Origin of the sequence: Thalassolituus pacificus (genome assembly GCF_025318105.1) — a bacterium.
GTDB lineage: Bacteria > Pseudomonadota > Gammaproteobacteria > Pseudomonadales > Oceanobacteraceae > Venatoribacter > Venatoribacter pacificus.
Map to the genome: position 1 here is coordinate 1 of NZ_JAOANI010000022.1, position 42,039 is coordinate 42,039.

A 42,039-nucleotide genomic window follows, 5' to 3' on the forward strand; every position below is an offset into this window, starting at 1 on the left:
GGGAATCGGTTACTGCTCACCGATGGAATACGAGCAAATAGCAGCATGAAAATGAACGTGTCCGTTTTATCGGGGCAAGATCACGCGCTAAAGCGCGCCCATTAACTTTGCGTTAGAACCCCGCACTACCCTTTCTTAACCTGCCGCAAGTCCGCTGTCCTCAATCAGTCACCCCTGACCCGCCTGCGGTACCTGTTTTTCCAGTTCAGCCACCAAACCGGGCTCCAGCTTTAACTGCCGGGCCAGTTCCTGCAGGTAGGCTTTTTCCATAAAGTTCTGTTCATCTACGATTAACACCGAGGCCAGATAGACTTCGGCGGCTTCTTCCGGTGTTTTTACCTGAGCGGCTATTTCTGCCGGGTCGAGTGGCTTGCGCAGTTCCTGTTCCACAAAGCGGTTTACCTCTGCCGTTGCGCCCATAGCCTGTACTGCGTTGCTGATGCGTTGTTGTTCGGCATCGTCGATATGGCCGTCGGCTTTGGCGGCGGCAATCATGGCGGATAACAGCAGCAGGCTTTCACGTTCGCTCGGTGCGGGGGCGCTGATAGCGGCCTGTTCTGGCAAAGCCGCGGCCGGAATCTGAAGTGCGGCATCATGGTCGCTACCAGCAGCCGCTGCGTTTTTTCCGGCTTTCCAGCTCTGGTAGGTTTTAAAGGCAACAGCAGCCAGCGCGGCGCTGCCACCAACCTTCAGCGCAGTTGACCCAAGCTTGCGGCCGCTTTTTGAGCCCAGCAGCAAACCCAGTGCACCGCCACCCAAAGCGCCTTTGGCCAGGGTCGATAAGGTATCACTGCGCGCCTCGCCTTCGGCAGGAATATTCAAAGCCTTCTCCGCGCCCTGCTTACCTTGCTGGGCAAGATCCGTGGCAGAGCTGAGGAACAGATTCACCAGTCCTTTAATATCCATAACGCATACCTGATAACAAATGAGTCCATTACCAGTATGCGGATTTAAATTTAAGCTTGGGTCAGGGATTGTGAGGAATGGTCAGGCCGGGCATGCAAGGTTATGCGATAAAATTTACACAATAATAAGCAGGCAGCGCAGTCACAGAGGTTAACAGCCGCAGTCTGAGCCGCTACTATCATTCCGTTACTCATTAAGTGCCGACGGAATTATTTATGAGCAGGGACGCAGAAAAAACCATATTTACCGCGCAGTTATTCGCTCCGGCAAAAGCCGCTGGTGATGATCTTCGGGCATTTCTTATTCTGCCTAAAGAAGTCAGCGATCTGCTGCCCCGCCGTGGCCGCACCAGTGTCGAAGGCACCATCAATAATCACCCGTTTCAGGTAACTCTGGAGCCGGACGGCCAGCTCAGCCACTGGCTTAAAATGGATAAAACCCTGTATGAGGCCTGTGGCGCAACAACAGGTGAGACGGTCACTGTAGAAATTGCTGCCATGCAAAAGGAGCCGGAGCCTGCGCTGCCCGAAGATTTTCAGGCTCGTATTGATGCCTCACCGCAAGCTAAAGCGGTATGGGAAGCAACAACCACCATTGCCCGGGTCGACTGGATTCACTGGATTGAGTCTGCCACGCAGGCCAAAACCCGTGTAACCCGTATCGAAAACGCCTGCGATATGCTCGCCTCGGGTAAAAAGCGGGTGTGCTGTTTTGATCAGTCCGGGTTTTACAGTAAGGCTTTGCGCTCGCCGGACGTTAAAACCTGAACGGAATTAAAAGCCTGACAGAGCTGACGCCCAGCTCAGATCAGCCCAGTCCTGCACAGCCAAACAGGCATTATTCCGCACATAATTCTTTATCGCTGTAACGGGTGCTGAGATAGCGCTTCTGTGCTCTGGTTAATTTCTGAAAAATCAGCCGGTAAGAATGATCGACCATGCGTTCCAGCTCGCCGTCGGGCACATCGCCGTCCAGCAGCACTGTATTCCAGTGGGTTTTATTCATGTGGTAGCCGGCAATGACCGCGCTGAATACATCACGTAATTCCACCGCCTGCTGCGGATCACACTTCAGGTTAATGCGCGCTTTGCCGTCTTTTTCGTACAGCAGGGCAAACATTTTGTCCTGTACTTTATAAACATAAGCATCCGGGCCGAAGGGAAAATCCTCCAGCGCTTCGGGCTTGCTCAGCAGGTAAGTACGCAGGGTCTGAAAATTCATAATCTGAAACCTGACAATAACGAAGTCTGATACGTTTAAAGCAGTTTTTTAACCGCCGCATAATCGGTGCCGCGCACACGCTGATAACCGACATATACCGTTGGATAGCCGCCAATGCCCAGTGCTTTTAACAACCAGGTTTGCTTGGCGGGTTTTTCCACATCGTAATCCAGATAATCAACATTATGTTCGGCAAATTCGCCGCGCAGCTTTTTGCAGTAGCCACACCATGTGGTGCCATAGAGCACAATGCGCGGAGCGCCGTTGTCATCAAAGTGTTTGGCAAAAATGCGTTGTTCCTGCGCGGTTAAAGCCTGTTCGCCAAAGTTATTGGCCAGAATCGAGGCGTAGTGAGCGGCGTTGTAGCCCTGCATACGTTCGCGGCCAACCAGCAGAGTGGGCACGGTACGCGGGTTGCCGTAACGCTCTGCGCCTTGCGGGTCGCGGTCGGTAACAACAATTTCGGCATCAATATAACGGCGGCGCAGTTCGGCGCTGGCGTCATTGCAGGGCTCGCCGCAACCGCTGTTAATCAGCAACACCGCCCGTGGATTTCCGGCGCTGTCATACACACCGGAACCACTGACACGGGCAAACCAGTCATTCAGGGTGTCGCCGAGCGGCAGGTAAATATAGGCCGCGACAGCTGCGGCCAGTAACAGCAATTTTTTCATGCCTTACGTCCTTATATGGCGCATTCAGGGATCAGGGATTAAGTACGGTTGCGCCATCGCTGGGCAGTTCGCGCGCCACGCGTTTTACCCGTGACGTCAGCTGGCAGAACAACTCATAGCTGATGGTGCCGCACAGTTCTGCGATACGGTCAACGCTGAGATGTTCACCCCAAAGCTCAACCGGCGAACCGATCTGCGCGTGCGGATGGTCGGTAAGATCGACGGTGATCATATCCATCGACACCCGGCCTATCAGCGGGCATTCAACCCCATCCACCAGCACTGGCGTGCCGGCCGGGGCATGGCGCGGATAACCATCACCATAGCCAATAGCGACAACGCCCACACGAGTGTCACGTTCAGCCGTCCAGTCACCGCCGTAACCCACGGTTTCACCAGCGGGTACGTCGTGGGTGCTGATTAATTGCGATTCGAGGCTCATTACCGCTTTCAGGCCCAGCTCGGCGGCGCTTTTATAATTCAGCGGCGAGCTGCCATAGAGCATGATGCCGGGGCGGCTCAAGCCTTCGGCGACCAGTTCATCGTTGATGCGTTTTTCGGTGAGCAGGCCAGCACTGTTGCTGATGCTCAGTGGTACCGGCCAATCGTGGCTGTAGAGGGTATCAAGCTGAGTGGCGAGTACCGGTGACTGCCATTCATCGGCGCTGGAGAAGTGCGAGATTACATAGCGCAATTCCAGTTGTTCGTCGGCGCTGATCAGGGCGAGAATGTCGTCGGCCTCGCTGACGCGGAACCCTAAGCGGTTCATGCCACTGTTGATCTTCAGCCACACGCCTACCGGCTGACTCAGCGTGGCGCTGGCCCGGTCCTGCAGCTGTTTGCGGTGATGCACCACCAGCTGAATTTTGTGTTCGGCGGCCAGTGTCCATTCGTGCGCGTCGTAAGCGCCCTGCAACACCACCAGCGGACGGCGGATACCGGCTTCGCGTAGGGCCAGCGCCTCATCGACACAGGCCACGGCAAAGCCGTCGGCGCTGCTCAGGGCGCGTGCACAGTTGACCAGCCCGTGGCCATAGCCGTTGGCTTTGATCACCGCATAGGCTTTCCCGCTGACGCTGGATTTGGCCAATTGGTAATTGTGGCGGAAGTGAGACCAGTTGATTAATGCGCGCGTTGGACGTGTCATGGGCGTGGGAACCACCTCGAAAATAGGTACAATAGCGCTTTGGCCCAGCCACAACCAGTGATGCCGGTATCAATAACGCAACCGCCACTACCGTACGCGATGCTGCAGTGATATTGAATGCCGGGTATTTAGTGCAGGGCCGCCGGAGTACAATGCCGGCAGAATCCGCCGGGCGGCCATTATGTCAGGCCTGTCCGGCAAAAACACCCGCTGCCCTCTGGCCGCAAACCCGCTACGGAAACCACCATGCCCTGTCATCCACTGTTTACCGACAAAACCATTGCCCTCTCGGCAACGCTGGCGGCGACCATTGGCCTGGAAGAGGCCGTGTTGCTGACCGTACTGAACGATGCCGCCAGTATTCAGGGTCAGCAATGGGTGCGGCTTCATTATCAGGCGCTGCGTAACCAGTTACCGTTCTGGGATGATGTCAGCATCCGCCGGGTGCTGCGCAGCCTGCTCGATAAAGGCCTGCTCAGCCTGCAGGGCACGATGTTTCCCGATGGCGACGGCCTGACTTACGCCTTTAACGCCGAGCAAGCGCCTTATTATCCGTCCGAAGCACCGGCATCCCGTGCCCAGGCGGAAGCCTCTGCTCAGCCACGCCAGACCATTGCAGCCCCCCTGCCGGGCCACTTTAAACAGCCGCTGGAATCACGCTGGCAGCCGCAGGAAGACACCCTCGCACGGCTTGAGCAACATGGCATACCGCGCAGCTTTGCCTGGGCGCAAATGGATGCCTTTATTCTGCAGGGGCAGGAACAGGGCGCAAACCGCAATGACTGGAACACCCGCTTCTTCCGCCATGTGAAGAGTCAGTGGGTATTCACTCAGAACGATGCACAAAAGCAGCAGCGTACCCTTGAACGTGGTTTTCAGGGCGGTGTTCAGCCGCCCGGCAACCATCAGGAACGCAGTGCGTTTAAGCCCGTGCAGGATGAAGCCGCCGCCATCAGCCTTGATTGGCAACCCAGTCAGGATGCCTGCCAGATACTGCAGCGCGCCGGTATCGACCCGCAGTTTATTACCGATGCCGTGGCCGAGTTTGTGCTCTATTGGGCCGAACGCGGCGATGCGTTTAAGACCTGGAACAGCAAATTTATTCAGCAGGTGCGCCAGCAATGGGCGCGCTACAGCGCCTCGGTGGAACACTCCTCCCTGCCCACCCGTATTCCCGATAACTGGCAACCGGCCGAAGACTGCTACGACATTCTTGCCATGGGCCATATCGACCGTCAGTTTGCTCAGGATCTGGTGCCGGAATTTGTGCTTTACTGGCGCGACTCCAATCAGGTACACAACAGCTGGAACAGCCGTTTTCTGCAATACGTTAAACAGCAATGGGGCAAGCGTTTAGCCCAGACTTCGTCAGGAGAATCCTATGGCACGCACACCGGACAGCACACAACTGCTCAACCGGGTTACGCAACAGCTGAAGCAAGTGTCCAGCGACTCAAAGACACCAGCTGGTGAAGCCCAGGCGCATGAGCCGAGCGTGGAGCAGAAAGAAGCCATTAACCAGATTTTTGAGCTGTTCCGCTTTAATTATCACAACCAGTTTTTAAAGGCCTTTCCCGACCTCGACACCATGATTATGGCAAAGCGGTTATGGGCGCGCCTGCTGGGTGAATACAGCGGTGACGTGATGATGCGCGCCGCCGAAAGAGCGGTAAAAGAGAGCAGCTTTTTACCCAACGTGCATGAAGTTGTGGCGCGTTGCGACGTGGCCGACAGCCTGGGTTTACCCTCGGCCCATGCCGCCTTTATGGAAGCCTGCCGCGCGCCATCACCGAAAAAAGAATTCAACTGGAGTCATCCGGCGGTGTATTACGCCGGCCGTGCCAGCGACTGGTTTTTTCTGGCCAATAACGTCGAAGAAAAAACCTTCCCGGTGTTTAAACGCAATTATGAAATACTGATAAAGCGCCTGCAGAATGGCGAAAGTATTGAGATGGACATTACCAAAGCCCTGCCGGAACACAGCGAAACACCGCTGCCGCGTAAAGAGCAGCAACAGCGGTTGCAGGAACTGAAGAAGCAGTTAAGTTAAAAAAATCCCGGAATACTCCGGGATTTTTTTTATTTAAATCATGATGAAGCGCTGATTACACTTCAAAAGCCCTACCGTTAAGGCACCAGCGTCCAGCGCTGGTTATTCCCACCCCAGCTATACCAGGTTCCGGCGTTATCGCCGGCATTGCTGCCGTAACCATCCACCACCTGTTCCGGGAATGTACGCATAGCCACTGAGCCGTCGGCATTCAGGCTGAAACGCTGATTAGCATTGCCATTGCACTGCCAGATCATCAGGTTAGCGCCGTTGGCAAAGTTGCCGCCATTATCCAGACAAAAGCGGTTGTCCTGCTGGCTGCGGATTAATCCGCTGCTGGCGTCGTAATGCCATTTCTGCCAGTTGCCGTTATTGCAGGTCCACTGACCTACGTTGGTGCCGTTGCTCATGTTGGCATTGCTGATATCCAGACACAGGCCGGAGGCGTTATTAATAAACTGCACGTAGTCCACCGCTGGCGGAATATTGCCCGCCCGGAACGGTGCGTAAACCACACCGGCTTTATCCAGCTCTTCACCGGCGCGGCCATGCAGGCCAACAATCTGCCAGCCAGCCGGAGCATTAAAGGTCTGACAGCTGCCGCTGGTTGAGCCCGCCGCTACGCTGCGGTTCTGACTGGTGGTAAAGCGGCTGTAGAAAATACGGGTTCTGCCGTCTTTCTGGCCGCTGCACAGCTGCAGTGAGGTCAGATATTCGCCACTGTTGAGGTTCAGCACATGATCCGTACCGCCATTACCGCCGTGCGATAGCACAAAGCCATTGCTCAGGGTCAGGTCGATACGGTCAACGCGGGAACCGGCGCGGATATTTACGCCGCTTACAGCCGGATTCTGCGGTAATACCGCCACATCGTTAAAATGCGTACCGTGCGGGCCACCAAAAGGATCGCTCAGCCGGCGGTCGGCCGGGGTGGAATAAACAAAGTCAGTTTGCAGCGGTGGGTGGTCAGACAGACGCAGACCATCGCTGGTGTTGTCGTCCTGACGCAGCAGGTGATAGACCGCATCCAGCCCGACAAAACCGTTATCGCGGAACAGTACTTTATCGACAATTTCGCAATCCGGGGCCGAGGTCTGCGGATCACAGGTCAGGGCATCAGCGCCACTGACCGGCACATCGCCGTTACGCGACAGCTTGAGCCAGGCATCGCTGAAACCACGGTTCAGCAGCTCCCAGATATTATCGCCGCCACGGGTATAACGGGTATTGGTATCGCCCATCACAATCACCGCATTACCGGCAGAATTGGCATCGATATAACTGATTAACTGGCGGATATTGCCACGACGGGCAGTCAGGTCGGCATCGCCCACCTGAGCCTGGGTATGCAGGTTATAGATATCCACATACACACCTTCTGCCAGACGGGTGCGCGCCAGGGTGAAACCCTTAGGGGTTAAACAATCAACGCCATTACAGTCTGCCCAGTGGACCCGCTCCCAGTCGCTGTACGGAAAGCGGCTGAGGGTATTCAGGCCACTGCCAATGCCCATGCCGCCGGTGGTGGCGGAGCGGTATGGATGGGTGTTGCAGGTGTCATAGAGTGCGGCGTGATAGTTAAAATCTTCCTGCACGTTCACCACATCAAATTCGTTGATATAACAACTGATCTCTTCCGTGGCGCTCTGGCGCGGCGATACCGCACTGGAAAACAATTCCAGTAAACCGGCGACGTTGTAGGTGAGCGTACTGAAGCTGCCTTCCTGTGAGGCCGATACCTGAGCAGGCGCGGCACAGAGTGCGGCCAGCATCATGCCGGCGGTCAGCATGGATCTGTTCATAAGAGTTACCTTCGTATTTATGATTATTATTTGGCCCATCGCAATTCAATTGCGGTACTTTTGTACCACATTAAAACTTGTCTGCGGCAGGACAACACGGGCCGCTGCGTAACACGCCAGATGCCAGCAGCGGCCCATCATGACCCGGTGGCGAAAAACACTGGTTTTCGCCACCATGAACGATCAGTTCAGGCGGGCAATCACGCTGGTGCCGGTGTACTCCAGCATTACTTCATAATCTCCGGCATCCACATGGCTGAACTCACCGGCAACCTTACCTGCCTGCAGCAAGGTATAAGCAGCCCCGCTTTGCGGCGTCAGGCCGGCAAAATCGAGCGTCAGCGTGGCACCATCAATAAACAGGGTTTCAGCAGTGGCAACCTGAGTGCTGTCAGCATCCATGGCCAGCTTCAGAACTGCAGCGCCATTCAGGGTGATATTGCCGCCCAGCTGTAATGCACCACGGGCATCAACCAGTGCCGTACCGGAGTTCACAAACAAGTCGCCCTGACCGAAGGCCGAAGCAGACGCGGCTTCCAGCGTACCGCCGTTAATCACGTTGCCACCGCTGTAGCTGTTGTTACCGGTCAGCGTCAGGTGACCACTGCCGGCTTTGCTCAGTTTGCCAGCGCCGCTGATGTCATTGCGCCACCAGTCACGGGCAGAGAAACCGCCATCACTGGCTTCCATCGTCACGCTCACATCCCCCAGGAAAGCGCCATAACCATCAGCCGCATCGACCAGATTAATGCGTCCCCAACCGTTGGAGTCATCCAGAATCGGATAGCCGGAATCGACTTCGGTGGTAAACAACACCGCCCGGCGCTGGGCATCGGACAGATAAGGCTGGCGGGTTTTCAGCAGGGCTTCCGCACCTTCAGGCACGACCGCAGGCTGACCAGTCTGGCTGCTGTCCTGTGGCAGACCGTAGGTCATACGGAAGCGGTATAACGCCTTGATCGCGGCGTGGTCGTCGTAGTCATTATTGTTAAACACATCGGCATTAACGGTAACGCCGTCGGCCTCGATAACGCTGCCGGTTTCACCTTCTGCCAGAGTGCGGTGGGCATAGTCGTACAGACTCATACCCGCTTCTGCGGCTTTGGTTTCGTAGAAAGCATGCAGCTGGTTGTAAGCGGCCTGGCCGGACTCATAACCTGCTGTGGTGTTCAGCGCATCGGCCGCACTCATCAGCGCCATAATGCGGCCACCAATCACATCCACAGGCGAGTGCATACCGGCAACAATACGGTTTTCACCCAGCTCAGAACCGCGCACAACATGCTCGGCAAAACGTTCCGGGAAGGCATACGCCAGCGACAATGACGACACCACACCGGCATTGGTGTGACCACTCGGATAACCACCGTCTTTGCGCAGGCTCTGTTCATCACCGCTGTTACTCTTACGGCGGGCACATACCAGCCCCGGAATCACACTGACATCGCTGTTATAAATATCGAAATTAATGTCTGCCGGTGCACCACTGCTGTTGATACAGGTACGCAGATCATTGCCGAGATATTCCACCGCACCGGTGCTGGTCATACGCCACGGGCGCGGGGTCGAGAAAATATATTTGGAACCACTGGTTGATGTTGCCGCCATGTTGTAACGCACATTATTGGTGAAACGTACGGCTGCGCCGAACGCGCTGTTTTCATCACCGGTAAAAGTCCAGCTGTCATCACTGTCGCCGAGGTAATGGCTGTCTTCCAGCACCTGCGCCACGGTCGGTTCGGTAATATCGTAATAGGTGCCGCTGTTCGCCACGTAGTCTTCGGTCAGCGGGCCAAAACCATCAACAACGGAATAGCTTTTACCGCGGCGGTCATCGAGATAAGCGCGGATTGCTGCTTCGTCAGAACGCTCAGCCGTCACTTTTTCAACGTAGGCAATATTGGCCGCCCAGACCGCTGCATTTTTAATCGGATTGGCTTCATAACTGTCCGGACCGCTGCCGCTGGCGGCACTCTGGTAAGCGTCACTGGTGCCTTTCCAGATGCTGTTAATACCTTTCAGGGCATGTGGATAGGGGTTGTCATGAATGCTGTATTTCAGCGTACTGTGACCATTATTTTTACCGTATAAAATCACCGGCAAAGGATAGGCAGCATCAGGGGCTGCTACATATTGCTCAAAACCCAGGCCTGCAGGCATTACCGGTTTACTGATGTCTGCCGTGCTGTTGTCATCGTTATTATCGTCGCCACAGGCGCTCAGCATCAGCGTAGCGGCCGCGACCATGGCCAGATACAGACCGTTGCGTTTATTCAGATTTTTTTCAGTATTCATAACGTTCACTTGGTTGTCGGATTTAAAATTTGTCAGATTTAAAAAGACATAAACCGCATGCCAAACATGCGATCTATGTTGAGAGAGACACCAGTGAAGACCGGCTGAAGCAGCACAAGGGGACATTACAGTTCTGTGAAGTTTTCCTAACAGGATATCCACAGGGCGGGAGTGGTCAGGAGCCACTGCTGTCCCACAGTTTGGAGTGACATTGTGTCACTCCAAACCGCAGCATTCATCGACTACTGTGTTTCAATCTGAAACGCCTTTCCGGGGCAAGCCCCTGGCCCCCTGCAAGGAGAGGTATCTCCTTCCGATCCTCTCTTTTCGGCGCGTCCGGCTTCATCCAGCCAACTGCAATAATTATGCGGCACGCAAAACAATTCGCCCCGGAACGACACTTTAAAACACCAATAATTTATATCGTTCCAGGGCAGGGTTTTGCTCTGAAGGCCGCAGAATCATCTGGTTGTCTGGCGCCGCACGATCGCCGGTTTAAGTAATCCGCTCAGCTGCATATCAAAGGAAACCGTGTTTGAAACATGAGACTTAAAAGAATACGTTTGATTTGAAAAGCGGAATCGCGGTGATGGTTTTCTGCGCCTCTGGGGCCGCCGCAGAAACCGCTGATATGTCTGGTCTGTCCGCAGGGATGCGGACAAGCGGCTCCGGCCATGGATGGCCGATGAGGCGCGCGGCCAGTAAATATCAAGGCTTCAAGGGTGACGGCCCAGAAAGCGCGAAGCTGGGGTCGGCCTGCCGGCAAGGGGATAAGTTCCCCTGGGAGGCAACAGGCTTTGATGTTGAAACAATGTTTTTGCTACTTATGGTGCTGATTAAAAACTGTGGGACAGTAGTGGGTCAGGGGCGATAAATATTCAGTGATCAGAAAAATTCAGGCTGATACCGGCCAGTATTTCTGTACCTGTGGTGGAATAACTGTAAACCCGGTTGGTTTTATCAACGAAAAGGTCAAAGGGTTCGTTGCCGAGATTGCGGGCATCCAGAGAAAATGTCAGTTGATGGCTGGCATTCCAGCGCAGATAAGCACCGGTAATTAATGACGCATTCACACCTTCGCGGTCATTATCATTTGCGCCCGGCACCCGCGTCAGATATTGCGAACGCGCCTTTAATGTCAGGCCAGCGCTGACACTCTGGTTGCGGAACCATAATTCGCCGTTCACCACATGGCGTGACAATCCCGGTGCCGGCAAAGTAGTAACGCCGTCATCCAGCGGATAACGGACCAGGCCGCGATTCAGTGCATAGCTCACCCGCACACCAAAATTCTGCAGCGCAGCGGGCAAAAAATAAAATGGCAGTTGCAGGTTCAGTTCAAGACCACTGATATCGGTTCCCGGCCCGTTCACCGGCCGCCGGTAAGTATATAAACCGTCGCTCAGTGCCAGCTGATCCCATTGCGGGTTGTAATATGGCAACTGCTCCAGCGTCAGCTCTTCAACCTGCGCGACGACCAGGCTGTCGATGCGTTTATAAAATAATCCGGCGGAAAAAAACTGCTGCTCATCACCGTACCATTCCGCAGAGACATCAAACGAGTGCGCGCGCGACGGTTGCAGTTGGGTATTACCACCTTCCACCAGCCGGGCACTGCTGCGTAATAATAAGGGTGACGTCAGGTCTTCTATCGATGGTCGCGCCAGATCACGGCGATAACCGAAACGCAGCAATAAATCATCGCGCGCCTGCATAACCAGATGAAACGCCGGTAACCAGTCAGCGTAATCTGAGCTGTTATTAACGGCGCTGCTGTCGCTGTCTATCGACCAGCGCCCGCGCACAAGTTGACGGGTAGCCGAATAACGCAGGCCCAGATCACCACGCAGTGGCCACGGCCATTGCCAGAATTCGTAAGAGGTCTGCCACCAGGACGACCAGGTATATTCGTTTAAGCGCCGCTGCTGTAACGGATCATGCACCAGTGCGGTGTTTGTCCCAAGGGCGTCAATAACCGCGTGGCTGCCAACAATCCAGTGATGCGGCAACCCTGATGGCCCGGGACCAGCGGAAAAATCACCGGGGGTACGCTGGTAAAATTCACCGACCGGGCCATTAATATCACTGTTATTATATTCGCCCTCGGCGCGGTCATTTAAAAAGCCCTGCAACTGCGTCCCGGCAAAGTGTCTGAAATTATCATCGTGCTTAATGTCGAGCTCGAAGGAAGCAACGCGATACTGATTCGTTACCTGATCTTCACGCAGATTAATCTGGTACAGCTGCCATTCCTGCGGATTGGTAATATCAAAGCCGTAATGATTGAGCGCAAAGCGATCGTTCTGGCGCAGATCAAAACTGAAGTCCTGAGCGTACGACATCAGCGTCACTTTATCGTGGTCCGGACTGTCGAAAACCGAGCGCTGGTAACCCAGTGCCGAATGCAGACGTACGCGTTCTGATAACGGTAAATACCAGTCAAATTTTAATTGGCCGAGGCGGGTTTCGTCGGTTTCGTAATTATGTTCGCTGCGGATATCAACGCCGGAAAAATTACCGTACACCATACCGGCATGACGGGTTGCAAAATCGTTAACCCGGATATGACTCAGATCCTGGGTTTTCAGTCCGGCCGAACTGATATGGTATTCGTGCATAGTTTGCTGACTGCGGGCCATAAAGGCCGTCAGGTCAAAGTCGCCCCAGCCGGTGTTGTGCCATTGCAGTGCGCTGTTTAAACCGTAGGAAATTTGTTCACGATCAAGAATATCGTAACGGTTATGGCGCGGATAAAAGACTGCGCCACTTTCCAGCTGCGTCTGCTGTTCAACACTTAATGCCGGCTGCTCTCCCCAATCAGCGGTTTGCCAGCGTACGGTGGAAAATCCCCGCTCCTGAGTTGCCCGGGTACGGTAACTCAGCCCCAATAACCAGCCGATGATTCCTGCCGTGCCGTTATCGCGGGCCCCCTGTACTCCACCCGATAAGGCAAACCCCTTACCATCATGGCTGAGGTTCTGTTCATTCTGCAGCGCAAACCATTGCTGGCCGACGTTGTTATCCGCCAGCGGCAGCGGCGTGCGTAAATCAACCGAACCGGCAATGGCACCTTCTTCCGTTCGCGCCGCCGCAGATTTATCCAGCTCGACCTGAGTAAAAAGCCCCGGCGGCAACATATCAAAATCAAAACTGCGCGAATTATTCACCGAGCCCCGCGCATCGATGCTGGTACCGGTAGCCAGCATCGGCATACCGTTCACCAATACCCGGGTAAAATCAGCCCCCAGACCGCGGATGCTGAGGTTGCGGTCCATACCGGCTTCCTGACTGAAAGCCACGGCGCTGGTTGCCGCAACGGACGAGGTAAGATCATTATTTCCGGCTAGCTGGCCGCGGGATAACGTCGCGCGGGTGCTGAGGGTATTGCTGTTATAACGGCTGGCCAGCGACGCATCGCGGATAAAAGGCGCTGCGGTAACGATGACTTCTTCAGCCGTTTTGTTGTCCGCAACTTCCGTCTGCGCTTGCGGCCCGTAAAACAGCACAACACCTGCCGCCGTCTGGCGGTAATGCCAGCCACTGTTGGCGGTGGCATAGTTAAGAAATTCGCTCAGCGAACAATCACCCAGTGGCTGGGCCAGCCAGGTTGTATCCGGCTGCGGATAATTGGTCAGCACTGCCAGCTGATAACGATCAGACACCTGCTGAATAATATGGCTGAGGGTTGTCTGGCTGACGCCATCATAAAAGCAGCGGTTGGCGGCCTGTGTATAAGCGCTGCCGGTCAGCAGCAGACCGACCCCCAGCTGCGGCCATACCCTGCGCCAGCGGCGCATGCTCCGTTGCCCTTCAGCGTGTTTCCGGATCATCGCCCGACAGCAATATCAGATCGTCACTGACCTGCAGTGACAGATCAAACAAACTGGCAATCAGGCTGAGGGTTCCTTCCACATCGCTCTGGTTATAACGGCCGGAAAACGGCAACGTCTGCTCAATGCCCTGCAAACGGATGGGCCGCGCCGAATAGCGCTGTAAATGCGCGACCACATCGGCCAGCGGTTCCGCCTCTGCGCGGCGCCAGTCCTGACGCCAGTCGGATACCACCGCACGCTGAAAACGTTCGCCACGGTCAGCACTGATGCGCACACCGTCACCGGCATGCAGCGTCCATTCCTGTCCGGCGAGCGTTACCCTTACTTCGCCATGCTCAACCACAACGCTGACCGCTCCGGCGGTGTTATCCACATTAAAGGCGGTACCGACAACCCGGATCTGCACCTTGCCGGTATCAACATAAAACGGTCGCTGCTTATCGACTGCGACCGAAAAATAAGCTTCGCCCTGGGTCAGGCTGACCAGCCGCTGCTTTTCTTCCAGTACCACCGATACCGCAGAACCGGCATTCAGGTGTATTTCTGAACCGTCCGCCAGACGCTCACGCCGCTGCTCGCCCACGGCGGTATTAAAACTGAGCGGCTGAACAACCGGTACAGACGGCTGCATTAGCAGCGGATAAGCCAGCACCAGTGCCAGCATCATGACCAGTGCCGCCGGTGCCGGCCACCAGCGCGGGCCGGATATTGGCCGCAGCTTTTGCCACAGCGTTTGCAGCAAGGTTGGTCTCCAGACTGGCACAACCACTTCCCCCTCTTCTGCCGCAACGGGCGGGGACTTGTGGTTTGCTGTGGCTACACGTTCCAGCGCGATTAATAACGCCTCGTCGTGTTCACCCAGCTGTTGCTGCAGCCAGCTCATGGCAGCCGCATGCTGCGGGCTTTGCATCAGCCAGTGTTGATATTGTTGCTGTTCTGCCGCGTTCAGCTCATGCAGCCGGTCGTACCAGTCGGCGGCCTGTTCACGAATGTCATTGTCTGTTGTTTGTATGGTCATATACCGCGTGTTCCGCACTAACTTTTCATTTCCGGCGGTCGGCCGGTGCCGGATTAACAGCCACTTTTTTCCATGGCTTCCGCAATACTCAGCGTGGCTCTGGTGATGTGTTTTTTAACGGCTTCGATGTTCATATTTAATTCCTGCGCAATCGCTTCACGCGATTTGCCCTGTAAGCGGCGCATGATAAAAACCTGCCGTCTTAATGGCGGCAGCTGTTGCAGGATTTTTTCTAGTTGTTCCAGCTTCTGCGCCTGAATATGCACATCGTCCAAGGGGATGGATGCCATTTCCGGTACGCTGTCACTGCCGGATGGCTGCTGGCGGTTACGGTTCCAGTAATCAAAAACCACACTGCGGGCCACGGTCAGGCTATACGCCAGCAGGTTATCCACCGGTTTTTTCGCCACCGCCGTTAATGCGCGCACCAGGGTGTCGTGCAGCAGGTCGTCCACGTCCTGATGGTTGTACACCCGGCTGGCAATATAGTTGCGGATATTCGGCAAATGCCCGGTCAGCTGCTGAGCATAAGCCTGAGGCTGATTACACTTAACCCCGGCAGAATATGACTTGCCTGCTGACATGGAGCCCCCGATATCGCATACAGAAGGGCGCAATCTGCCAGCGGCGGATGACAACATTATGAATAAACCCCCGAATTATGCCGGAACGGCTGAGCAGCCATGCGCTGCTCCAGGGCCTGTTCACACTAATTAAAGGGAAGAAGACGCCGCAAGGCGCCAAAGGGGGACATTACGACGGAAAATAATTCAGCGGCTGAGTGCCAGTTCTACCCGCTCGCCGGCATTCAGTGTCTGCACACCACCGCCAGACTGTGCACGCACACTGCCTTCCAGTACCTCAAGTGCCACAACCCCCTCGCCCATCTGCAGTGCAAAAGCACTGGCATCGGCGCGCAGTCTCAGAGTTCCGGCCTGCGCCCAGAAAGGCCGGGCATTGTCAGGAGCAATAATAAACAGCACTTCACCACGCAACAGCTGCACGCGGCGCTGCTCTGCGCTGTAACGCACGGCCACGCTGCTGTTTTCCTGCAGGCGTAATTCTGAACCGTCATCCAGCCGCAGCGCACGCTGTTCGGCGCTCACCGTGCTGTAGGTTTCCACATCCGCCGCCTGTTCATTCTGTGCGGGGGCCAGAAACAGATACACCAGCAATGGCACACCCACCAGCAGCAGTAACGCGGCCAGCAGCATACGCGGGTTGCCCGGTGTTGTCTGATGCTCTGCGGAAGAGTCGTATCGTCCTGCCATAAAAGGCCTCATATCATTCCGGATCGGGTGATTTTGTTGTTATGGGCTGCCACTGTGACAGAACAATTACCCTAACACCGCAATCCATTCTCAGGCATGAGACTTTTCGCTAACGCCGGCCAGACAGGTAATAACTGACGCATATCAGCCCTGCGACACCCTGTCGCATCCCGCACAGGCGCCCCAGCAGTTACCCTGCGCGCCATTGATGTATTTATCTTTTTATTGCGGAGTATTTATGCCGGCCTTCCGACCATCGTTATTAGCGTTTCTGATTACTTCCCTGAGCGTGCAGAATGCCCTGGCGGCAGAAGCTGATACTGCTTTTGATACTGCAACCCAACTGGAGCCGATGGTGGTTACCGCTCCGCCAATGAGCGATGTACTGACAGTTACCACCGACCCGAAAGCGCCGCGCCAGCCCATTCCTGCCCATGATGGTGCCGATTTATTAAAGAATATTCCTGGCTTTTCAGTGATCCGCAAAGGCGGTACCGACGGTGATCCGGTATTCCGTGGTATGGCAGCATCACGCCTGGGCATTTTACTGGATGGTGAAATGATTCTCGGCGGCTGCGGTATGCGTATGGACCCGCCCACCGCTTATGTTTTCCCCGAAGCCTATGACGAAGTGACCGTATTAAAAGGCCCGCAAACGGTTAAATACGGCCCCGGCAACAGTGCCGGTGTGGTGATGTTTGAACGTGCTGCGCCGGATTTTTCCACTACGCCGGTACAGGGCGAAGTCAGCCTGCTGGCAGGCAGCGCCGACCGTAACGATCAGGTTGCCCACCTGCTGGCCGGTGGCCAGAAAGGCTATATCGATTTAAGCGGTACCCGCTCCGACGCCAATAACTATGAAGACGGTGACGGCAACGAAGTACACTCGGCCTATACCCGCTGGAGTACCAATGCAGCGCTGGGCTGGACGCCGGATAACGATACCCGCATCGAACTGAGCGGCGCCAGAAGCGATGGCGAAGCACGCTACGGCGACCGCAGTATGGACGGCGCAGAATTCGATCGTTCCAATCTGGGACTGAGCTACGAACAGGAAAATATCTCGCCGCTGTTTAATAACGTAAAAGCCCGTATTTACCGCAATTACGTTGACCACGTGATGGATAATTATTCATTACGCGCTAACAGCGGTATGAAAATGGTTTCCAACCCGGATCGTTTAACCAAAGGTGCCAGCCTCAGCAGCACGCTGGCATTAAGTAATACGACTGAACTGGAAATCGGCGTTGATACCCAGCGCAATGAACACTCGCTGCGTAAAGCCAGCAGCATGAGTGGCACACCGGATTACGAAAGCCTGAGCCGTGTGGATGATATGCGCTTCGCCAGCAACGGTATTTATGCCGAACTGGATCATCGCTATAACGCTGGCCACAGTGTGCATGCCGGTGTACGCATCAATAAAGATAAAGCCGAAGATTTACGCAGCAATAAAACCACCAGTGACACAGATGACAACAACACGCTGCGTAATGGTTTTATCCGCTACGAACACCAGCTGAACAGCACCAATCGTTTATACGCCGGCCTGGGACACAGCGAACGTGCTGCCGATTACTGGGAGCGCAGTAAAAATCCGGCAGCCACCAGCACTATGATGACAGGCATGGCATCAACCTTTGATATTGATCCGGAAAAAACCACTCAGCTGGATATCGGCGCGCTGCACAACAGCAAGGATGTGCAGGCATCGGTATCGGCATTTTATACCAAACACAAAGATTACATCCTGATTGAAACCCTGCCGGAGGTGAGTGCCTTTGCCAGTAATGCACGTAATATCGACGCCACCAGCTACGGTGCAGAAGCCGACAGCCGCTGGGAATTTACCCCCGGCTGGAACAGCACCGCCACCCTCGCCTGGGTGCATGGCGAAAACGACAGCGACCACCGCGCACTGGGCCAGATGCCTCCTCTCGAAGCCCGCTTCGGTCTGAATTACGACAACGGTTTATGGTCAGCCGGTGCGTTATGGCGCTTAGTCGCAGAGCAGAACCGCGTTGCTGAAGGCAGCGGTAATATTGTCGGTCAGGATATTGGTAAAAGCGGTGGCTTTAATGTGTTCTCGCTGAATGCCGGTTATCGCCCGCTGGACGATATGCTGCTGACCGCCGGTATCGATAATCTGTTTGACGTTACCTACGCCGAACATATCTCCCGCAGCGGTGCGGCTATTCCGGGTTACGAAAGCACCACCCGGGTAAATGAACCCGGACGCACACTATGGTTAAAAATGCAGTGGGCGTTTAAATAATACAACCGCCCCTGAAACGTCGGCCAATATCGTGGTTATCCGGCCCAACATCAGTATCTGCTGAATTGGGGCCGGAGCCATATCGGGCAAAGAATTATCCAGAGGTGCCTTAAACACACTGTTACATTAATACCGCGATAAGCACTGCTATACTGCCCCGTTGCAACAGTAATAATGGATTATTCGGGTTATGACCGCTCACACCGGAACCTTACGCAGTGCCCTGTTGGCAGGAATCATGATTGTTCTGCTGCTGGCTAATCAGAGTCAGGCAACGCCAGATAATATTCGCGTTACCATGCTGAATCCAAGCACTCCGGCCAATCTCTTCTGGAATATGCAAACACAGTTTATGCAGGCGGCAGCTGCAGATCTGGGGATTGATCTTGAAATTGTGTATGGCGCAGATAATCGCTTTCACACAACGCAACAAGCCTACGACATTCTTAACCGTGAAAACCCTCCTGATTATCTGATATGTAATTACTTTTTCTCTCAGGGCTGGCAGATTCTTCAGGCTGCAGAAAAAGCTGGCGTTTATACGCTGCTCATCAGTACCGATATTCCGCAACAGGATCAGAAAGACGCGGGTACACCGCAGGATAAATTTCCGCATTTTCTTGCGCGCATCATGCCGGATGACCGCCAGGCCAGTTATGAATTAAGCCGACAACTGATCGCCGAAGGCAGGCATTTATCATTGCAGGGCGCCAGCGGCAAATTAGAGCTGATTGGTATCTCCGGCATGCGTGATACATCAGCCACCGTCTTGCGCAATGAAGGACTGCTGCAGGCAATCAATGAGCAGGACAATACGCTGTTGATGCAATTGGTACACGCTAACTGGTCAGCCAGCACCGCTCAGCGACAAAGCTGGGCGTTGCTGCAACGTTATCCGTCTGCCAGTCTGATCTGGACGGCCAGCGATGTAATGGCCATGGCTGTCATACAACAAGCTCAGGCGCTCGGACGGCATGCGGGTAAAGACATTCTGATTGTCGGTACCGACTGGACAGCAGAAGCCCTCAACGCCATTGACGATGGTTCATTATTCGCCTCCGCCGGAGGACAGTTTATGGATGGTACGCTGGCACTGGCCATAATTTACGACCACGCCAATGGCAAAGGGCCGGATGCACAGGAAGCAAATATTCTGCGGCGCATGGATATTATTACGCACAGTAATCTTGCCCGTTACCGACAACTGTTGGACCCGCAGCGCTGGCAGAGTATGAATTTCCGCAGCCTGACCCGCAGCCACGGAACATCAGCACAGAAATATGCCTTTGATACCCGTGATGTGATGCAACGTTTATTACTGCCAGCGAACGATACTGTCAGCAACCGTCCTCACCAGCAGCGCCGTACTACCCACTGACGTACATCACTTCAGAACCGTATTATCGGCGGCCTTCTCTCAACCGCATTGCGCCGCCCAGAATGTCGCCAGCTCCCCGGCAGTACCATTAAACTGTTCACGGTCACAGGGGCCGACACCATCGACGGTATGCGGCTCATCACCGACATTACCATCGGTGTATTGCCACAGGGTCCACTGCGACCATGGTGACGGTACAACCGGTGCTGCACCGTAGCGCGCCAGCCACAACCAGCAATTTGACAGCACCGTTTGCTCCGGGCGGGTAATACCAGCTGCGGCCAGAGCTTCACGCAGCGTATTACCGGAATACAATCCGGGATAGCGTCCGGTTACTGAATAAATATGGCTGACAAAGGCTTCCGCTTCCGCCAGCGTCATGCTCTGACCCTGAGTATTATCTTCAAAATCGAGCACCAGCAGGCCATCGTTGCCGGCTACGCTGAGAAAATGCTCAGCCTGTCCGACAGCATCACCACCGGTACCAAAATGATACGCACCGAATTTCAGCCCTACGCCATGTGCAGCATCGCGATGGCTGCTGAACGTCGGATCGGTGTAACTCTGCCCCTGGGTGGCCTTATGAATAACCGCAAGAATACCGGCGTCTTTTATCTGTTGAAAACTGCTGATCTGATTATGGTGGGAAAGATCAATGACGGCGTTAAGCATCGCAGACTCCTTGTCGGCAGATCGTTTTTAGGTTAGCGGCGAAGATCTCTCCGCCAGATAGGTTCAGCACTACAAGTACTGATTACCCGTGTGCTGACCAGCCTATATTATCCGGGAATGCAGAACAAATACCGTATACACTGCAATACTTGTCATCCAAACCTGTAACAACTGAAGCGTACTTTTTCAGGAAATTTATGCCTTTTTTTACCTCTGTTCTGAATCAGTTTCCTCAGCACAGCCTGCAAGTTAAAACGATCAATGCAGGCCAACAGCGCCAATGTTTTATTATCCACAGAAAACCGCAGGCGCCGCACTGGCAGGAAGAAAACGTCCGCGAAATTAAAGACGATGAAATTTCCCGCGTAATTGAAACGTCCGCAGGCTACATCGTTAAGTACATTAAGCAGCGCACCTGGCACGATAATCTGCGTATTTTTTGGGGTGCCAGTAAAATTTCCACAGAATTGAGAAGCTGTATTTTCCTGCAGAATCTGGGCCTGCGCGTACCCAGGGTTCTGGAATACGGCATGGCGTTTATTCCGGGGCATTTATGGGGAGTAACCGGTTATTACCTGATGGAAAAGCACCTGGCGGCGGACATCGTCAAACACCATTTCCGCCATTGTGACCAGCCTGCCCGGCAAAAAATACTGACGCAGCTGGTGCATGATCTGCAACGTATGCGCGATGCCTGCTGTGTATACCGGGATTTATCATTCCGTAATATGATGACGGACGACAACGGTGAACTGTTCTGGATTGACACCAATATCAGGCGTTATAGCAAAGCTGGCGATAAATTTATCGCCGATTGGAACAAAACGCTGAAGGTATTGCTGCAGGAACTCAGCATGATGTCGGAGCCCGCCGAACACGACGGGCAACGGGCGATTCAGGCTCTGATGCTGTAACACTTATTCTGCTATCAGCTGTCGCGGAATTAACTGGAGCACCGCATGCATTGATGAACCAGGCCGCACCCTGTGGCTAAAAATGTAGTAGGGGTTTACATAAAAACCGGTCGGATCAATCCGTTCGTACTGAGCGCGCCCTTCGACAAGCTCAGGTCCAACGGATCCAGTCGAAGCATGAACGCGCCCTTCGACTGGTTCGTACCTCACCGCTCTGGACGAACGGAATATAGTCTAAGAGTCGACAATCTCAGGAGAATCGGGGGGATGTGTATGAATATTAATACCGTTCACACTGAGCGCGCCCTTCGACAAGCTCAGGACCAACGGAATATTGACGAAGGGTCGACAAGCTAAGGAGAATCGGGGGGATGTGTATGAATATTAATACCATTCACACTGAGCGCGCCCTTCGACAAGCTCAGGACCAACGGATCCAGTCGAAGTGTGAGCGTTCCCTTCGACAGGCTCGTGCCTCGCCGCTCAGGACGAACGGAATATAGACAAAGGGTCGAGAAGCTCAGGAGAATCGGGGGATGTGTATGAATATTAATACCGTTCACACTGAGCGCGAAGCAGTCGAAGTGTGAGCGTGTCCTTCGACAGGCTCGTGCCTCGCCGCTCAGGACGAACGGTATAAATATTCGAAAGACAAGATCGGGAAAACCAGTGGTTTTAATTCAGGGCAAACGATATTTACAGAGTCCGATCAGTCGCGATCACTGGCCAGGAAAGAATACAACGCCATATCCACGCTACTGTCGTTGTATTCAACCTGTGCCGGCAGGCAGCCTTCGTAGTGAAAGCCCAGTTGCTGCAACAGCGCTTCGTGCTGTTCTGAACCGGCGCGCAGGCGCATTTCAATGCGGTGCAGCCCGAGTTCGCTAAAGCAGAAATTCAACAATGGTGGCATGACTTCCTGTAACACCGCTAAATCGGCGGCATCACTTAATTCCCACTGTAATTGCGCACTGCTCAGCATCCAGTTAATTTTCTGGATGCCAATGCGTGCCAGCAGTTGCTGATCATACGCACCTTCGACCAGCCAGAAAGCCGCTTCACGGGTTTCGAAACGCATGGCCATACGGCGCAGTTCATCCAGCGCCTGTGCTTCAACACTCATGGCCAAACGCGGAATATGATCAACGCGCGTCTGTTCTTTTAATAAGTCGTACAGTGCTGCACCATCCTGATCCACGAGCGGCAGGCGCAGAGTGAAATTACCGGCCGGAAAATTCCAGTTCATACATCACCTCCGTTACTGTGGTCTGCGGCATTCAGGTTTTGTCCGGGGTTGATATCACTGTTTTCACCCAGGCGTCCGGCAACCGGCTTTTTCTTATCCAGCACATAATTAAACTGCACCACATTGGCAAAGGATTGTTCGCCGCTGCGCCAGGCATCGCGCATCAGTGCGCTTTGTTGAAAACCCAGATCGGTGAGCATGGTTTTAATGGCGTCGTTCTGGCCTTCAATCCACTGGTAACCAAAATTACGCAGGTGATATTTATCGGCCATAAAATCCATACAGGTTTTTAAGGCAGCACTGCGTTGCGCCAGCGTTAATTGCGGCAAACCATCAACGCGCAACATGGTACGTAGTAACGATGGCTGCCAGTCAAAAGCGCTGACCATGCCAATAATGTGATCATCCACTTCCAGCGCCCACATCATGCCGCGCTGCGTCGCCGCCATCTGCACACTCAGATCCACCATGCGCACCAGGTTGTCTTTATTCTCCAGCACGCGCTGACCGGGTAATTCCGGCTGCTGATACAGTTCGAATAAGGCATCCACGTCATCGTAAGTCAGTGGCCGTACCCGGCCGCCGGAGAAGGATAATTCGGGGGTAAATTTCATGCTGATATCCAGGAGATACAATCCGCCACCATGGGGATGGCGGATGTTTAATTAATACTCGTCATCGCCGCCTTCATAAGCGCGGGCCAGATTTTCAAAGCGGGTGTATTTGCCGATAAAGGCCAGACGGTCGATACCAATCGGGCCGTTACGGTGTTTACCGGTAATAATTTCAGCCACGCCTTTGTCCGGCGTGTCTTCGTTATACACTTCGTCACGGTAAATAAACTGAATGATATCGGCGTCCTGCTCGATTGCGCCTGATTCCCGCAGGTCGGAACTGACCGGGCGTTTATTCGGCCGTTGCTCTAACGAGCGGTTAAGCTGCGACAGAGCAATCATCGGACAATTAAATTCTTTGGCGATCACTTTCAGGGTGCGCGAAATTTCGGAAATTTCCTGGGTACGGCCTTCCGACGGCCCGGACACCCGCATCAGCTGCAGGTAGTCGACCATAATCAGCGCCAGGTCGTTGTTGTTTTCGCGGTAGACCTTACGCGCACGCGCACGCATTTCCTGCGGCGTCAGTGCCGGTGTGTCGTCGATATACAGCGGCAGATCTTTTAACAGATTCACGGCGGCGGATAGTTTCGGCCAGTCTTCGTCGATTAACTTACCGGAACGGATGCGGGTCTGGTCGATTTTGCCGATAGACGACAGCATACGCATCACGATGGATTCTGACGGCATCTCCAGACTGAACACCAGACAGGGCCGCTTGGTCGCCAGCAGCGCATTTTCCACCAGATTCATGGCGTAGGTGGTTTTACCCATCGACGGACGCGCCGCGACAATCACCAGATCGGCTTTCTGCCAGCCGGAGGTGCGGTTGTCGATCTCGTTAAAGCCAGTGGTGATACCGGTCAGACCATCCGGCTGGTTGAACATCTGATCAAGCTGTTCAAGGGTGTTCTTCAGAATCGGTGCCACCAGCTGCGGGCCGCCATCTTTACGGCTGCCCTCGGCAATCTGGGCGATGGCTTTTTCGGCATCCGATACCAGTGTCAGCGAGGTTTCGCCTTCCGGCTCGTAGGCTTTGGCCATGATGTCGGACGCGGCTTCAATCAGGCGGCGCTGCTGTGCGCGCTCACGCACGATTTCGCCGTAGGCGGAGCAGTTGTCGATAGAAGGCGTCATATCCACCAGACGGCTCAGGTAGGCGGCACCACCGACACTTTCCAGCTTGCTGCGTTCTTCCAGCTCTTCGGCAACCGTCACCACATCGATCGGCTGTTCCTGACTGACCAAATGCTGGATGGCACGGAAAATCAGGCGATGATCATGGCGGTAAAAATCGGTGTCCTGCAGGGTTTCGGCCACACTTTCCCAGGCACGTTCATCCAGCATCAGCGAGCCCAGTACCGACTGTTCGGCTTCTACCGAATGCGGCGGCGTGCGCTGACTGCTTTCCTGTCTATGCTCATGTGGCTGCGCAGAATACTCTTCACTCATGCAGACGATTCCCGGAGATGATCAGACAATAATAATGGGCGATAGCGACTCGCCTCCACCCGGAAGACGGGCATAAAAAAGGCACTATCAGCTGGTCGCTAATAGTGCCTGATTCTGCTCATCGCTGCCACACGGCATCAGCCGGGGCGGCAGCCATAAGCCTCTGAATTATTCTGCGACTACGTGCAGTTTCAGAGTGGCGTTCACTTCTGCGTGCAGGTGGATGGCGATGTCAAATTCGCCAACATTGCGCAGAGGACCGTTTGGCAGGCGAACTTCAGCCTTGCTCACTTCAACACCAGCCTGAGAGATCAGGTCAGCGATGTCGCGGTTACCCAGAGAACCGAACAGTTTGCCTTCGTCGCCCGCTTTAACAGCAACAGACAGTTCGATTTCTTCGATTTTCTCTTTACGGTTCTGAGCATCAGCCAGTTTGGCCGCTGCCTGAGCTTCCAGATCAGCACGACGAGCTTCGAAATGCTCAACGTTTGCTTTGGTTGCAGGAACCGCTTTGCCCTGTGGGAACAGGAAGTTACGGGCGTAACCTGGCTTAACATTAACCTGATCACCCAGTGAACCCAGGTTTGCTACTTTTTCTAACAGAATAATTTGCATCTTAAAATCCTCATTACAGGGCGGCTATTCATTACCCGCCGTGTCTTTTAGTCGCGTGCGGATGTTCAACAGACTATCCAGCAACGCTACGAAAATTAGTAATGTGTACATGTAAGGCCCGAACAGCATCAGTGCCAGATACACCAGCAACATCCAGTTCGGACTGGCCTGTGATATTTTCACAACACCATGGAACAAAGCCAGACCCGCAATCATTAACGGCACCGTCAATACGGGCGTTAATCCTGCCAGATCGGGCTGCAACTGACCGGCTGTCAGACAAACCAACGTCGCCGGTAAGCTGAAAGCCAAAGGAAGGCGCAGCTGTTTAAACTCGGTGCCGAAGCCGCCGGGGTTATACAGTTCGCTTTGCCAGTAGCGTCCCAGTAACAGACACAAAATAAATACCAGCACATGCAGAGCGGCAAGCACTCCATTGATCATCGGGGCTATCAGGGGTTGCAGATGGGCCAGCAATTCCGGCTGATCTTTTAACGCCCCGCTGACGGCGGTTTCACTGCTGGCCACAACCTGAGGCAGAACCTCAGACAACAACAACGGCAACAACAGATACACCAGCACACCCAGACCACAGGCCAGCAGCATCGACCAATCAAGGCGGATACTGTAGCGCAGCAACGCTGCCATGGCGCTGGTGCCAATGGCAACGATTAAAGGGGTTGGATCGCCAATGGCGCTCCAGGCGATGGCCGGTAAAACCGCCCATAAAACCACCTGTCCCCCTTCACGAACACCCTGACGCAGGACAACCAACGCCAGAATTGCTGCTCCGATCCAGAACAACAACGGCACAGCCAGACAACCACCAGCAGCAACAATTGCTTGCCAGCGACCGCTCATAGCCCATTTAGCCAGTGCTTTCATATTACAGTCCTAAGTTATTACGCTGCCTTTTGCTCTGACTTCCTGGCGTAGCCGAGGAAGTCAGAACAAGGAAGAAATGGTCGAGAAGGCGGAGTTTACGTGTTGTAAAGATTCGCTTCGCTCCCCTGCGGGCCGCCTTTTCAGGCGTTCTGGTAAACCAGTGAGCACTTCGAGACCATTTCTGACGCCGTTATGACGACGCAGGCAGGCAGAAAACTTAGTTGTCGTGCTGATCAGTGTACGGCAGCAGAGCGATGTAGCGCGCGCGCTTGATCGCAGTAGACAGCTGACGCTGATACTTTGCACGGGTACCAGTGATACGGCTTGGTACGATTTTGCCAGTTTCAGTGATGTAGCCTTTCAGAGTATCCAGATCTTTGTAATCGATCTGGCTTACGCCTTCAGCAGTGAAACGGCAGAACTTACGACGACGGAAAAAACGTGCCATGACTCAAATCCTCTCTTATTCAGCGTTATCGTCAGAATCATTCTCGTCAGCGTCATCCGCTTCTTCAGCAGCGCTTTCAGATTCTTCAGCGCGTGGCTCGGAACGACGACGATCTTCGCGGCTTTCAGCTGCTTTGATCGGAGAGATTTCGGTGATGGCTTCATCACAACGGATCACCATGTTACGCAGAACAGCGTCGTTGTAACGGAAGTTGGTGGTCAGTTCGTCCAGAACTTCCTGAGTACATTCAACGTTCATCAGGATGTAGTGGGCTTTATGCACGTCGTTGATCGGGTAAGCCAGGTGACGACGGCCCCAATCTTCGAAACGGTGAATTTTGCCGTTAGCGGCTTCGATTGAGTTAGTGTAACGCTCAACCATCGCAGGTACCTGCTCGCTTTGATCTGGGTGAACCAGAAAAACGATTTCGTAGTGACGCATTGTCAACTCCTTATGGGTTGCCAGCCTTCCGGCCCATCCGGTAAGGCAAGGAGTCCGTTGTTCGCCCGAGGGCCAATATACGGATAAAAAGGAGCGCGGAGTCTATCAGAGGTCTGATGGCGGATCAATCTTTGCACAACCCCCTGTGCCCACCGTTATAGCTGAACCGCGACTGAATCATTCACCGTCTTATGGTTCACCACGGGTTCAGTGGCTGCTTTCTATACTGCCGCGGTTTTTAACGGAGACTGTTGCATGACCACCCTGCCCCTGACTTTATTACCTGCTGACAATCAAAACCCACTCGCATCACAGCCATTCATGTGCCGCAAACACTTGCTGGCCAGCGTGATCAGCCTGCTGCTGGCTGGTCCGGCCATGATTCTGCCTACAGCAGTGCATGCCGAAAATCCGATGGCTGTCAGCCCGGACCTGCCCGGTATGGAATGGCAGACATTCAGCAGCGAGCACTTTTACTTTCATTTTATCCCGGCCCATAAAGTACATGCTGAACGGGCAGCGGTGATTGCCGAACGGGCCTGGAGCGAACTGACGCAGGATTTTAACTGGACTCCCAAAGACCGCGTTCATGTAGTGCTGACCGACGATTTTGACTACTCCAACGGCTGGGCACATCCGGAGCCGTTTAATCAGATCCGGCTTTTTTTAAGCCCACCGGATGGCAACAGTACCCTGGAAGCCTATGACGACTGGCTGAATCTGCTTATTACCCACGAGCTGACGCATATCATTCATGTTGATATGGCTCGCGGCATTCCGGCGCTAGTGCGGAAGGTACTGGGACGCAATCCACTGACCTTTCCCAATGCCTATACTCCGGGCTTTATGATCGAGGGGCTGGCGGTTTATAAAGAAACAAGCGCAGCTCAGGGTTATGGCCGCGGCCAAAGCACCACCTACGGCATGATGATGCGTATGGAGGTGATTAACGGTATCGACGATTTATCTCAGGCAGTGGTTACCCTGCGTGACTGGCCTTTAGGTAAGCATTACCTGTACGGCTACTACTACTGGCAGTTTATCGCCGACACTTATGGCGATGACAAAATCCGCGATTACCTGAATGAATACTCGCACAATATTATTCCGTTCTTTTTCCAGAACTATGAAGCGCGCAAAGTCTTCGGCAAAAGCCATGAAGTTTTATGGCAGGAGTTTAAAGTCTGGCTGCAGCAGCGCTTTGCTCCACAAATTGCGGAACTGCAGAAAACCGCTGACACCCATGTACAGGCTATCAGCAACGAAGGTTTATCCATCGATGCGGCCGCCAGCGATGGTAAAAATTACTATTACCTGCGCGAGAACGGTAAAGACCGCAACAGCCTGGTTAAAGTCCGCGCCACCAGCAACACAAGCGAAAATCCGGTCAGCGAAGTATTACTGCAAACCACCGGCATGCTCAGTCTGGATGTCAGTACCCAGGGCGATATTGCCTATACCCGTATTACCGACCGTGCCGACCTGCGCGGCTGGAGTGATATTTTTATTATGCGCAACGGTGGCGAACAGCGCCTGACCAGCAATCAGCGTTATCGTGCCGTACGCTGGATGCCAAACGCAGCCGACCCGCAACAACCCTATTTAATAGCCAAACGTATTCAGGCCGGTATCAGCCAGCTGGATATGCTGGATAAAAACGGACAATTTATCCGCACCCTGTGGCAGGGAACGCTGGATGATGTGCTCAGCGATTACGCCATATCCCATGACGGTAAAAAAATCGTTGCCAGCATAAAAAGAGCACAGCAAGGATGGAATCTTGAATTACTGAAAACTGATGATGAACAACCGCGCTGGCAGCCGCTGACCAACACCCGTGCCAACGAAGGCAGTCCGAACTTCAGCCACGATGATCAGCATATTATTTTCAGCGCCGATTACAGCAGCATTAAAGGTGTCGACTTAACCAGCGCAGATGCCACCTATAATATCTTCAGTCTGAATATGACCAGCGGAGAGGTCACTCAGCTGACCCATGTATTAGGCGGCGCAGTACAACCGGTTCTGGTCGGCGAAGATATTTATTTTCAGAGCTATCAGGCCCGTGGTTTCAGCCACGTACGCCTGCCGGCTGCCGAGCGTAAACCGCTGGCGGTATTGCTGCTGTCCGAGCTGCAGAGCCAGTACGATTATGCCCCGCTGTATAATCAGCCACAGACTCATAGCGAAGCCGAAGAATACAGCCCCTGGTCGAGCCTGATGCCGCAACAGTGGTTGCCTGTGTACTCAGGCAACGAAGAACATAATGCCATCGGACTGAGCACTTCTGGCCAGGATGCTCTCGGACGGCATGATTACAGCAGCACGCTGTTTGTTGATACAGAAAACGATATAGCCAGCGGTAATCTGATGTATTCCTACAATAATCAGTGGCAACTGTTGGCGCAGCGTAAGCACAGTTATTACCTCGATGATAATGACAGATTGCAGCGCATCCGCCGCGATGACACGGTAGAACTGGCCCGTACTAACATCGTCGATTTTCTGGAAAATAAACTGCAGTTAAGCGCCGGTATTAACCGCAGCCACGAATACGATATTCCTGCCGATGATTTACTGCGGCTGGAAAACAGCCGCCATAATTCGCTTGTCGGTGCCCGTCTGGATTTTGATAACCGTGAGATGTACAGCCAGTCAATTTCTGTCAGCTGGGGAACCCAGGCGACTCTGCTGTGGGAATCGAATGACTATCTCGACAGCGATTACAATGGCGACATCATCAACGCCAGTATCAGCCACTTTATTGATTTGCCCGGCAATCAGGTACTGGCTCTGCACAGCAGCGGCGCTTATGGCTTTGAGCAACCGGAACCCTTTGAACTGGGTGGTGAAGAAGGTGTTCTGGAGCAGTCATTATTTGGCCGTGATCAGTGGGCACTGCGGGGCTATCAGGAGAACGTACAGCAGGGTAACCGCATACAGACCAACAGCCTTGAATACCGCTTTCCATTGGCCAACATTGAGCGTGGCTGGAATTTATTACCCATTGGTCTTGGCAGTATTAACGCCAATATCTTTGCCGATCATGGTGCCGCCTGGCAGAAAGGTGAGCGCTCACATTATCTCACCAGCGCCGGTGTGGAACTGATGACAGAGGTTGTTTTGCTGTACGGTTTTGCTCTGCCGGTACGCCTTGGATACGCCCATGGTTTTGATAAATATGAAGGTGGTGACCGTACTTACCTGCAGGTGAATTACCAGTTCTGATACGGTTTAAAGTATCTGAACCATAAAACCGCTCGTGCCGAAAGGCTCGCTGCTTCCTTCGACACGATCGTCCCTCGCTGCTCAGGACGAACGGAATAAAGTCGAAATACGCACGATATTCAAATAAAACCCGATCACCCTGAGCGCGAAGCAGTCGAAGGGTCGGCAAGCTCAAGAGAACAGGCACTTCGACAAGCTCAGTGCGAACGGTATTTATATAATCCGCTCATCTAGTCGGTCTCGTCGGCCCTGAACTTGTAGAAGGGAGCTCGTCGAAGGAAGCGCGAAGCAGTCGAAGGGCAGCATTTAAACCCGTTCATCCTGAGCGCGAAGCAGTCGAAGGATAGGCTTCCTTCGACACGCTCGTCCCTCGCTGCTCAGGACGAACGAGTTTTAAATTCTCCGCTCAGGACGAACGGAATAAAGTCGCTGTACGCACGATAAATAAAACCCGATCACTTACTCCGCCGGTTGCGAACAGCGGGTTTCCACCGACCAGGGCGAGTACAGCGTGACCCAATTAAAAACCGGTGCAACACTGGCTAATGCGCCGCTGATTAAACCCGTGGTAACGCCGTTAGAAAAGCTGAACTCCACCGTGACCTTACTCCAGGGTTTACCCTGGCATTCACGATATAAATTCACTGGCGGGCTGATTTCGATCATGCCGTCGATGGTGGTGTCATGCCATTGAGTGCGCAGCGGCTCGGCGGGTTGGCGGTTGCTGCTCAGGTCGTGGGTAAAATGAATCGTGCTGCAGGCCGACAATACACAACAGGCCAGTATGAGAAATAACTTAGCCACCGCGATTCTCCTCTGCCGGATGCTCGCACCACACTTTGGCGGTGCGCGGCGTATAAATCAGCAGCGTCAGCATGCTCTGCAACCAGTCAGACAAACTGGTGATCGCCTGCATTTGCATCACCCGCCGCTCACCACAAACCACACTGGTGTTCACCTCGTGCTCACCAATAATACCAGCCAGATAAAATGTTTTGCTCGACTGATAATCCGGTGGTGAAGTGTCTTTTTCGCCGCCATAAGGACGAATGGTGACACTGGAGCAGGCTGTCAGAAACAGCAACCCCACCAGCACAGACAAGCGCATAACGCTGATATTGCGCCATGCCCTGTATCGGATTAATCCCTTGTTCATCGACACCTCAGAGAGCTCCCTGATTTTCAAACTCCAAAATAAAACAGGCTCCACCCAACAACGACTCGCGAATGCCGAGGCGGGCGTCATACAATGCCAGAATACCACTGACCAGCGCCAGCCCGAGTCCCTGCCCAGCGGTCATGGTATCCAGGCGCACACCACGCTGCAGAATATGCTCATGCTGTTCGTCAGCAACTCCGGGGCCATCGTCCTCGACGCAGAGCTGCCAACCGGATGATGTATTATGCGCACTGATCAGCACCTGCCGGTGACCATATTTACAGGCATTATCCAGCAGATTACCGATAATCTCGGTCAGATCGTTATCATCACCCAGAAAAAAGACGTCATCATCAACAACCAGCTCTAACGTCAGCTGTTTATCGGCGTACACCTTTTTCATAACCCCCAGCAACGATTCTGCTATCGGTTTTACCGCCACTTTCTGCAGGCTGAAACTTTGCGCCTGACTGACCGCACGCTGCAGCTGAAAACGAATACGCTCACTCATCGTATTAATCTGCCGCTCCAGCTCCTGCCGGTCGTCATCGCTGAGCTGCGGCTGATGCACCATGCCACTCATGACCGCCAGCGGGGTTTTCAGGCTGTGCGATAAATCGGCCAGCATATTACGGTAGCGTTCACGCTGTGCCCGTTCGCTCTGCAGCAGCTGATTCAGGTTAGTGGTCAACGGCTGTAACTCGCGCGGATACTCACCGGTTAAGTCGGCCTGCTCACCACGCTGTAATTTCTCCAGGTCATGGCTCACCCGCCTTAGCGGCGCCAGACCCCAGCGTAAAATCAGTAACTGCATAATAATCAACAGTACTGCAAAGGTAACCAGCGCATAGTCCATGCTGTTGCGATAGTTCACCAATTGCTGATTAAAATCCGTCAGATTTTCTATCATCAACAGATTAAATTGGGGATTGTCGTTACCAGCAGCTCCCCAGTTAACCCCCAAACGGGCAATCATATATTCTTCGTTCTGCATATGCGCAAAACTGTAACGCCATTCTCCGGGCGCTGCGGCAAGACCACTGACTGGCGGTAAATTCCTGGCCGATAACGAGCGCCAGACAACCGTGTCATTGGCGTCCAGAATCTTGGCATACAAACCAGAGCCTGCCGTATTAAAACGCTCTTCCGGTAAATAATCCGGCACCCAGAGCTTACCCGAACGATAATCCGCCAGCGCCAATAACGAATAACCGTGCAACCGCAACCGCTCCTGCAAGCCGTTTACCTGCGCATAATAAAACGACTGATACAGCCATACGCCAATACCCAGCATCAGTAATGCCAGCAGCAGCGTGGTAAACAGCATCAGCCGCGCGCGCAGCGAATTCAGCATCCGCTGTTTTCCGCAATAAACTGATAACCCCGGCCACGCAGAGTAACAATCGGACTAAAGCCATCCGCCTGAGCCAGTTTTTTTCGCAACCGGCCAATCAGCACTTCAATCACATTGCTGTCACGGTCAAAATCCTGGGCATACAGATAATCGGTCAGGGTGTTTTTGGAAATTACCTCACTGCTGTGGCGCAGCATATATTCCAGAATTTTGTATTCAAAGGCCGTTAATTCCAGACGATTTCCCGCCAGCAGCACCTGCTGACTCTGCACATCCAGCTCCAGCGGACCAGCCCTGAGTACGGCACTGTGGCCGGTAATACGGCGTAATAATGCCCGGCTGCGCGCAATGAGCTCTTCGATATGAAACGGCTTTTCCAGATAATCATCCGCCCCGGCTTCCAGCCCTTCTACTTTTGCTTTCCAACCGCCTCTGGCCGTCAGAATCAGCAGCGGAAAAGCACAGCCATCTTTACGCAGACGACGTATCAGCTCGATGCCATCAATTTTGGGCAGGCCCAGATCAATAATGGCCATATCGTAGGGATATTCACTGGCCTGAAAATAACCTTCCAAGCCATCGGCGGCCAGCTGACACTGAAAGCCGGCTTTATCCAGACCTTCAGCCAGCTGGCTGCGCAGATTCGCGTCGTCTTCCACAATCAGGATTTTCATCGCTGTTCTCCTTGTGCTTTGTTCTGCCGTGCCGGAGCGGTATCAGTTACAGGGGGAGTGCTATCCAGCAACGTGCCGTCAATCGCATGCATGTAATAACTGGCGATGTTGCCTTTACTGCCAAGCAGCTTAATCAGATAAAACGGTGGCGGGCCGGGCTCAAAATGAATGCGCAGAATTTCACCCGGATACAACAAGCGCAGTAAGCGCCCGGCTTCCTGCGGAGAAATAGCATTAGCCGGAGGATTAACCTGATGAGAAAACACATCCTGTGGCGGTAACGCAGGCGGTTCGGCCGTGGTCGGCTTGCCCTGAATTTTACGTTCAACCCAACGGTTAAACGGAGTGAACACCTCTTCAACCCATTCGGTTTTTGGATTGATGGTTTCTTCAACCCAATCGGATTCTTGTGCCGCAGGCTCTGCTGTCTGCTCATTCTGTCCGTCCTGCCCGGCAGCCACCGGCAATGCCAGACCCGACAACAGTACAACGGCCGACAGAACAGCCCGTGCTTTTACCGCTGACGGAGACATCCGGACACTGAACAAACGCTGCAGCGACAAGAAAGAGATGATCAAGAATGTGTTACCTGTAATCAGTATTCGGGCAATTTAAACAGGATAGCCACCGCAGGTGAACCGAAGCTGAATAAATCTCCTCCGCAACCTGAACTGCAATTCAGCTCGGGTTCAGATTGCGTGCGTATCATTCAGCCTACAATCACCAACGGCTCACGGCCGGGAAGGTACCTGATGACATTACAGACAGACAACACCCACAATCACAGGATAACAGCTTACTTCGATCTTCTGGCTGGCATTAATCAGCAGTTTGGTGCTGCCATGGCGCTTAACCGCAGTATAAAAAAGGTTATGTCTATGCCTTTAAATACCGTAGTTTCAGAGACGGCTGTTTCAGAGAGCGTACTGGCAGAGAAAGTGGCTTCAGAGACCGTTGTCAGAGAAACAAGTGCCGTCAGTCTGCAGCCTGGCAGCTATAAACAAAAAGCGGCCTGAAGATGGCCGCTTGAGAAGATATTTCTGCGGAATAAAATCCGCGCGCGCTCAGCGACAGAAAGTACGGACTTTCTTCCATGACATACGCGAGCAAAGCACCGGCTTAACGCCTATGCGTGCGGCAGTCTGCAATACCGCTTTACGCGTTTCATAGCGCGTACTGTCCAAACGCTCCAGACTCCAGACCTGTTGCTCAGGCGTCAGTTTCTGCCAGCCAAAAAGCGCCAGCTCTAACAAAGAGCGATCCATTCCGCGCTCATTCGGAGCCAGAGTCATCAGCGTATTCATCCGCTGCTGTATCACTTCTGCCGGAGCATCCAGCAATATCTCGGCGTCAAAAGCACCCAATTGATAGTAAGGCCATAACGGCCGAAGCTGCTGCGCTTTTTGCCAACGCGCTAACGATTCCTGCAAATGAATGTCGCGGAAACCGTCAGCAGTAATGATTGCCCGCTGCCGTTCATAGCGGGCAATAGCCACATGCACTTCCGGGTTATTGCGGGAAATGGCATCCGCCGCCGACAACCAGACATTATTGCCGGTACTGACCGCCGCCGAAGATCCCAGCGCCAGCAGCACCGATACCAGACCGAAATGCAGCGCCAGTAAAGCCGGCAGCAACAGCAGCGCTGCAACGGCCAGCAGGCGCGGCCTAACCTCAGACGTCCGAGGTGTAGCCATAAGTACCAGTGTAGGTATATTGCTCGCCGTAACGGGCTTCTTTTTCCACATCCATCTGATTCAGCACCACACCCAGAACGCGGGCATTGGAATCTTCCAGATGATTCAGACCGGCTTTAATCAGCTTGTCTTTGGTGGCATCGGCTTTCACCACATACACCACGCCATCCACCAGGGTAGACAGGTACAACGCATCACTGACGGCGTGCATCGGTGCCGAATCAATAATAATGCGCTGATAACGGCCTTTAAGCGTTTCCAGCAATTCGCGGAAGTTTTTAGACGCCAGCAATTCAAGAGGATTCGGCGGAACCGGCCCCGCAGGAATCACATCAATACCCAATTCTTCAACGTGCTGAATACAATCGTCCAGCGTCTCCGGGTAAGCCACTGCGGTTGATAAGCCCAGACTGGAAGATGGCAGGTTCAGTTTTTTGGCAACGGTCGGGCGACGCATGTCAGCATCAATCAACAATACTTTTTCCATCTGCCCGAACGCTTCCGCCAGATTACTGGACGTCGTCGTTTTACCTTCGCCCGGAACCGATGATGTCAGCAACATAACCTGCACCGGCTGCTCCAGCCCGGCCAGCGTAATACTGGTACGCAGCGTGCGGATAGATTCCTGAAAACCATGATCCGAGCCTTCAACAAAGGCCCGCACCAAAGCCTGTGCGGCCTGAGGATCGGCATTACGTCCTGTGGCCTTCGCCACCAGAGGCACAGCGCCCAGCAGAGAAGAACGCAGTTTGCGGTCAACATCTTCAGCATTTTTAACCGTGGCATCCAGGGCATCATGCAGAAAAGCCAAAGCAATACCAAACATCACACTGACCACCAGAGCCAGGGCGACCACCAGTTTTTTATTCGGTTTAACCGGATCTTCAGGCAACACCGCCGGGTCAATCACGCGCGCATTCGCCGTTTGCAGATCGCCGGTTGCAGTGGTTTCGCTGATGCGGTTAAAGAAGGTTTCATACAGCGCGCGATTCGCCCGCACTTCGCGGACATATTCGTTCAGCTTAAATTCGGTACGGTTTAAATCACGCACCTGGCTTTTGCTGTCATTTAATGCCGCCTGCAACGAAGCTTCTTTGGCGCGGGCAACGTTAAAATCATTTTCGATACCGTTAGCAAGACGCTTCATTTGCGTATGAACCGAATCACGCACCGCATCCAGATCAGATTGCGCGGCAATCATCCGCGGATGCGCCGGGCCATAACGCTTGCTCTGCTCAGACACCTTAAGCTCGGCCGCCGTTTCACTCTCGCGCAGCTTAACCACCAACGGGCTGTTAAGAATGGTTGGCAGGCTGCTCAGGCTTTCGTAACTTTTATCTTCCAGTGACTGCAGCTGACGATACGTGCCTTCCAGTTCCAGACGCTTACTGCGCGCTTCGACCAGGCGCTGAGTAATCTGATCAATTTCTTTTGAGAGCAAGGTATCAACACCCTCAACATCGACCAGATTATTTTCCTCACGATATTGCTGCAGCCTCTTTTCAGACTCGTTGAGCTTATCTTTTAAGCCACCCAAACGATCACTCAGCCAACCTGCGGCTTGCTGAGTCAGCCCGACTTTCGCTTCCAGCTGACTGCGTATATAAGCGTCAGCCACGGCATTAGCTGCACGCGGAGCCAGTTCGCGATCTTCGGTCTGTACGGTAATTTTAACCAACTGGGTTTTACGCACCGGGGTAATGGTAATGGCATCCCAGAATTTATCGGTGGTTTTGGCCAGAATTTCATCCGCTGTGGGTGGCTCTTGCGGCCCCAGAATCATTTCGCGTAACGAGAACGATTTTTTATTGGCCTCGTGATAAGGGTTGAATTCCGGTGATGCCACCAGATTCAGATCCATCACCACACGACGAGCCAGCTCGCGCGATTTAAGAATTTCGAACTGCGTTAAGAAATATTCAGACGATGCACCAGAGAGGCCGTACACTTCTTCAATCGAAAGAATTTTGGCGTCATCCGACTCAATCAACAAGGTAGTGGTTGACTGATAAACCGGCGTCATTGTCAGCAAAACCAACACCGCCAGTAAGGTAACGACGGCACTCAGGGCCACAATTTTTTTCAACTGGCGGCGTACCACATGCCAGTAATGAGTCAGGTCGATAACCTCGACCGCGGCTGTGTTATTCATGCCCTGAAACCTGCTTTTCATATCCATGATCAATTTCCATTAAAAGAAGCTTTGTTCAACCGTGATCACATCACCGGGCTGAACAACATCAAATAAACGGATCGCTTCTTTTTCTGAGCGGCCTTTCTCTGCACTTTCATCCTGTGCATGAACAGAACCATCATGCATCACATAGATACGGCTTTTAGAGGCGCGTTCAGTAAAACCACCGGCAATAGAGATCGCCTTATCGACGGTCAGACCGGGGTGAAATGCGTAACTGCCCGGTTTTTCAACCTCGCCAGTTACATAAAAAGGCCGGTATTCAACAATAGAAACCGTGACACTCGGATCAATCAGATACGGACCTTTTAAGCCCTCTACCAATTTATTTTCCAGCGCTTTCGGACTTAAGCCCGCCACCTTGATATCACCCAACAATGGGTAAGAAATATCGCCGGATAAACCAATACGCACTTCCAGACTCAGGTCCGGCTCGTCGTAAACACTGATACTGATGACATCGCCGGCACCCAGCTGGTAATAGCTATCGGCAGACCAGGCAGAAAAAGAAAGCACTGCCAGAAACAGCAGAGTAATACGGCATAACATGAGGAGGTCCTGTAAAGTCTTACGGTACAACTTACGGCTTATGGCACAACTTACGGCACAACCGCAAACGGCCTGTAATAACAGGCCGTTTGCAGACAAGCCGGCAAATCAGATTGCCAGAGCAAAGCCTAAAGAGATGATATCGCGATCGTAATCCAGACCATCAATGTTGGAATCGCGGTTAGTCATCTTGTAAGACGCTTTTACATCGATGATTTTGGTTGGCGAGAAAATACCCGTCACACCATAACCCAGGATCTCATCGTGACGACCCGCTGCATCATCAACATAGGTATCTTTTGCCAGAGATACATCCAGCATCGCCGATACGAATGGAGAGAATGTGTGAGTCCAGCCAAACGCGGTGTAATCGCTGGCAATGTAGCTACCGGCACCGTTGGTTTCGTTGCTGTTTTGTGAGCTCAGCAGAGTCAGCGTTGAGTAAGTGCGTGGAGCATAAACAACAGAAGCTTCCCAGCTCAGACGGGTGTTGCTGTCTACATCGCTGTCATCGAAGCTACGTGCTGCGCTACCCACTTTAACCGAACCGGTGGTTTTACCGGTTACATCCCAGCTTGCACCCGCCAGAATTTTCAGCTCGTTACCTTCACGGCCTTTAGCAATAGCAGAATCTTCATCGTAGGCGATGTCGGTGCTGCGAACTTCCAGCAGAGCTTTAGTTGCAGAGCTTACGTTCAGGCTCAGCAATGCGCCGATTTTGGTTTTATCGTGGTTACGATCAGCAGTACCGAACTGCTCGTTATTCTGATATTCCTTCTTGTAGTAACCGGCATAGGTGTCCAGGTTCAGGAAGGAAGTATCGCTGCCGTAGATGTAGTTGATATCGGCAGAGGTTTCGTCAAACTCGTCCGGATCTTCAACGGTCAGGGCTGCGCTGCCTTCAACCGTACCAGCACCACGAGCATCGTGTGCCTGGTTCAGTTTGGCGGCAAAAGCCAGTTCGTGACGGGCGTTCAGTTCAGAGCGCGCACCCACAGAAAACAACTGATCGGTGTAATCGTCATTGTCGTCTTCGTTGTACTGACCCATCTCAACCTGATACAGAGCGGTTAACTCGGTAGCACCCAGATCAGCTTTAATGCCCAGACCTGGCTTGAAGCGTGTAACCAGAGAACTGGTGGTATCGGCATCCTGACTGTAGATGTTGTTATCATCAGAAATAGTCAGATCAACGGTTGGCAGCAGCGTAACGCCACTACCGGCACGGATTCCTTCCGGCTCAACCGCATAGGCTCCAGAACAAAATGCAGCAGCTGCAACAACAGGTAGCTTCCAAGCTTTCATAAACTTCCCCTAAAGTTTTAAATAAATGGGCAAAGCCCAATTAACATTCAAATTACAAGGCCGGCATTATCGGATAACTAAAGCGATTAGACCAGTCAAAAGAATGACAATAATGCTCACTTTGCGCCGACTTCTTAATTAAGTGTCAATTTATTTACTGACCCATCGATCAGCCAAAAAAAACCACAGACTGTAAAATGCCGCGCCAGCTAAAACACCGACACCACCCCAAACACTGTCCTGCAGATCAAACCGGCGCAGCGCTACCAGATACTGATGCATTTCATCCAGAATTAACGCCACCATAAGAACCGCAGCCACCAACAGAATACGTGGCAACCATGACAGTTTTATCACACGCCCGGCAGCAAAATTGGCCAACAGCGACAACACCAGCGCCAGATAAAAATGCATCCACTTATCGCCACCAAACCAGTGCTCAAGTGCAATAATAGAGGGAAGAAATAACCCCGCCGATTTACACCCGCTTAAAATCACCAGCAATGTGCCATACAGCAAAAAAACAGGCACCATTAATTACAACTCAATGAACGTGACTACCAACAAAACCCTTAAACAGCGTAAGGAAAATGATTTTTACATCCATCCATAGCGACCAGTTGCGGATGTAATCCAGATCAAAATCAACACGACCGCTCATTTTATCCAGCGTGTCGGTTTCGCCGCGAAAACCATTGATCTGCGCCCAGCCGGTAATGCCCGGCTTAACTTTATGGCGCAACATATAGTAAGGAATAAGCTTGCGGTACTCCTCGTTGTGCGCAACCGCATGAGGGCGCGGCCCAACAACCGACATACGCCCCTGCAACACGTTAATAAACTGCGGCAACTCATCCAGCGACGTACGGCGGATAAACGCACCAAACGGCGTAATACGGGCATCGCCCTTAGTGGCCTGACGTACCACATTGCCGTTATCCATCGCCGTCATGCTGCGGAACTTCCACACCAGAATACGACGACCATCCAACCCGTAGCGCACCTGCTTAAAGATAACCGGCCCCGGCGAAGACAACTTAACGCCCAGCGCAATCAGCAACATAGGAATGGCAATAACCGCCAATACCGAAAATGAAAACACAATATCAAACAGACGCTTCAGCACATCGTTAATGCCGAAAATAGGCGACTCGTACACACTCAGCGTTTGCATAGAACCAACTTCTGCCAAACGGGCATGCAGCAAGTTATAAGTGAAGAAATCAGGAATAAGATGAACCGAGGCCGTAGTATCACCGCAGCGATCCAGAATATCGGCAATGCGCTTCTGCGCCTTAAGCGGCAACGCAATAAAAATAACATCGTACTCACCCTGCTGGGTGCGCGTGATAAGCTCATCAATAGAGCCCTGCAACACCGCCTCGGGGTAATCTTCTGCTACCCGGTCGGCATGGCGATCATCAAAAAAACCCTGAAACTGATAACCCAGATTAGGGTAACGTTTAATCTGCTCGCGCATACGCACTGCGCTGTCATTAATACCCACAATGGCCACGCGGCGACTGTTATAACCGCGCGCACGCAATGCAAACAGCAACTGACGCAACGCCAGACGCCAGCCACACAGCAAAATTAATGTACACAACATCCAGCTGCCCATAACCACGCGCGACACGCTCTCACTGACCTTGGCAAAAAACCCCAGCAGCAAAATCGCAAAACACACCGACACCCACACCGCCGATGTGATGGTAACCATACGAAGCGCAGAAGAAGCCCGCCAGGAACGGTACAACTCAACCGACTCGGCAATAAGCAGAAACGAAACCATGCCAATGAGGCCAGGCATTAAATAAAGAGAAGACAACTGAACGCCGTACATCTGCACGGCCAACAACAGAGTCAGCATAACAATGGCCATATCAACAACCCGATACACCACACTGAAACTGTTTTGATTTGAGCGGATCAATCCTTGATGAGACATATTCACTCCCTGTGCATACTGCGGCTGATAACCGACAGCCAATCATTCATTTCGGGCCGCATTATGTCGACTGCGTCACAGAATGTCCATGCCTGCCGGGCAAACAAAGTGGCCAAAATTACGCCCTTGGTCTACCCGCAGAAAACACGCCAAAACAGAGCGCACAAAGTGAGCAGTTGGCAGCAAAAAACCATACGAAAGGACTAACCAAGCCGCAGCCGCGCAACAGAAAAAGTATTCAAAACAGGCCAGAAAAAGGGACAGAGAACCCGTTCGCTCATCAATCCGTTCGCCTCGTCGGTCCTGAGCTAGCCGAAGGAAGCGCGCCTTTCGACAGGCTCAGGACCAACGGAATAAAGACGAAGGATCGGCAAGCTCAAGAGAACATGCACTTCGACAAGCTCAGTGCGAACGGTATTTATATAATCCGCTCACCTATCCGTTCGCCTCGTCGGTCCTGAGCCTGTCGAAGGAAGCGCGAAGCAGTCGAAGGGCAACATTTAAATTCGTTCACCTCGTCGGTCTCGTCGGCCCTGAGCTTGTCGAAGGAGGCTAATCGAAGAGCCACATTTAAATCCGTTCACCCTGAGCGCGCCCTTCGACAGGCTCAGGACGAGCGAGATCAATTCGAAGGGCCGGCAAACTCAAGAGAACATGCACTTCGACAAGCTCAGTGCGAACGGTATTTACATACTCCGCTCACCTATCCGTTCGCCCTGAGCGCGAAGCAGTCGAAGGGTTTAACGAACGGATAAGCCTTTATCCGTTCGCCTC

Annotated in this window: 37 protein-coding genes; 8 read left to right on the forward strand and 29 right to left on the reverse strand. The window is 53.2% G+C overall.

The features are described from left to right. Positions 1-168: 168 nt before the first annotated feature. Entirely contained in the window at positions 169-906 is a 738-nt protein-coding gene (locus tag NYR02_RS13640; protein ID WP_260976904.1) for a tellurite resistance TerB family protein, read from the reverse strand. 215 nt (positions 907-1,121) lie between these two features. Here NYR02_RS13640 and NYR02_RS13645 point away from each other — a divergent pair, with 215 nt between their 5' ends. Beyond that, complete coding sequence (locus NYR02_RS13645) at positions 1,122-1,673, forward strand: YdeI/OmpD-associated family protein (protein WP_260976905.1); 552 nt, start codon at positions 1,122-1,124, stop codon at positions 1,671-1,673. Between the two features lie 70 nt (positions 1,674-1,743). Here the strand turns inward: NYR02_RS13645 and NYR02_RS13650 are convergent, their stop codons facing one another. Genes NYR02_RS13650 through alr form a run of 3 tightly spaced genes read right to left on the reverse strand, consistent with a single transcriptional unit; the run spans position 1,744 to position 3,948 of the window. Next, positions 1,744-2,127 carry an MmcQ/YjbR family DNA-binding protein gene (locus tag NYR02_RS13650; protein WP_260976906.1) on the reverse strand — a complete coding sequence of 128 codons (384 nt, stop codon included), beginning with the start codon at positions 2,125-2,127 and terminating at the stop codon, positions 1,744-1,746. A gap of 35 nt (positions 2,128-2,162) precedes the next feature. Then, a complete protein-coding gene (locus tag NYR02_RS13655) occupies positions 2,163-2,801 on the reverse strand; it encodes a glutaredoxin family protein (protein WP_260976907.1) in 639 nt (212 codons plus the stop codon). A gap of 31 nt (positions 2,802-2,832) precedes the next feature. Continuing rightward, entirely contained in the window at positions 2,833-3,948 is a 1,116-nt protein-coding gene (gene alr, locus NYR02_RS13660) for an alanine racemase (RefSeq protein WP_260976908.1), read from the reverse strand. Between the two features lie 246 nt (positions 3,949-4,194). Between alr and NYR02_RS13665 the strand changes: the two genes are divergently transcribed. After that, positions 4,195-5,421 carry a DnaT-like ssDNA-binding domain-containing protein gene (locus NYR02_RS13665; protein ID WP_260976909.1) on the forward strand — a complete coding sequence of 409 codons (1,227 nt, stop codon included), beginning with the start codon at positions 4,195-4,197 and terminating at the stop codon, positions 5,419-5,421. Next, on the forward strand, positions 5,330-5,998 hold the full coding sequence (locus tag NYR02_RS13670; protein WP_260976910.1) for a replication protein P: 669 nt from the start codon (positions 5,330-5,332) through the stop codon (positions 5,996-5,998). The genes NYR02_RS13665 and NYR02_RS13670 overlap by 92 nt, the downstream gene beginning before the upstream one ends. 77 nt (positions 5,999-6,075) lie before the next feature. On the opposite strand, the gene NYR02_RS13675 is transcribed toward NYR02_RS13670, so the two are convergent. The 6 genes from NYR02_RS13675 to NYR02_RS13700 form a co-directional block, all read right to left on the reverse strand. After that, positions 6,076-7,800, reverse strand: coding sequence for a jacalin-like lectin (locus tag NYR02_RS13675; protein ID WP_260976911.1), 1,725 nt, complete (start codon positions 7,798-7,800; stop codon positions 6,076-6,078). Positions 7,801-7,983: 183 nt separating this feature from the next. Further along, positions 7,984-10,095, reverse strand: a complete 2,112-nt coding sequence (locus NYR02_RS13680) for a phosphatase PAP2 family protein (protein WP_260976912.1) — start codon at positions 10,093-10,095, stop codon at positions 7,984-7,986. An 878-nt stretch (positions 10,096-10,973) separates the two neighbouring features. Further along, entirely contained in the window at positions 10,974-13,892 is a 2,919-nt protein-coding gene (locus tag NYR02_RS13685) for a TonB-dependent receptor (protein ID WP_260976913.1), read from the reverse strand. A 13-nt stretch (positions 13,893-13,905) separates the two neighbouring features. Beyond that, entirely contained in the window at positions 13,906-14,946 is a 1,041-nt protein-coding gene (locus tag NYR02_RS13690; protein WP_260976914.1) for a FecR family protein, read from the reverse strand. A 53-nt stretch (positions 14,947-14,999) separates the two neighbouring features. Beyond that, entirely contained in the window at positions 15,000-15,530 is a 531-nt protein-coding gene (locus NYR02_RS13695; protein WP_186436034.1) for an RNA polymerase sigma factor, read from the reverse strand. 186 nt (positions 15,531-15,716) lie between these two features. After that, positions 15,717-16,217, reverse strand: a complete 501-nt coding sequence (locus tag NYR02_RS13700; RefSeq protein WP_225692462.1) for a FecR family protein — start codon at positions 16,215-16,217, stop codon at positions 15,717-15,719. Between the two features lie 238 nt (positions 16,218-16,455). On the opposite strand from NYR02_RS13700, the gene NYR02_RS13705 reads away from it, so the two are divergent. Next, on the forward strand, positions 16,456-18,492 hold the full coding sequence (locus NYR02_RS13705; RefSeq protein WP_260976915.1) for a TonB-dependent copper receptor: 2,037 nt from the start codon (positions 16,456-16,458) through the stop codon (positions 18,490-18,492). Between the two features lie 190 nt (positions 18,493-18,682). Continuing rightward, complete coding sequence (locus NYR02_RS13710; protein ID WP_260976916.1) at positions 18,683-19,870, forward strand: ABC transporter substrate-binding protein; 1,188 nt, start codon at positions 18,683-18,685, stop codon at positions 19,868-19,870. Between the two features lie 39 nt (positions 19,871-19,909). Here the strand turns inward: NYR02_RS13710 and NYR02_RS13715 are convergent, their stop codons facing one another. Continuing rightward, positions 19,910-20,542: a glycoside hydrolase family 25 protein gene (locus NYR02_RS13715; protein WP_260976917.1), complete on the reverse strand. Its 633-nt coding sequence runs from the start codon at positions 20,540-20,542 to the stop codon at positions 19,910-19,912. A 197-nt stretch (positions 20,543-20,739) separates the two neighbouring features. On the opposite strand from NYR02_RS13715, the gene NYR02_RS13720 reads away from it, so the two are divergent. Further along, the gene (locus NYR02_RS13720) at positions 20,740-21,456 is read left to right on the forward strand and encodes a hypothetical protein (RefSeq protein WP_260976918.1); all 717 of its coding nucleotides are present in this window, start codon (positions 20,740-20,742) and stop codon (positions 21,454-21,456) included. A gap of 709 nt (positions 21,457-22,165) precedes the next feature. Here NYR02_RS13720 and NYR02_RS13725 read toward each other — a convergent pair. From NYR02_RS13725 to rpsF, 7 genes are all read right to left on the reverse strand, one after another. Then, complete coding sequence (locus NYR02_RS13725) at positions 22,166-22,702, reverse strand: GNAT family N-acetyltransferase (RefSeq protein WP_260976919.1); 537 nt, start codon at positions 22,700-22,702, stop codon at positions 22,166-22,168. Then, positions 22,699-23,316 carry a GNAT family N-acetyltransferase gene (locus NYR02_RS13730; protein ID WP_260976920.1) on the reverse strand — a complete coding sequence of 206 codons (618 nt, stop codon included), beginning with the start codon at positions 23,314-23,316 and terminating at the stop codon, positions 22,699-22,701. The genes NYR02_RS13725 and NYR02_RS13730 overlap by 4 nt, the downstream gene beginning before the upstream one ends. Positions 23,317-23,367: 51 nt before the next feature. Further along, entirely contained in the window at positions 23,368-24,768 is a 1,401-nt protein-coding gene (gene dnaB / locus NYR02_RS13735; protein WP_260976921.1) for a replicative DNA helicase, read from the reverse strand. Positions 24,769-24,936: 168 nt separating this feature from the next. After that, positions 24,937-25,383: a 50S ribosomal protein L9 gene (rplI, locus tag NYR02_RS13740; RefSeq protein WP_260976922.1), complete on the reverse strand. Its 447-nt coding sequence runs from the start codon at positions 25,381-25,383 to the stop codon at positions 24,937-24,939. A 24-nt stretch (positions 25,384-25,407) separates the two neighbouring features. Then, a complete protein-coding gene (locus tag NYR02_RS13745) occupies positions 25,408-26,268 on the reverse strand; it encodes a hypothetical protein (protein ID WP_260976923.1) in 861 nt (286 codons plus the stop codon). Between the two features lie 217 nt (positions 26,269-26,485). Then, entirely contained in the window at positions 26,486-26,716 is a 231-nt protein-coding gene (rpsR, locus tag NYR02_RS13750; RefSeq protein ID WP_145470898.1) for a 30S ribosomal protein S18, read from the reverse strand. Positions 26,717-26,731: 15 nt separating this feature from the next. Next, entirely contained in the window at positions 26,732-27,157 is a 426-nt protein-coding gene (gene rpsF, locus NYR02_RS13755) for a 30S ribosomal protein S6 (RefSeq protein WP_260976924.1), read from the reverse strand. 255 nt (positions 27,158-27,412) lie between these two features. Between rpsF and NYR02_RS13760 the strand changes: the two genes are divergently transcribed. After that, positions 27,413-30,385 carry a BamA/TamA family outer membrane protein gene (locus NYR02_RS13760; protein ID WP_260976925.1) on the forward strand — a complete coding sequence of 991 codons (2,973 nt, stop codon included), beginning with the start codon at positions 27,413-27,415 and terminating at the stop codon, positions 30,383-30,385. Between the two features lie 459 nt (positions 30,386-30,844). On the opposite strand, the gene NYR02_RS13765 is transcribed toward NYR02_RS13760, so the two are convergent. The 5 genes from NYR02_RS13765 to NYR02_RS13785 are packed head-to-tail and all read right to left on the reverse strand — an operon-like array spanning position 30,845 to position 34,150. Then, positions 30,845-31,189 carry a hypothetical protein gene (locus NYR02_RS13765; protein WP_260976926.1) on the reverse strand — a complete coding sequence of 115 codons (345 nt, stop codon included), beginning with the start codon at positions 31,187-31,189 and terminating at the stop codon, positions 30,845-30,847. Continuing rightward, a complete protein-coding gene (locus tag NYR02_RS13770; RefSeq protein WP_260976927.1) occupies positions 31,182-31,541 on the reverse strand; it encodes a Bor family protein in 360 nt (119 codons plus the stop codon). Before NYR02_RS13770 ends, NYR02_RS13765 begins: the two co-directional genes overlap by 8 nt. Before the next feature lie 7 nt (positions 31,542-31,548). Further along, the gene (locus NYR02_RS13775) at positions 31,549-32,898 is read right to left on the reverse strand and encodes an ATP-binding protein (protein WP_260976928.1); all 1,350 of its coding nucleotides are present in this window, start codon (positions 32,896-32,898) and stop codon (positions 31,549-31,551) included. Next, positions 32,892-33,572 (reverse strand): response regulator transcription factor, encoded by a 681-nt coding sequence (locus NYR02_RS13780; protein WP_260976929.1) that lies wholly within the window; start codon positions 33,570-33,572, stop codon positions 32,892-32,894. Before NYR02_RS13780 ends, NYR02_RS13775 begins: the two co-directional genes overlap by 7 nt. Continuing rightward, complete coding sequence (locus tag NYR02_RS13785) at positions 33,569-34,150, reverse strand: hypothetical protein (RefSeq protein WP_260976930.1); 582 nt, start codon at positions 34,148-34,150, stop codon at positions 33,569-33,571. The genes NYR02_RS13780 and NYR02_RS13785 overlap by 4 nt, the downstream gene beginning before the upstream one ends. A gap of 120 nt (positions 34,151-34,270) precedes the next feature. Here NYR02_RS13785 and NYR02_RS13790 point away from each other — a divergent pair, with 120 nt between their 5' ends. Continuing rightward, on the forward strand, positions 34,271-34,588 hold the full coding sequence (locus NYR02_RS13790) for a hypothetical protein (RefSeq protein WP_260976931.1): 318 nt from the start codon (positions 34,271-34,273) through the stop codon (positions 34,586-34,588). 48 nt (positions 34,589-34,636) lie between these two features. On the opposite strand, the gene NYR02_RS13795 is transcribed toward NYR02_RS13790, so the two are convergent. From NYR02_RS13795 to NYR02_RS13820, 6 genes are all read right to left on the reverse strand, one after another. After that, positions 34,637-35,269, reverse strand: coding sequence for a hypothetical protein (locus NYR02_RS13795; protein WP_260976932.1), 633 nt, complete (start codon positions 35,267-35,269; stop codon positions 34,637-34,639). After that, entirely contained in the window at positions 35,247-37,421 is a 2,175-nt protein-coding gene (locus NYR02_RS13800; RefSeq protein ID WP_260976933.1) for a GumC family protein, read from the reverse strand. Before NYR02_RS13800 ends, NYR02_RS13795 begins: the two co-directional genes overlap by 23 nt. A 39-nt stretch (positions 37,422-37,460) precedes the next feature. Beyond that, positions 37,461-38,012: a polysaccharide biosynthesis/export family protein gene (locus NYR02_RS13805; protein ID WP_260976934.1), complete on the reverse strand. Its 552-nt coding sequence runs from the start codon at positions 38,010-38,012 to the stop codon at positions 37,461-37,463. 108 nt (positions 38,013-38,120) lie between these two features. After that, a complete protein-coding gene (locus tag NYR02_RS13810; protein ID WP_260976935.1) occupies positions 38,121-39,317 on the reverse strand; it encodes an outer membrane beta-barrel protein in 1,197 nt (398 codons plus the stop codon). A gap of 150 nt (positions 39,318-39,467) precedes the next feature. Next, the gene (locus NYR02_RS13815; RefSeq protein ID WP_260976936.1) at positions 39,468-39,851 is read right to left on the reverse strand and encodes a VanZ family protein; all 384 of its coding nucleotides are present in this window, start codon (positions 39,849-39,851) and stop codon (positions 39,468-39,470) included. A 10-nt stretch (positions 39,852-39,861) separates the two neighbouring features. Further along, positions 39,862-41,265, reverse strand: coding sequence for an undecaprenyl-phosphate glucose phosphotransferase (locus tag NYR02_RS13820; protein ID WP_260976937.1), 1,404 nt, complete (start codon positions 41,263-41,265; stop codon positions 39,862-39,864). Positions 41,266-42,039: the final 774 nt, after the last annotated feature.

What these genes read in the sequence shown, in the direction of transcription:
- NYR02_RS13640 (WP_260976904.1), bottom strand. Translation starts at nt 906, where the DNA reads ATGGATATTAAAGGACTGGTGAATCTGTTCCTCAGCTCTGCCACGGAT.
- NYR02_RS13645 (WP_260976905.1), top strand. Translation starts at nt 1,122, where the DNA reads ATGAGCAGGGACGCAGAAAAAACCATATTTACCGCGCAGTTATTCGCT.
- NYR02_RS13650 (WP_260976906.1), bottom strand. Translation starts at nt 2,127, where the DNA reads ATGAATTTTCAGACCCTGCGTACTTACCTGCTGAGCAAGCCCGAAGCG.
- NYR02_RS13655 (WP_260976907.1), bottom strand. Translation starts at nt 2,801, where the DNA reads ATGAAAAAATTGCTGTTACTGGCCGCAGCTGTCGCGGCCTATATTTAC.
- alr (WP_260976908.1), bottom strand. Translation starts at nt 3,948, where the DNA reads ATGACACGTCCAACGCGCGCATTAATCAACTGGTCTCACTTCCGCCAC.
- NYR02_RS13665 (WP_260976909.1), top strand. Translation starts at nt 4,195, where the DNA reads ATGCCCTGTCATCCACTGTTTACCGACAAAACCATTGCCCTCTCGGCA.
- NYR02_RS13670 (WP_260976910.1), top strand. Translation starts at nt 5,330, where the DNA reads ATGGCACGCACACCGGACAGCACACAACTGCTCAACCGGGTTACGCAA.
- NYR02_RS13675 (WP_260976911.1), bottom strand. Translation starts at nt 7,800, where the DNA reads ATGAACAGATCCATGCTGACCGCCGGCATGATGCTGGCCGCACTCTGT.
- NYR02_RS13680 (WP_260976912.1), bottom strand. Translation starts at nt 10,095, where the DNA reads ATGAATACTGAAAAAAATCTGAATAAACGCAACGGTCTGTATCTGGCC.
- NYR02_RS13685 (WP_260976913.1), bottom strand. Translation starts at nt 13,892, where the DNA reads ATGCGCCGCTGGCGCAGGGTATGGCCGCAGCTGGGGGTCGGTCTGCTG.
- NYR02_RS13690 (WP_260976914.1), bottom strand. Translation starts at nt 14,946, where the DNA reads ATGACCATACAAACAACAGACAATGACATTCGTGAACAGGCCGCCGAC.
- NYR02_RS13695 (WP_186436034.1), bottom strand. Translation starts at nt 15,530, where the DNA reads ATGTCAGCAGGCAAGTCATATTCTGCCGGGGTTAAGTGTAATCAGCCT.
- NYR02_RS13700 (WP_225692462.1), bottom strand. Translation starts at nt 16,217, where the DNA reads ATGGCAGGACGATACGACTCTTCCGCAGAGCATCAGACAACACCGGGC.
- NYR02_RS13705 (WP_260976915.1), top strand. Translation starts at nt 16,456, where the DNA reads ATGCCGGCCTTCCGACCATCGTTATTAGCGTTTCTGATTACTTCCCTG.
- NYR02_RS13710 (WP_260976916.1), top strand. Translation starts at nt 18,683, where the DNA reads ATGACCGCTCACACCGGAACCTTACGCAGTGCCCTGTTGGCAGGAATC.
- NYR02_RS13715 (WP_260976917.1), bottom strand. Translation starts at nt 20,542, where the DNA reads ATGCTTAACGCCGTCATTGATCTTTCCCACCATAATCAGATCAGCAGT.
- NYR02_RS13720 (WP_260976918.1), top strand. Translation starts at nt 20,740, where the DNA reads ATGCCTTTTTTTACCTCTGTTCTGAATCAGTTTCCTCAGCACAGCCTG.
- NYR02_RS13725 (WP_260976919.1), bottom strand. Translation starts at nt 22,702, where the DNA reads ATGAACTGGAATTTTCCGGCCGGTAATTTCACTCTGCGCCTGCCGCTC.
- NYR02_RS13730 (WP_260976920.1), bottom strand. Translation starts at nt 23,316, where the DNA reads ATGAAATTTACCCCCGAATTATCCTTCTCCGGCGGCCGGGTACGGCCA.
- dnaB (WP_260976921.1), bottom strand. Translation starts at nt 24,768, where the DNA reads ATGAGTGAAGAGTATTCTGCGCAGCCACATGAGCATAGACAGGAAAGC.
- rplI (WP_260976922.1), bottom strand. Translation starts at nt 25,383, where the DNA reads ATGCAAATTATTCTGTTAGAAAAAGTAGCAAACCTGGGTTCACTGGGT.
- NYR02_RS13745 (WP_260976923.1), bottom strand. Translation starts at nt 26,268, where the DNA reads ATGAAAGCACTGGCTAAATGGGCTATGAGCGGTCGCTGGCAAGCAATT.
- rpsR (WP_145470898.1), bottom strand. Translation starts at nt 26,716, where the DNA reads ATGGCACGTTTTTTCCGTCGTCGTAAGTTCTGCCGTTTCACTGCTGAA.
- rpsF (WP_260976924.1), bottom strand. Translation starts at nt 27,157, where the DNA reads ATGCGTCACTACGAAATCGTTTTTCTGGTTCACCCAGATCAAAGCGAG.
- NYR02_RS13760 (WP_260976925.1), top strand. Translation starts at nt 27,413, where the DNA reads ATGACCACCCTGCCCCTGACTTTATTACCTGCTGACAATCAAAACCCA.
- NYR02_RS13770 (WP_260976927.1), bottom strand. Translation starts at nt 31,541, where the DNA reads ATGAACAAGGGATTAATCCGATACAGGGCATGGCGCAATATCAGCGTT.
- NYR02_RS13775 (WP_260976928.1), bottom strand. Translation starts at nt 32,898, where the DNA reads ATGCTGAATTCGCTGCGCGCGCGGCTGATGCTGTTTACCACGCTGCTG.
- NYR02_RS13780 (WP_260976929.1), bottom strand. Translation starts at nt 33,572, where the DNA reads ATGAAAATCCTGATTGTGGAAGACGACGCGAATCTGCGCAGCCAGCTG.
- NYR02_RS13795 (WP_260976932.1), bottom strand. Translation starts at nt 35,269, where the DNA reads ATGGCTACACCTCGGACGTCTGAGGTTAGGCCGCGCCTGCTGGCCGTT.
- NYR02_RS13800 (WP_260976933.1), bottom strand. Translation starts at nt 37,421, where the DNA reads ATGAATAACACAGCCGCGGTCGAGGTTATCGACCTGACTCATTACTGG.
- NYR02_RS13805 (WP_260976934.1), bottom strand. Translation starts at nt 38,012, where the DNA reads ATGTTATGCCGTATTACTCTGCTGTTTCTGGCAGTGCTTTCTTTTTCT.
- NYR02_RS13810 (WP_260976935.1), bottom strand. Translation starts at nt 39,317, where the DNA reads ATGAAAGCTTGGAAGCTACCTGTTGTTGCAGCTGCTGCATTTTGTTCT.
- NYR02_RS13815 (WP_260976936.1), bottom strand. Translation starts at nt 39,851, where the DNA reads ATGGTGCCTGTTTTTTTGCTGTATGGCACATTGCTGGTGATTTTAAGC.
- NYR02_RS13820 (WP_260976937.1), bottom strand. Translation starts at nt 41,265, where the DNA reads ATGTCTCATCAAGGATTGATCCGCTCAAATCAAAACAGTTTCAGTGTG.